This window comes from Streptomyces sp. NPDC046900 (assembly GCF_040644975.1).
In the GTDB taxonomy this organism is placed as follows: Bacteria; Actinomycetota; Actinomycetes; order Streptomycetales; family Streptomycetaceae; genus Streptomyces.
Genome location: NZ_JBEYXD010000007.1, coordinates 57,185 through 114,722, shown reverse-complemented (window position 1 = coordinate 114,722; position 57,538 = coordinate 57,185). Strand labels below are relative to the sequence as shown.

At 70.4% G+C, this 57,538-nt stretch carries 46 protein-coding genes, 1 tRNA gene, 1 pseudogene and 1 riboswitch (1 of these 49 only partly in view); of the genes and pseudogenes, 25 read left to right on the top strand and 23 right to left on the bottom strand.

What is annotated here, in order from left to right; all coding sequences use genetic code 11:
- The first annotated feature begins 36 nt into the window (after positions 1-36).
- Positions 37-858, top strand: coding sequence for an MBL fold metallo-hydrolase (locus ABZ904_RS10090; protein WP_360992366.1), 822 nt, complete (start codon positions 37-39; stop codon positions 856-858).
- Positions 859-930: 72 nt separating this feature from the next.
- On the opposite strand, the gene ABZ904_RS10085 is transcribed toward ABZ904_RS10090, so the two are convergent.
- The gene (locus tag ABZ904_RS10085) at positions 931-2,544 is read right to left on the bottom strand and encodes an FAD-binding oxidoreductase (RefSeq protein WP_360992370.1); all 1,614 of its coding nucleotides are present in this window, start codon (positions 2,542-2,544) and stop codon (positions 931-933) included.
- A 58-nt stretch (positions 2,545-2,602) separates the two neighbouring features.
- On the opposite strand from ABZ904_RS10085, the gene ABZ904_RS10080 reads away from it, so the two are divergent.
- Positions 2,603-3,274 (top strand): TetR/AcrR family transcriptional regulator, encoded by a 672-nt coding sequence (locus ABZ904_RS10080; protein ID WP_361822355.1) that lies wholly within the window; start codon positions 2,603-2,605, stop codon positions 3,272-3,274.
- A gap of 225 nt (positions 3,275-3,499) precedes the next feature.
- Here ABZ904_RS10080 and ABZ904_RS10075 read toward each other — a convergent pair whose 3' ends face one another.
- The 4 genes from ABZ904_RS10075 to ABZ904_RS10060 all read right to left on the bottom strand — a co-directional run bounded on the left by ABZ904_RS10075 (position 3,500) and on the right by ABZ904_RS10060 (position 10,280).
- Entirely contained in the window at positions 3,500-6,367 is a 2,868-nt protein-coding gene (locus ABZ904_RS10075) for an FAD-binding and (Fe-S)-binding domain-containing protein (RefSeq protein WP_360992376.1), read from the bottom strand.
- 52 nt (positions 6,368-6,419) lie between these two features.
- On the bottom strand, positions 6,420-7,598 hold the full coding sequence (locus tag ABZ904_RS10070) for an anhydro-N-acetylmuramic acid kinase (RefSeq protein ID WP_359391812.1): 1,179 nt from the start codon (positions 7,596-7,598) through the stop codon (positions 6,420-6,422).
- 85 nt (positions 7,599-7,683) lie between these two features.
- A complete protein-coding gene (locus ABZ904_RS10065; RefSeq protein ID WP_359391813.1) occupies positions 7,684-9,270 on the bottom strand; it encodes a sodium:solute symporter in 1,587 nt (528 codons plus the stop codon).
- 8 nt (positions 9,271-9,278) lie between these two features.
- Positions 9,279-10,280 (bottom strand): BadF/BadG/BcrA/BcrD ATPase family protein, encoded by a 1,002-nt coding sequence (locus ABZ904_RS10060; RefSeq protein WP_361822351.1) that lies wholly within the window; start codon positions 10,278-10,280, stop codon positions 9,279-9,281.
- A gap of 214 nt (positions 10,281-10,494) precedes the next feature.
- Here ABZ904_RS10060 and ABZ904_RS10055 point away from each other — a divergent pair, with 214 nt between their 5' ends.
- From ABZ904_RS10055 to ABZ904_RS10045, 3 genes are all read left to right on the top strand, one after another.
- Positions 10,495-11,442 carry a MurR/RpiR family transcriptional regulator gene (locus ABZ904_RS10055; protein WP_359391815.1) on the top strand — a complete coding sequence of 316 codons (948 nt, stop codon included), beginning with the start codon at positions 10,495-10,497 and terminating at the stop codon, positions 11,440-11,442.
- Positions 11,443-11,523: 81 nt separating this feature from the next.
- Positions 11,524-12,420 carry an N-acetylmuramic acid 6-phosphate etherase gene (gene murQ / locus ABZ904_RS10050; protein WP_359391816.1) on the top strand — a complete coding sequence of 299 codons (897 nt, stop codon included), beginning with the start codon at positions 11,524-11,526 and terminating at the stop codon, positions 12,418-12,420.
- Between the two features lie 316 nt (positions 12,421-12,736).
- Entirely contained in the window at positions 12,737-14,002 is a 1,266-nt protein-coding gene (locus ABZ904_RS10045; RefSeq protein ID WP_359391817.1) for a DUF418 domain-containing protein, read from the top strand.
- A 141-nt stretch (positions 14,003-14,143) separates the two neighbouring features.
- Here the strand turns inward: ABZ904_RS10045 and ABZ904_RS10040 are convergent, their stop codons facing one another.
- The 4 genes from ABZ904_RS10040 to ABZ904_RS10025 all read right to left on the bottom strand — a co-directional run bounded on the left by ABZ904_RS10040 (position 14,144) and on the right by ABZ904_RS10025 (position 18,430).
- Entirely contained in the window at positions 14,144-15,067 is a 924-nt protein-coding gene (locus ABZ904_RS10040) for a hypothetical protein (RefSeq protein ID WP_359391818.1), read from the bottom strand.
- A 105-nt stretch (positions 15,068-15,172) separates the two neighbouring features.
- On the bottom strand, positions 15,173-15,631 hold the full coding sequence (locus tag ABZ904_RS10035; protein ID WP_359391819.1) for a hypothetical protein: 459 nt from the start codon (positions 15,629-15,631) through the stop codon (positions 15,173-15,175).
- 139 nt (positions 15,632-15,770) lie between these two features.
- On the bottom strand, positions 15,771-17,051 hold the full coding sequence (locus ABZ904_RS10030; RefSeq protein ID WP_359391820.1) for an MFS transporter: 1,281 nt from the start codon (positions 17,049-17,051) through the stop codon (positions 15,771-15,773).
- Positions 17,048-18,430, bottom strand: coding sequence for an MBL fold metallo-hydrolase (locus tag ABZ904_RS10025; protein WP_361822346.1), 1,383 nt, complete (start codon positions 18,428-18,430; stop codon positions 17,048-17,050). Before ABZ904_RS10025 ends, ABZ904_RS10030 begins: the two co-directional genes overlap by 4 nt.
- Before the next feature lie 85 nt (positions 18,431-18,515).
- On the opposite strand from ABZ904_RS10025, the gene ABZ904_RS10020 reads away from it, so the two are divergent.
- The 6 genes from ABZ904_RS10020 to ABZ904_RS09995 all read left to right on the top strand — a co-directional run bounded on the left by ABZ904_RS10020 (position 18,516) and on the right by ABZ904_RS09995 (position 23,149).
- On the top strand, positions 18,516-19,193 hold the full coding sequence (locus tag ABZ904_RS10020) for a metalloregulator ArsR/SmtB family transcription factor (protein ID WP_360992388.1): 678 nt from the start codon (positions 18,516-18,518) through the stop codon (positions 19,191-19,193).
- Between the two features lie 198 nt (positions 19,194-19,391).
- Positions 19,392-19,898: an anthrone oxygenase family protein gene (locus ABZ904_RS10015; RefSeq protein ID WP_360992391.1), complete on the top strand. Its 507-nt coding sequence runs from the start codon at positions 19,392-19,394 to the stop codon at positions 19,896-19,898.
- A gap of 347 nt (positions 19,899-20,245) precedes the next feature.
- The gene (locus tag ABZ904_RS10010) at positions 20,246-21,322 is read left to right on the top strand and encodes an enoyl-CoA hydratase/isomerase family protein (protein ID WP_360992394.1); all 1,077 of its coding nucleotides are present in this window, start codon (positions 20,246-20,248) and stop codon (positions 21,320-21,322) included.
- Between the two features lie 157 nt (positions 21,323-21,479).
- Positions 21,480-21,624, top strand: a riboswitch (cobalamin riboswitch).
- 36 nt (positions 21,625-21,660) lie between these two features.
- A complete protein-coding gene (locus tag ABZ904_RS10005) occupies positions 21,661-21,882 on the top strand; it encodes a CbtB-domain containing protein (protein WP_031170427.1) in 222 nt (73 codons plus the stop codon).
- A gap of 21 nt (positions 21,883-21,903) precedes the next feature.
- Positions 21,904-22,656, top strand: a complete 753-nt coding sequence (locus tag ABZ904_RS10000) for a CbtA family protein (RefSeq protein ID WP_359391826.1) — start codon at positions 21,904-21,906, stop codon at positions 22,654-22,656.
- A gap of 145 nt (positions 22,657-22,801) precedes the next feature.
- On the top strand, positions 22,802-23,149 hold the full coding sequence (locus ABZ904_RS09995; protein WP_359391827.1) for a hypothetical protein: 348 nt from the start codon (positions 22,802-22,804) through the stop codon (positions 23,147-23,149).
- A 20-nt stretch (positions 23,150-23,169) separates the two neighbouring features.
- Here the strand turns inward: ABZ904_RS09995 and ABZ904_RS09990 are convergent, their stop codons facing one another.
- Both ABZ904_RS09990 and ABZ904_RS09985 read right to left on the bottom strand, forming a co-directional pair.
- Positions 23,170-23,820: a histidine phosphatase family protein gene (locus ABZ904_RS09990; protein WP_360992400.1), complete on the bottom strand. Its 651-nt coding sequence runs from the start codon at positions 23,818-23,820 to the stop codon at positions 23,170-23,172.
- 22 nt (positions 23,821-23,842) lie between these two features.
- On the bottom strand, positions 23,843-24,376 hold the full coding sequence (locus ABZ904_RS09985) for a DUF2083 domain-containing protein (RefSeq protein WP_360992403.1): 534 nt from the start codon (positions 24,374-24,376) through the stop codon (positions 23,843-23,845).
- A gap of 120 nt (positions 24,377-24,496) precedes the next feature.
- Between ABZ904_RS09985 and ABZ904_RS09980 the strand changes: the two genes are divergently transcribed.
- The gene (locus ABZ904_RS09980; protein ID WP_360992406.1) at positions 24,497-25,219 is read left to right on the top strand and encodes an SMI1/KNR4 family protein; all 723 of its coding nucleotides are present in this window, start codon (positions 24,497-24,499) and stop codon (positions 25,217-25,219) included.
- 242 nt (positions 25,220-25,461) lie between these two features.
- Here ABZ904_RS09980 and ABZ904_RS09975 read toward each other — a convergent pair whose 3' ends face one another.
- Positions 25,462-26,100 carry an HD domain-containing protein gene (locus ABZ904_RS09975; RefSeq protein WP_359391900.1) on the bottom strand — a complete coding sequence of 213 codons (639 nt, stop codon included), beginning with the start codon at positions 26,098-26,100 and terminating at the stop codon, positions 25,462-25,464.
- 410 nt (positions 26,101-26,510) lie between these two features.
- On the opposite strand from ABZ904_RS09975, the gene ABZ904_RS09970 reads away from it, so the two are divergent.
- Together ABZ904_RS09970 and ABZ904_RS09965 are read left to right on the top strand one after the other, a co-directional pair.
- Positions 26,511-27,116 (top strand): DinB family protein, encoded by a 606-nt coding sequence (locus ABZ904_RS09970; protein ID WP_359391832.1) that lies wholly within the window; start codon positions 26,511-26,513, stop codon positions 27,114-27,116.
- Positions 27,117-27,156: 40 nt separating this feature from the next.
- Positions 27,157-27,441 carry a hypothetical protein gene (locus ABZ904_RS09965; RefSeq protein WP_361822337.1) on the top strand — a complete coding sequence of 95 codons (285 nt, stop codon included), beginning with the start codon at positions 27,157-27,159 and terminating at the stop codon, positions 27,439-27,441.
- Positions 27,442-27,453: 12 nt separating this feature from the next.
- Here the strand turns inward: ABZ904_RS09965 and ABZ904_RS09960 are convergent, their stop codons facing one another.
- A complete protein-coding gene (locus ABZ904_RS09960; protein ID WP_361822334.1) occupies positions 27,454-28,092 on the bottom strand; it encodes an HAD family phosphatase in 639 nt (212 codons plus the stop codon).
- Between the two features lie 305 nt (positions 28,093-28,397).
- Between ABZ904_RS09960 and ABZ904_RS09955 the strand changes: the two are divergent.
- A pseudogene (locus ABZ904_RS09955) lies at positions 28,398-28,997 on the top strand (flavodoxin family protein); the annotation flags it as partial.
- A gap of 283 nt (positions 28,998-29,280) precedes the next feature.
- Here the strand turns inward: ABZ904_RS09955 and ABZ904_RS09950 are convergent.
- From ABZ904_RS09950 to ABZ904_RS09935, 4 genes are all read right to left on the bottom strand, one after another.
- The gene (locus ABZ904_RS09950; RefSeq protein ID WP_361822331.1) at positions 29,281-30,150 is read right to left on the bottom strand and encodes an aldo/keto reductase; all 870 of its coding nucleotides are present in this window, start codon (positions 30,148-30,150) and stop codon (positions 29,281-29,283) included.
- 105 nt (positions 30,151-30,255) lie between these two features.
- Complete coding sequence (locus tag ABZ904_RS09945) at positions 30,256-30,702, bottom strand: nitroreductase family deazaflavin-dependent oxidoreductase (protein ID WP_359391836.1); 447 nt, start codon at positions 30,700-30,702, stop codon at positions 30,256-30,258.
- A 554-nt stretch (positions 30,703-31,256) separates the two neighbouring features.
- Positions 31,257-31,961 carry a hypothetical protein gene (locus ABZ904_RS09940; RefSeq protein ID WP_359391837.1) on the bottom strand — a complete coding sequence of 235 codons (705 nt, stop codon included), beginning with the start codon at positions 31,959-31,961 and terminating at the stop codon, positions 31,257-31,259.
- Between the two features lie 49 nt (positions 31,962-32,010).
- Positions 32,011-33,000, bottom strand: a complete 990-nt coding sequence (locus ABZ904_RS09935; protein WP_360992420.1) for a nitrilase-related carbon-nitrogen hydrolase — start codon at positions 32,998-33,000, stop codon at positions 32,011-32,013.
- Positions 33,001-33,910: 910 nt separating this feature from the next.
- Between ABZ904_RS09935 and ABZ904_RS09930 the strand changes: the two genes are divergently transcribed.
- The gene (locus ABZ904_RS09930) at positions 33,911-37,621 is read left to right on the top strand and encodes a serine/threonine-protein kinase (protein ID WP_361822326.1); all 3,711 of its coding nucleotides are present in this window, start codon (positions 33,911-33,913) and stop codon (positions 37,619-37,621) included.
- A 10-nt stretch (positions 37,622-37,631) separates the two neighbouring features.
- Here ABZ904_RS09930 and ABZ904_RS09925 read toward each other — a convergent pair whose 3' ends face one another.
- Together ABZ904_RS09925 and ABZ904_RS09920 are read right to left on the bottom strand one after the other, a co-directional pair.
- Positions 37,632-37,868, bottom strand: coding sequence for a hypothetical protein (locus ABZ904_RS09925; RefSeq protein ID WP_360992426.1), 237 nt, complete (start codon positions 37,866-37,868; stop codon positions 37,632-37,634).
- A 33-nt stretch (positions 37,869-37,901) separates the two neighbouring features.
- Complete coding sequence (locus tag ABZ904_RS09920; protein WP_361822323.1) at positions 37,902-39,836, bottom strand: hypothetical protein; 1,935 nt, start codon at positions 39,834-39,836, stop codon at positions 37,902-37,904.
- Between the two features lie 234 nt (positions 39,837-40,070).
- Here ABZ904_RS09920 and ABZ904_RS09915 point away from each other — a divergent pair, with 234 nt between their 5' ends.
- The 5 genes from ABZ904_RS09915 (at position 40,071) to ABZ904_RS09895 (ending at position 48,742) form a co-directional block, all read left to right on the top strand.
- Positions 40,071-40,433, top strand: coding sequence for a hypothetical protein (locus ABZ904_RS09915; RefSeq protein WP_361822320.1), 363 nt, complete (start codon positions 40,071-40,073; stop codon positions 40,431-40,433).
- Positions 40,434-41,223: 790 nt separating this feature from the next.
- Positions 41,224-45,399 carry a hypothetical protein gene (locus tag ABZ904_RS09910; protein WP_361822317.1) on the top strand — a complete coding sequence of 1,392 codons (4,176 nt, stop codon included), beginning with the start codon at positions 41,224-41,226 and terminating at the stop codon, positions 45,397-45,399.
- 158 nt (positions 45,400-45,557) lie between these two features.
- Positions 45,558-46,208: a GNAT family protein gene (locus tag ABZ904_RS09905; protein ID WP_361822314.1), complete on the top strand. Its 651-nt coding sequence runs from the start codon at positions 45,558-45,560 to the stop codon at positions 46,206-46,208.
- A 237-nt stretch (positions 46,209-46,445) separates the two neighbouring features.
- Positions 46,446-46,988: an HAD domain-containing protein gene (locus tag ABZ904_RS09900; protein ID WP_361822312.1), complete on the top strand. Its 543-nt coding sequence runs from the start codon at positions 46,446-46,448 to the stop codon at positions 46,986-46,988.
- 338 nt (positions 46,989-47,326) lie between these two features.
- Positions 47,327-48,742: a hypothetical protein gene (locus ABZ904_RS09895; RefSeq protein WP_361822309.1), complete on the top strand. Its 1,416-nt coding sequence runs from the start codon at positions 47,327-47,329 to the stop codon at positions 48,740-48,742.
- Between the two features lie 90 nt (positions 48,743-48,832).
- Here ABZ904_RS09895 and ABZ904_RS09890 read toward each other — a convergent pair whose 3' ends face one another.
- On the bottom strand, positions 48,833-49,528 hold the full coding sequence (locus ABZ904_RS09890) for an alpha/beta hydrolase (protein ID WP_360992448.1): 696 nt from the start codon (positions 49,526-49,528) through the stop codon (positions 48,833-48,835).
- A 606-nt stretch (positions 49,529-50,134) separates the two neighbouring features.
- Here ABZ904_RS09890 and ABZ904_RS09885 point away from each other — a divergent pair.
- On the top strand, positions 50,135-51,031 hold the full coding sequence (locus ABZ904_RS09885; RefSeq protein ID WP_361822306.1) for an adhesin: 897 nt from the start codon (positions 50,135-50,137) through the stop codon (positions 51,029-51,031).
- Between the two features lie 224 nt (positions 51,032-51,255).
- Complete coding sequence (locus ABZ904_RS09880) at positions 51,256-52,098, top strand: hypothetical protein (RefSeq protein WP_359391851.1); 843 nt, start codon at positions 51,256-51,258, stop codon at positions 52,096-52,098.
- 13 nt (positions 52,099-52,111) lie between these two features.
- Here ABZ904_RS09880 and ABZ904_RS09875 read toward each other — a convergent pair.
- Positions 52,112-52,187 (bottom strand) — tRNA-Trp (locus ABZ904_RS09875).
- A gap of 88 nt (positions 52,188-52,275) precedes the next feature.
- Here ABZ904_RS09875 and ABZ904_RS09870 point away from each other — a divergent pair.
- Positions 52,276-53,691 carry a hypothetical protein gene (locus ABZ904_RS09870; protein WP_361822303.1) on the top strand — a complete coding sequence of 472 codons (1,416 nt, stop codon included), beginning with the start codon at positions 52,276-52,278 and terminating at the stop codon, positions 53,689-53,691.
- Entirely contained in the window at positions 53,692-55,518 is a 1,827-nt protein-coding gene (locus ABZ904_RS09865; RefSeq protein WP_361822300.1) for an ATP-binding protein, read from the top strand.
- Positions 55,519-55,617: 99 nt separating this feature from the next.
- Here ABZ904_RS09865 and ABZ904_RS09860 read toward each other — a convergent pair whose 3' ends face one another.
- Together ABZ904_RS09860 and ABZ904_RS09855 are read right to left on the bottom strand one after the other, a co-directional pair.
- On the bottom strand, positions 55,618-56,823 hold the full coding sequence (locus ABZ904_RS09860) for a ribonuclease inhibitor (protein ID WP_360992460.1): 1,206 nt from the start codon (positions 56,821-56,823) through the stop codon (positions 55,618-55,620).
- On the bottom strand, positions 56,817-57,538 hold the 3' portion of the coding sequence (locus ABZ904_RS09855; RefSeq protein ID WP_361822297.1) for an SDR family NAD(P)-dependent oxidoreductase. Its footprint extends 619 nt past the window's final position; the window shows 722 of its 1,341 coding nt (coding positions 620-1,341); its start codon lies beyond the right edge, outside the window — the gene reads right to left on this strand; its stop codon occupies positions 56,817-56,819. Before ABZ904_RS09855 ends, ABZ904_RS09860 begins: the two co-directional genes overlap by 7 nt.

Below are 57,538 nucleotides of genomic sequence, written 5' to 3'. Positions count from 1 at the left end.
GACTTGAATCGCGGTTCAAGTCGCAGCCTAGTCGCCATGGAAATCCATCACTTGAACTGCGGATCGGTGCGGACGATCGAGGCCACCTACGACGGCCCGCATCCCGCACCCGCGGTGAACCACTGCCTGCTGATCGAGACCGACGCCGACGGCCTGGTCCTCGTCGAGACCGGATTGGGACTTGGCGACGTCCGGGACCCAGGCGCCACGCTCGGCACCGAGTGGGTCGAGATGACACAACCCGCACTGGACGAGAAGGAGACAGCCATCCGGCAGATCGCCCGGCTCGGCCATGCCCCGTCCGACGTGCGCCACATCATCGTCACCCACCTGGACGTCGACCACTGCGGCGGCCTGCCCGACTTCCCCGACGCCCAGGTCCACGCCATGGCCGCCGAACTCGACGCGGCGCTCGCCCAGGCGCCCAGCTTCCGCTACCGCCCGGCTCACTGGGCACACGAACCGCATTGGGTCACCTACGGTCCCGAGCCCGGCGAAGAGTGGTTCGGCTTCACCGCGCTGCAGCCGAAGGGGCTCCCGCCGGAGGTCAGGCTCGTCCCCCTCGGCGGTCACACGGCCGGCCACACCGGGGTCGCCGTGCGGAACGGCGACCGCTGGCTCCTCCATTGCGGCGACGCGTACTACTACCACCGCGAAATCGAGGAACTGAAGGAACCCCACCCACTGCTGGACATCGTGCAGACGCGTTCACAGGTGCACCGCGACCTGCGGCTCGGAACGCAGGCCCGGCTGCGCGAGCTGGTTCGCGACCACGGTGACCAGGTCGAGGTCTTCTGTGCACACGACCCGTGGGAGCTGGCCCGCTACCGGAGTGACGTCACGTTGGGCCTGGGATGAGGTCCCTCGGATGCGGAGCCCTCGGGTCGGCGCGAGCGCCTGCAGGGGCGCGCATCCGACGCGGTTCCGGTGTCACCCGGCGGCTGTGCGATCGAGAAGTACACCCGGGTTGAGGATCCCGGCCGGGTCGAGCGCCTGTTTCGCGGCACCCAGTGCGAGGGCGAACGGCTCCGGGCGCTGGCGGTCGTAGCCGGGCCGGTGGTCGCGGCCGACCGCGTGATGGTGGGTGACGGTCGCGCCGAGGTCGTGGAGGATCTCCATGGCGGCCGACTTGATCCGGTCCCACATCGCGACCTCCTCACCGCGCCGCCCCGGTGCGATGACGGTGAAGTAGGGTGCGGGCCCGTCCGGATAGACATGGGTGAAGCGGCAGTTGATCGTGCCTGCGGCGCCCGTCACCTCCCGTACGACGTCGGCCAGTTGCGTGCGCACCGACTCGTACAGCTCCGGCGCACGGTCCCAGGTGCAGGCTGTTTCGAACGTCTCGGTGATCACCGCCATGCGGGCGAGCGCATCGCGGAGGTACGGCATTCTGAGGAACGCCGAACGCCAGGTGTCGGCGGCGGCGTCCGCGGAGCCCGGTGCCGTCGGCGCGGGCGAGCCGCCGTGGTCGCGGGCCAGGGTGGCGAGTTCCGTCAAGCGCCCGCCGACCGGGACGTGCGCCGATTCCACGCCGAGGATGAGCGCGCTCCGGCCGTCCTGTGCGACTCCTGCCAGGGCGGCCTCCCCGGGGTCGAGCAGTCGGCAGTTGGCCGGGTGCAGACCCGACTGGGCGACGGCGCGCACGGCGTCCATGGCTGCGTGGACGTCGTCGAACAGCAGCGTGGCCGACGCCTTGTGGCGCGGGCGCTCCTGCAGCCGCATCCAGGCCTCGGTGATCACGCCGAGGGTGCCTTCGGAGCCCAGGAACAGGCGGTCGGGGGAGGGGCCCGCTCCTGAACCGGGCAGCCGCAGCGATTCGCTGACCCCGACGGGCGTCACCACGCGCATGGACTCGACGAGGTCGTCGATGTGGGTGTACAGCGTGGCGTAGTGGCCGCCGGCCCGGGTGGCGAGCCAGCCGCCCAGAGTGGAGAACTCGAAACTCTGCGGGAAGTGGCGAAGGGTGAGTCCCTGCGGCCGCAGTTGGGTCTCGAGGGCGGGGCCGAGGGCGCCGGCCTGGATCCGGGCGGCCCGGCTGACCCGGTCGATCTCCAGCACCTGGTCGAGGGACGAAAGATCCAGGGACACCACGGCGCGGTGCCGGTCCGCGCGGTATTCGACCCCGCCGACGACCGAACTGCCCGCACCGTACGGCACGACGGCCACGTGCGTGTCCGCCGCCCAGTCGAGGACGTCGATCACGTCCTGCTCGGTACGCGGGCGGGCGACCTGGTCGGGTGCTGCCGCGAGGTCTCCGTCGAGTGCACGGATCACGTCGCGGTAGGCCTTGCCGTAGGTGTGTGAAGCCCGGTCCTGGGGCGCGGCCGACATCAGAGAGGCCAGGACGGTGGGCGGCTCGATCCGCACCTTGGGCAGTGCGAGGGCGGAGATGTCGGGCACGGGCAGCGGGGTTCGTGCCGCACCGGGGACCAGCGACCCGAGGGCGACGCACTCGGCGTCGGGCAGTGCCTGGTCCGTAGCGCCCCAGCCCCACCAGGAGCGGCTCCGGGAGCGGGACACGGACGGCGTGCGGCTGTCGGCCACGAGCTGACCTCTCGATAATTTACCACTGAGTAATTTACCGCAGGGTAGGGTATCCGGCATGACGACAGCAAGAGCCTCGGCCGCCCCGGATCCGGCCGACAGCCCTTCGAAGGGCAACCGGGACACGGGCCGCGGCGCCGGCACCAAGGGCGTGCCGCGCGCTCGCCGGGAGGAGCAGATCCTCGGCGCGGCCCTGGAGGAGTTCGGGCGGCATGGCCACGCCGCGGCGTCGATGGCCGAGATCGCCCGGCGCGTGGGCGTCACAAAACCGATGCTCTACACGTACTTCGGGTCCAAGGACGGCCTCTACACGGCCTGTGTCGACCACATCGGCCCCCGCCTGCTCGCGGCGATCAGCGAAGCCATGGCGTCGAGCCCGTCGGAGAACCGGCTGCCCCACACGGTGCTCGCCGCGGTCTTCCGGACGCTGGAGGAGCGGCGGCACGCCTGGTTCGTGCTGTACGACCGGACGCTGCCGCACGGCTCCGAGCCGTGGCACGCGGCCAACCGGCACCGCGAGGCCGTCGACGAGTTGGCCGCTGCCGGTACCGCCGGTCTGCTGCACGGCCAGGGCAATGACGACGCACTGGACGCGGACGCCCTCAAGCATGTGTGGACGGGCATGGTCAGTGCGCTGGTCGGCTGGTGGATCTCCCACCCCGAACTGTCCGGAGACGACATGAGCGCGCGTTGCGCCCGGCTGATCTCCGCCGTCCGCAACGGCGCCTGAGGCATTGCGCCGAGCGCGGCGTCAATGGCGGACTGCGCGTCGGTCCACCTGATGCGCCGCGCTTGCTCCATGACCCGACCATGGTCCGCCCCGAGCTCGGGCCGACGGAGAAAGTCGGCGAAGCGTCTGAGCGGCACGCGTGTCGCTACGCGACCATGCCTTGGGTCACGCCCGCTTCGCGAGCAGGCTCCCCTGCCCCTGCTGAGCGCATCGGTGTCGACCGCGTCATGCGGTGGCCTCGTCGAGGAGTTCGAGCACATGCCGGTAGGGCCGGCCGGTGGCGCGGGACATCCCCATCTCGCAGGTGCGGTTGCACGAGGCGTACGCGTCGAAGTCGCCGGCGGTGATCTCGGCCGCCTGGGCGGCGGTGGCGGAGGCGGTGACCTCCGGGTGGAGCAGTCCGCGGTCGCCGGCGAAGGCGCAGCAGCCCCAGTTGTCGGGCACGGTCACCTCGGCGCTGACGGCGGCGGCGACGGTGCGCAGGGCGGCGTCGATGCCGAGGTGGACGGTGGAGCAGGTGGGGTGCAGGGCGAGGCTGCCCAGCCGGCGGGGGGTGGGGAGAGCGGGCAGCAGGTGCTCGGCGGTGAACGCGACGCTGTCGACGAAGCGCAGCGCGCTGAAGCGGGCGCGCTCGGACTCCGGGAGGACGTCGGCCAGTTGTTCCAGGCCGTGGGTGCAGGAGGACGCGTCGCAGACCACCGGCAGACGGCCGTGGTCGCTCGCCTCCCACAGCACCTGGAGCGTCCGGGCGGCCATGGTGCGGTGTCCGGCGGTGTAGCCCTTGGACTGCCAGGGCGTGCCGCAGCACAGGCCGGCCAGCTTGTCGGGCACGGCCATGGGGGCGCCCGCGCGTTCGCACAGGCGCAGAAACGCCGCCGCCGCACCGCCGGAGGTGCCTTCGGGGGCGAAGACGCTGCCGATACACGCGGCGAAGAACACCGCCTGCGCCTCGGTGGGGCGCTGCGGCGCGGGACGGGCGGGTCCGCCGCGGGGGATGTCGTCGGACCAGGCGGGGACCAGCTCGCCGGCCCCCGCCTTGCGGATGGTGCCGGTCGCGGCACGCAGGAGGGGAGCGGGCACGACGTGGGCGGTGTTCAGTGCGGCACGCACGCCGGTGACCGCGCCACTCCAGTGCCGGGCCACGGTGTCGCCGGCCCGCTGGGCCGCGGGGCTGTGGCGCTCCGCGCGCAGGCGCTTCATGACCGCACCGGTGTCGATGGTGACGGGGCAGGCGGTCACGCAGAGGCTGTCGGCCGCGCAGCTGTCGACCGCCGCGTAGGCGTAGTCGGTCTCCAGGGCGCGGCGGGTCTCCTCGTCACCGGCGGCGGTGGCCAGCGCGATCTCGCGTTGCAGGGCGATGCGCTGACGCGGCGTCGTGGTGACGTCCGCGGTCGGGCAGACCGGTTCGCAGTAGCCGCACTCCACACAGGCGTCCAGCGCCGGATCGACCTCCGGGACGCTCTTCAGATCGCGCAGGTGCGCCTCCGGGTCGTCGGTCAGCAACACCCCGGGGTTGAGGACGCCGTGCGGGTCGCACAGCCGCTTCAGCTCGACCATGACGTCGTACAGCTCGTCGCCGTACTGGCGTCGTACGAACGGGGCCATGGCGCGGCCGGTGCCGTGCTCGGCCTTCAGGGTTCCGCCGGCGTCCAGGACGAGGTCCACCATGGCGTCGGTGAAACGGGCGTAGCGCTCCGTCTCGGCCCGCGTGTCGAAGTCCTGGGTGAGCATGAAGTGCAGGTTGCCGTCCCGGGCATGGCCGAAGATCACCGCGTCCTGGTAGCCGTACCGGTCGAACAGGCCGATGAGTCCCTCGCAGGTGCCGGTCAGCCGCTCCATGGGGACCGCGATGTCCTCGAGCAGGGCGGTGGTGCCCGGGCGGCGCGCTCCCGCCACGGCGGTGTACAGGCCCTTGCGCAGATGCCACAGCCGCGCCCGCACCCGCGGGTCGCGGGTCAGCGCGGTGCCGCTGACGGCGGGCAGCCGGTCCAGGACCGGCTGGGCGGCGGCCACGGTCGCGTCCAGCATCTCGGCGCTGTCCTCCGCGAACTCCACCAGCAGCGCGGCGTGCCGCTCCACGCGCAGACCCCGCAGTTCGTCCACCGGGTCCGTGGCCTGCTGCGCCACGCGCAGCGACGCTGCATCCAGCAGCTCGGCGGTGCGGGCACCGGCGGCCAGCAGTGCCGGCAGCGCGTCGGTGGCCTCGGCCAGGCCCGGGAGCACCAGCAGGCCCGTGGCGGTGTGGGGGAGGAGCGGCACGGTACGGAAGACGGCCTCGCCGACGAAGCCCAGGGTCCCCTCGCTGCCGATCATCAGGTGGGCGAGCATGTCGGCGGGGTCGGTGTGATCCAGGAACGAGTTCAGCCCGTAGCCCATGGTGTTCTTCATCGCGAACAGCCGCTCCACCGTGGCCCGGGCGGCCGCCGAGTCGCGGACGCGGTCCCGCAACCTCAGCAGCCCGGCGTGGAGTTCGGGTTCGCGGGCGCGCAGTGCCTGGTCCGCGTCCGGGGCCCCGGTGTCCACCACGGTGCCCGACGGCAGCACGAACTGCAGGGACTCCATGGTGCGGTAGGCGTTGTCGCGGGTGCCGCAGTTCATGCCGCTGGAGTTGTTGGCGACCAGTCCGCCGATGGTGCACGCGGACTCGCTGGCCGGGTCGGGGCCCAGCCGGCGCCCGTAACGGGCGAGCCGCGCATTGGCCTGACGTACCGTCAGGCCGGGTTGGAGCCGGATCCGCAGGCCCTCGTCCAGCACCTCCGCGGCGCGCCAGTGACTGCGGACGTCGACCAGGATGCCGTCGCCGCCCGCCTGCCCCGCCAGGCTGGTGCCCCCCGAACGCAACGTCAGCGGCACCCCCGCTCTGCGCGCCCCCGCCATCAGCGCACCCACCTCGGCCGCCGACGCCGCACGCACCACCGCTCGGGGCGTGAACAGATACGGCGAGGCGTCATGGGCCACCGCGACCCTGCGGGGCACCTCGGTGGACACCCGCGCCGGGTCGTCCACGCATTCGGCCAGGATCACGGCCAGGCCGGGCACGGCCGGGTCGTGCGCGGTCGGCTCGGCCGGGGGTGTGACAGCGGGGGTGCTCATGGTTCCTCGGTACGGTTCCTCGGTACGGGACTGGTTCCTCGGTACGGGACGGTCAGTGGACGGGGGCCGGGATCCGCAGCAGGCGCGGCGGCACCGCGGCCGGCTCGGGCAGACGCAGCGGCGACAGGCCGGGGGTGATGCTCCCCAGCAGCGCGGCACGCCGGGCACCCGTGCCCGACGGAAGGGCGCCCGGCAGACCGTTCACGGTGAGGAAGCCCAGTACGGCGAACGCCAGCGCCTCCTTCGCGTCCGACGGCAGACCGAGATCGTCGCTGGGGCGCAGCGCCACGCCGGTCAGCTCTTCGGCGATCATGCGCATCAACACAGGATTGCGCACACCGCCGCCGGAGACCACAAGGCTCGTGACACCGTGCGCCCGGCAGGCGTCCGCCACCGTGACGGCGGTCAGCCTGGAAAGCGTGGCCAGGACGTCGTTCGTGTCGGGCGTGGGCACCGCGGCCAGCGCCCGCAGCAGATACGGCAGGTGGAAGTGCTCCTTGCCGGTGCTCTTGGGTGCGGGCCTGCGGTAGTACGGATCGTCCAGCAGGGCCGCGAGCAGTTCGGCGCTGACGCGGCCGGCACCTGCCCGGCGGCCGTCCTCGTCGTAGGAGGCGGCGCCTTCGGTGAAGTGGCGTACGGCGGCGTCCAGCAGTGCGTTGGCGGGACCGGTGTCGAAAGCCACAGGCTCGGCGCCCGGCGCGACGACCGTGACATTGGCGATGCCGCCGAGGTTGAGTGCCGCCGGGACCCCCGGCAGCCCCCGCAGGAGCAGCGTGTCGGTCATGCCGACCAGCGGGGCTCCCTGCCCGCCCGCGGCCACGTCCCGGCTGCGCAGATCGGACACGACCGGGAGTCCGGTGGCCTCGGCGATCCAGGCGGGCTGGCCCAGTTGCAGGGTGCCGCGGACCGTGCCGTCCTCCACCCAGTGGTGCATGGTCTGGCCGTGCGACACCACCAGATCGGCGGCGCCGGCGCACAGCTCGCTCAGGGCGCGCTGGGCGGCGCCGGCGAAGGCCTGCCCGATTTCGGTGTCCAGCGTGCACACGGCCTGGGTGGTGGTGGCCGCGGGCGGCAGCGTGGCGGCGATCAGGTCGCGCAGTTCGTCCGGGTAGGGGACGCTCAGGTGGCCGAGCGGCCGCATGAGCAGGGCATCGCCGTCCAGAGTGAGGTCGGCGGCCGCCGCCTCGATGGCGTCGTACGAGGTGCCCGACATCAGGCCGATCACGCGCATGGCTTCTCCCGGTGAGGATCGTGGGACGGACGGGTGGCCGGGGTGCGGGGCCGTCTCCGGTGAGCGGCCCCGCACCCCGTGCCCGTCACTCCCGGCCGGCGCCCGCCACCAGGCGGCCCGACCCGGAACCGGACTCCGGCTCGCCGCCGGACTCGGCGACCTCGTTCACCTCGGGCACCTGCGGCGCGCGGTGGAACACGCTCATCACACCGCCCACGACCAGCGTGATCACCACACCGATGGGTACGAGCCACTGGGCCGCGATCGCGGTGGGCACCGTCGCACCGGCCACCGTCACGTCGATCTTGACCGAGCGCACGATGTAGGTCATCACCCCGACCGTCACCAGGAAGGCCACGATCGAGTCGACCTCATTGGCCCGCTTGACCAGCCGCCCGAGCAGGAACGCGCCGAGCAGAGCGCCGTAGGTGTAGCCCGCGATCGTCAGACCGGTCAGGTACACATTGCCCGTGCTGGTGCTGAACGCGCACGCGAAGACGGCCATGAGCACCGCCCACACCAGCGTCATGACCCGGGCGAGCTTGAGCAGCGACTCCTCCGAGGGGGTGCTGCGGAAGAAGCTGTGGATGATGTCCGCGACCGTCGAGTTCGACATGGAGTTCAGCGCCGAGGACAGGGAGCCCATCGCGGCGCCGAGGATGCCGGCCACGAGCAGGCCGGAGATCACCACGGGCAGCCCGTGCAGGATGAAGTTCGGGTAGAGGTTGTCGGCGCTGGCCAGGCCCAGCTGCTTGAAGTCCTTGCCCTGGTTGTACGACCACAGCAGCGCGCCGACCAGGGAGAAGGCGGCGAACTGGAGGGTGACGAAGACACCGGAGGCGATCATGGCCTTCTGGCCGTCACGCAGCGAGCGGGTGGCCAGGACGCGCTGGACGATCAGCTGGTCGGAGCCGTGGCTGGCCATCGCGAAGATGGCGCCGCCGATGATCGCCGTGGGCAGGGCGAACGGGCTGGTGAGGACGTGTGCCAGGTCGAAGTTGGCGTCGAAGAGCTTGAAGTGGCCCGAGTGCAGGGCGTTCGCGAAACCGTCGCCGCCCACATGACCGGACAGCACCGCGATGGCGAGGATCGCGCCGCCCAGGTACAGGCCCATCTGAATGGCGTCGGTCCAGATGACCGCCTTGATACCGCCGAGGTAGGTGTAGACGACGGTGATCACCGTGAGCACGATGATGATGACCCGGTAGTCGGCGTGCACGCCGAACTCGTCCAGCAGCAGCTTGATCGGGATGGCGGAGGCGAACAGCCGCACACCCTCGGCCAGGAGGCGGGTGAAGACGAAGGTGATCGAGGCGAGCCCCTGCAGCTTCAGACCGAATCTGTCGCCCAGGTATTGGTAGGCGCTGACGAACCCGCCGCGCTTGTACAGCGGGATCAGCACCGTGGCGACGACGACGCGGCCGATCACGTAGCCCAGGGCGAGTTCGACGTTGCCGAAGCCCTGTCCGCTGTACGCGCCGCCGGGCACGCTGATGACGGTGAGCACGCTGGTCTCGGTGGCCACCACGGAGAAGGACACGGTCCACCAGGGCATATGGCCCTCGCCGACGAAGTAGTCCTTCGACGTCTTCTGCCGTCCGGCCAGTCGCAGTCCGATCATGGCGATCGCGACCAGATAGACGACGACCACGACAAGGTCGAGTTGGCGCACGCTCACTCCTAAGCAACAGCCGGCGGGGGTACCGGCGCAGAGGGGACAGGGGATGGGGGCGTCGTCCGGCGTACGCGGACGAGCAGGGGTTCGTGCGGAAGGGTGGTGTCCAGCGCCAGCAGGCGCGCACCGTCCAGCGGGTCCCCCAGCGGGGGTCGCAGGCTCAGTGGGGGCGCCGCCGTGGCGAGCGCCGTTCGAAGGGGTGCCATGAGCGGTTCCCCGAGGCCGGTCAGACCGCCGGTGACGGTGACAGGCAGTTCGCCGTCGCCGCCGATCCGGCGGGCAGCCGCGAGCACAGCCTCCGCGAGGGCGGCGGCCGCGTCCCGGATGATCGCGGAGGCGGTGGCGTCGCCCGCGGCGGCGGCGCGAGCCACCTCCGGGGCGAAGGAAGCGGCGGTGCGGGCGGGGTTCCCGTCACCGTTGATCGCGGACGGCAGTTTGTCCAGGTCACCGAACCGCGTGGCCGTAGCGGCCAGCAGTGCGGTGTCAGGGCCCCGTCCGTCGTGCGCCCGCAGTGCGGCCTGCAGTCCGGCCGCGCCGATCCAGGCGCCGCTGCCCGCGTCGCCGAGCCAGGGACCCCAGCCGTCGACCCGGGCGTACGTCCCGTCGTCGCCGATGCCGATGGCCACCGCACCGGTGCCGATCGCCAGCACCACGCCGGTACGGCCCCCCAGGGCGCCCGCGTGGGCGGTGACCGCGTCACTGGTGACGGCCACCTCGTCGGTGGGCAGATCCTCAAGAAGCAGGGCGGCCAGCTCGCGGGCCGCCTCCGGTGCGGCGGCCGCTCCCGCGGCGCCCACACAGACCGCCGCCAGGCGGTGCGACGGCTCCCGTTCCATGAGCGGCAGGACGGCGGCGCACACGGAGTTGCGGGCCGCGGCCACTCCGTGGTCGGCGGCGAGCCCGGGGGCTCCGGGCACCTCGTGGACGTCGTGGGCGGGGCCGTCACCGCTCCACAGCACGGCACGGCAGCCGGTTTTGCCCAGGTCCACCGCAACTGCTGCTGTCATGGGGCACGCCTTCGTGTCTCCAGGGATCCGGCTCGTCGGGCGGTCACGGCACTGGTGGAATGCCGGCGACCGGCGCGGATCGCGGTCCAGCGAGTATCCGAAGGCCGACCTCCGAATGTCAATAAGTAACTTCACGCAAGTTTCCGCGTAAGTTTTTGACGCACCACCGAGGCGTGGTTAATGTGTCGCCCACCCACTCAGGAGGGAATGGTCCATGGCCCGCCAGGAAACACCCAGCGCAACGGACCGGTCGGCGGAGGACACAGCCGCCACCGGGATCCTGGCGCGCATCCGGGCCGCACTGCCGACCCTGGCCCCCTCGGAGAGCCGGGTGGCCGACGCCGTCCTCGCCGATCCGGCGCAGGCGTCGGAGCTGTCCATCAGCGCCCTCGGCGAGCGTGCCGACACCTCGGTGGCCACGGTGATGCGCTTCTGCCGCGCCATCGGCATAGCCAACTATCCGCAACTACGGCTCGCGCTCGCGGCGGCCGCCGCCCGTGAGTACGCGCTCGGCGGCGAACGCCCGGCGCCCGGCACCGACATCAGCGCCACCGACACGCTGGACGAGATCGTCAGCAAGATCATCTACAACGAGGTGCGCGCCCTCGAGGACTCCGGTGCCGGGCTGGACGTCGAGGTGCTGGGCCGGGCGGTGGACGCCGTGGCGGGAGCCCGGCGCATCGACATCTTCGGTGTCGGCGCCAGCGCATTCGTCGGCCAGGACCTGCACCAGAAGCTGCACCGGATCGGCTATATGGCCTTCATCTGGACCGACCGGCACGCCGCCCTCACCGCCGCCGCTCTCCTTGAGCCCGGCGACGTCGCCTTTGCCATCTCCCACTCCGGGGAGACCGAGGACACCGTCGAGCCCCTTCAGGCCGCCGCCGAACGCGGCGCCACCACCATCGCCCTCACCAACGTGCCGCGCTCCACCCTCGCGAGGAGCGCGGACCTCGTGCTGACGACCTGTGCCCGGGAGACTCCCTTCCGCTCCGGTGCGACCGTCAGCCGCATCGCACAGCTCGCACTCATCGACTGCCTCTTCGTCGGCGTGGCGCAACGTTCCTTCGACGCGACCACCGCCGCGCTGGAAAAGACCTACGGGGCGGTCCAGCGCCGCAGACGGCCGCGGCCGCAGCGGCGCACACCGGCCGACGACTGACCGCCGACCCGCCCCCGACCCCCGCTCAGCACCCCCTAGAACACCACCCTTGAGCACCACCCTTGAAAGGACGACCGCGCCGTGGACCTCAGCACCCTTGGCACCGAGACCCGCAACGAGCGGACCGCCGAGCTGGACCGTATGCCGGTCTCCGAACTGCTCTCGGTCATGAACGCCGAGGACCAGACCGTCGCACTCACCGTGCGCGACGCCCTCCCGGAGATCGGGTCCGCCGTCGAGGCGATCACCGAGTCGCTGCGGCGGGGCGGACGGCTGATCTACATCGGCGCCGGCACCAGCGGCCGCATCGGCCTGCTCGACGCCGTCGAGTGCCCGCCCACCTTCGGCACCTCCCCCGAGCAGGTGGTGGGCCTGCTCTCGGGCGGCCCGGGTGCCTTTGTCGTGGCGGTCGAAGGGGCCGAGGACGAGCCCGCGAGGGCGGTCGCCGACCTCGACGAGATCGGCGTGAACGACCGGGACACGGTCGTCGGACTCGCCGCGAGCGGCCGTACCCCCTATGTCGTCGGCGGCCTGAAGCACGCCGCGGCCAAGGGCGCCGTCACGGTGTCGGTCGCCTGCAACCGCGACGCGGTCGTCAGCCGCTACGCCGACATCCCGATCGAGGTCCCCACCGGCCCCGAGATCCTCACCGGCTCGACCCGGCTCAAGGGCGGCACCGCCGAGAAGATGGTCTGCAACATGCTCTCGACCGCCTCGATGGTGCGCATCGGGAAGGTCTACGGGAACCTGATGGTCGACGTCCGGGCCAGCAACGACAAGCTCGTCGACCGCGCCCGCCGCATGGTCGTCCAGGCCACCGATGCCGACCCCGACACCGCCGCCGAGGCCCTGCGGGCGGCCGACGGCCACGCCAAGACCGCCATCGTGATGCTCCTCACCCACAGCACCGCCCAGGAGGCGGCCCTGGCCCTGAAGAAGGCTGACGGGGACACCCGTACCGCCGTCGCAGGCCTCTGACTCAGGGTTGCGGACTGCTCGGCACTGCGTTGACATGGCCGTGTGACGGTACGGTGCGCAGGGTGCGTCGTGTCGCCGATGCCGGCGTGGGCGAGTCTCGCGGCCAGGAGCACCGGGAACCGTGGCGCTCCGTCCGTCGTATGCAGGCGTCGGATGCGTACCGCGTGTAGCCGTCAGTGGCGGTTCGGATGCGCCTCCCCGCCGGTCGGCGGCAGAGTTCCCGCCGGTAGGCCGGGAAAGGTCCAGCCGATCGGCGGGGTGCTTCCGGAAAGCTGCCGGAGTGGCTGAGGCGGCGTCACCGTAAACCCTTGGGCACATGACGCAGAACGTATTGTCGGTCGCGCCGGCAGAAGCGCCAAGCCGGCTCGAGACGGACCGCTCCTCCTCCGCCTCAGCCGGCACCCCTTCGACTGCCCGACTGATCGGTATCGACCTGGCCCGTGGGCTCGCGGTCTTCGGCATGTACGCCGCACACGTCGGCCCCGACGTGACGGTGGGCGGGCCGGTCGGGTTCCTGCTGGAGCTGGCGCGGGGTCGCTCCTCCGCCCTCTTCGCGGTGCTCGCCGGGTTCTCGCTGATCATCATCACCGGCCGTCCGTATCCTCGGACCGGGCGCTCCGGCCGACAGGCGATGGGCAGGATCGTGACCCGCTCCGTCATCCTGGCGGCGCTCGGCTATGCCCTGACCGCACTGGACACCTCGATCGAGGTGATCCTCAGCTTCTACGCGGTGCTCTTCGTGGCCGTCCTCCCGCTGTACCGGCTGCGCGCACGGACGCTGGCGTTCACCGCCGCCGGGGGCGCGCTCCTCATGCCCCCGGTTCTGTACGCGATACAGAGGTCGATCCAGGACGGGCACTGGGCGGACGCCGTCGTGGCCCGGGACCCGCTGGCCCACATCACCGGCACGGACGGCGTCGTCGAGTTGCTGTTCACGGGGTCGTATCCGGTTCTCACCTGGATGCCGTTCCTGATCGCGGGCATGGCCTTGGCCCGACTCGACCTCACCCGGACCGCTATCCGGTCCCGGCTCGCTGCGACCGGCGGTGCGCTGGCCGTGCTCGGCTACGGCGGGTCCTGGCTGGCCCTGCACCTGGTCCCGCACGCCCTCACCACCGTCGCGGCCGCCGCGGACGGCGGTTCGGCGTCGTCCGCGTGGTGGTCCGACATCGTCGGCGATCCCGAGGGCCACACTCCGCTCGCATGGCTGCTGGTGGGCGCACCGCACAGCGAGACGACCTTCTCCATCGTCGGCAACACCGGCGTCGCCATCATGGTGATGGCCGCGTGCCTGACCGTCGCCGCCGGGATGCCGCGCGTCACACGCCTCGCCACACCCGTCGCGGCGGTCGGCATGATGGCGCTGACCGTCTATGTCCTGCACATCATCGCCCTCTGGTTCTTCACCGAGGTCTGGTACGTGCCTCTGGTCGAGGACGGCACCATGTCCGCGCTGCCGGTGCTGCTCGGCTTCATCGGTGCCGCCGCGCTCCTGGCGACCGTCTGGATGCGCCTGTTCCGGCGTGGCCCCATGGAGCACCTGCTGCACATGGCCTGCCGGCCCGCACGGCACATCAAGTGAGTCAGCCGCGGTGCGGGGTCAGGATGGGCCGCGGGTCGGTGCGCACGAGGGGTGCGGGCGGGCCGCGGCCATGAAATGACCGGGGCTGCGCCGCCCGCCGACACCTTCGACCGCGGTGTCGGCGGGCGGCGCGTTTCGGCGTCAGGCGACGTGCAAGGTCAGCGCAGCGGTGTGAAGCCTGCCGCCGGTCTGGAACTGCACGAACAGCCGCCAGTTGCCCGCGGTGGGCAGTGCGGCGTGGAAGGACAGCTCCGGTCCGCCTTGATCACCGTTGACCTCGGTGGTGGGGTGGAGATGGGCGAAGGCGGCGTCGCCTTCGTGGAAGGCCGTCAGATGGGCGTAGGTCTCCAGGTAGGGCTGGAGGTCGGTGACGGGCTTGCCGTCCTTCGTGATGCGTGCGGTCAGCGGATGCGCCATGCCGGCCATCGGCTTGCCTTCGAGGGTGACCGTGTACCCGTCCGCCTTCGCGCTGCCGGCCGCAGCGGGCAGCGGGATCTTCGGGGCGGACCCGGGGACTGTGACGGTCCGGCTGAGGACCAGGTCCTTGCCCTTGGCGCTTCCACTGGCGGGGACGAACGAAGTGAACATGCGCCATGAGCCCGGCGTGAGGGAGGACAGATCCGCGGTCCAGGTGCCGTCGGAGGCCATCGCCGGGTGCAGGTGCTGGAAGCCGGTCAGGTCGGAGCGGACGGCGTAGAAGTGCATCCGCTTGGTCTGGTCGAGTGCGAAGTCGGTGACCGGCGTGCCGTCCGGGCCGTCGACCGTGAACCGGTAGGGGGTCCGCTTGCCGCTGTCGAGGGTGCTGTCGGGGCTGGTGAGGCGATAGCCGTCCTTGGCGTCGGACAGGCCGTTGCCGTCCGCTACGGGGTTCATTCCGGGCATGTCGCCCATCGGGGTACTGGACTCGGTCGAGGGGGTCACGGACGGCATGGTGCTGTGGTTCATGCCGGGCATGGCGGAGTCGTCGGAGGAGCCGCAGGCCGTCAGTGTCATGGCGAGAGCGGCTGAGGTGCCGGCCGCGAGCAGGGCTCGGCGGCGGACCGTGGAACGGGTGGTGGCGAACATCGCTTGAGTGTCTTTCCGGGTGGCGCACCACTCCGGGTGGCGCGCGAGGTGAGCAGGACGCTGGAGCCGGAGACCGCTGGTCAGCGGATTCCGGCGCAGGTCCGGTCACGTCCGCGCGATGCACACCTGTAGGAGAAGATCGCGTCCGCCCGGTGGGCCGCGCCGACCGGTGCCACCCGGGCTCCATGCGCGCTGCAGGATCCAGGCCGCCAGGACGGTGGGGGTGACGACGGCAACGAGTGGGGCGGTGGGCAGGGGGATCTGGTTCTGGGCGGGAATGGCGACGCAGAGATCCCCGTGACTACGCATGTCGTCGGCAGGCTCGGCCTGGGCGTCATCCGGCTCCGCCGGCATGGCGTGGGCCGATGCCATCGAGGAGGCATGGGCGTCGTACGTCGGGAGAGTGGCGCGCATCTGGCCGTGACAGCCGTCAGCTGCCGCGGTCGGGGCACCGTGCATGAGGAACAGGCCGACCAGCACCGCGCACAACGCCGACAGCCGGGCGATGCCCGGGCCGCGAGTGCGTCGGCTCCCCATCGTGGCCTCTTCCCTTCTGCGTGCCATGCCCGTCCTCTGTCGCAAAGGCAAGATACCCGGTGGGGGTACTGTCCGCATGTGCTGCAGCCCCCGTATGGCGGTGCGAACCACCGCCGTATGAGGCAGCGGCCTGTGCTCATCCCGACCAGTGCGGTGGCGGGGGTGCTCACCGCACCGGCCGGTGCTCCGTGATCCAGCGGGCGGCGAGGAGGCCCGAGCCGGCGGTGAGGACGGCGGCTGCGACGACGGTGGCGTTGAGACCGAGGGTGTCGGCGAGGACGCCGGCCACCAGAGCCCCCATGGCGTAGCCCGTGTCGCGCCAGAACCGGTAGGTGCCCAGCGCGTTGGCCCGCCAGGTGGGGTGGGCGTGATCGGATATGGAGGCGATCAGCGCGGGGTAGACCATCGCGGTGCCGATGCCGAGAACGACGGCGGACGCGATGCCCGCGAGCAGCGGGGTCTTGAGCAGGGCCAGGGCGAGGACGAAACCGCAGGCCTGGACGAGCATGCCGTGGACGATCAGTCGTTTGCGGCCGATGCGGTCGGCGAGATGGCCGGTGGGAATCTGCCCGATGCCCCACAGGATGGGGTAGAGGCCCTTGATCAGGCCGACGGCGGCGAGGCCGAGGCCGTGGTCGGTGAACAGCAGGGGGAAGACGCCCCAGGTGAGGCCGTCGTTGAGGTTGTTGACCAGACCGGCCTGGCTGGCCCCGCGCAGGGAGCGGTTGTGCCAGGAGGTACGGGCGAAAGTGGCGGCCAGGCCGCTGTCCTCACCGGTGGGAACGGGCCTGGTGTGCTGGGCGAGTTCGAGGGCGACATGGGCGGCGGTGTCGCGGACGACGAGGGACAGCGCGAGTCCGGCGGCGACGAAGACGACGCCGATGAGCTCGGGCGTGGGGCGCAGGCCGTAGCCGGTGGCCAGGTAGCCGGTGATCAGGGCGGTGGCGCCGACGGCGGTGTAACCGGCGGCTTCGTTGAGACCGGTGGCCAGACCACGGCGCGCGGGACCCACGACGTCGATCTTCATATTGACGGTCATCGACCACGTCAGGCCCTGGTTGAGGCCGAGCAGGACGTTCGCGGCGACGATCCAGCCCCAGGACGGCGCCCAGGCGAGGGCGAAGGGGACGGGGATGCCGATCAGCCAGCCCGTGACGAGGAGTTGCTTGCGGCGGAAGCGGGCGGTCAGCGCGCCGGCGGCGAGGTTGGTCAAGGCCTTGGTGACGCCGAAGGCGATGATGAAGGCGAAGACGGCCAGGTCGCTGGTCAGGCCGAAGACGTCCGCGCCGATCAACGGGACGGTGGTGCGCTCCAGGCCGACCAGGCCGCCGACGCAGACATTGACGATGACCAGCAGGGTGAATTGGAGCCAGTTCTCCCGCAGCCCCAGGCGGATCGGCCGGCCCGACGCGTCGGCCGGAGTGGTGGTCGCGGGGCTGGCGTTCACGGGCTGATGCCCTGGGCGAGCTGCCGGCCGTGGGCCGCCGCGTAGTCCGCCGGTCCGCCGTCGAGAACGGCGATGTCGGAGTGGCCCGCGCGTTCGAGGAGACTGGCGGCGGTCATGGCCCGCTCGCCGTGGCCGCAGGCCACGACCGGCCCCTGGGGGGCATCGTCGGTGCGAGCGATGAGCCCGCCGAGCTCGATGTGCACGGCACCGGGCACGTGTCCGGCGGCGAACTCCGCGTCCTGCCGCACGTCGACGTAGGGGCGGTTCTCGGCATGGTCGGCGGTGACGAACGCGGTGGAGGCCTGCTGGTTGCCGTCGTCCAGCCAGGCGGTCATGCCGCCGGCCAGCCGTCCGGCGAGGCGCTCATAGCCGATCTTGTACGCCTGCCAGACGATCTCGTTGAGGTCCTGGTCCTCGCCGGTCACGAAGGCGAGCGGGACGGTGTCGGGCAGGAGCCAGCCCAGCCAGGTGGCGAACTGGCCGCGCAGCGGGATGGACAGGGAGCCGGGGATGTGGCCGGCCGCGTAGTCGGCCGCAGGGCGCACGTCGACCACCTGACCGCCGTCGGCCAGCAGCGACTTGAACTGCCCGACGTCGAGGGCGGCCAGCACCGGGGTGGAGGTGATGACCGAGGGGCCGAGCCGGTTGGCCTCGGCGAGCCGGGCGAAGTAGTCGGGGTAACTGCCGAGGCCGGCCACCAGCCGGCGTACGAAGGTTTCCTCGTCCGGGGCGCCCAGCAGCGGATTCGTCTGCTTCTGCCTGCCGATCGTGCAGATGCGCTCCGCGCCGCCCACAGTGGAGCAGAAGGACCCGGCCCCGTGGGTGGGCCAGACCGCGACGTTGTCCGGCAGCGCGGCGAGGCGCCTGAGCGAGCGGTACTGGGCCCGGGCGAGTTCCTCGGTACGGCCGGCGCCGAGCAGATCGGTGCGGGCGGCGGAGTTCACGATCAGCGAGCCGCCGGTGAACACCCCGAGCGCGACGTCCCCGTCCAGCAACAGGAACGCCACATGCTCTTCCGTGTGGCCGGGTGTGGCCAGGGCCCGCAGTGTCAGGCCGCCCAGGTCGACCTCGTCGCCGTCGGCCAGACCGAGGTGCGCGAAAGCCCGGTGCCCTGCGGCGGAGGCGAGCACGGTGGCCCCGTGGTCATGACCGAGCTGGACGGCGCCGGAGAGGAAGTCCGCATGCAGGTGCGTGTCCGCCGCGTACGCCACTGCCAGGCCGCGCCGCTCGACGGCCTCCCGCAGGGCACGCAGATCGCGGCTCGCGTCCACCGCCAGGGCGCGGCCGTCGCCGAGGTCGACGAGGTAGGCGCTGTTGCCGAGCCCGGTGTCGACCAGTGGTATCAGGTGGTCGTCGGCGAAGCCCATCAGGTCCTCCAAGGTCCGGATGCGAGGGGCGTGGTCGGCGTTGTGGTCACCGCGCCCACCTTCGCTTACACTATTCCATGGATTTATGGAGGATCGCATGGCGGGAACCACGACGGCCGGTACGAAGTCGCACCTGTATGACGCGTTCGCGGCCAGCGGCAAGGCGCTGGCCAGCGGAAAGCGCCTGGAGCTGATCGACCTGCTGGCCCAGGGCGAGCGCACCGTCGATGCCCTGGCCAAGGCCGCCGGGCTGAACCTGACGACGGCCTCGGCGCATCTGCAGACCCTGAAACAGGCCGGATTCGTCGCCACCCGACGCGAGGGGGTGCGCATTTACTACCGGCTCGCCGGCCACGACGTGGTCCAGCTGTTCGCGCTGCTGCGCAAGGTCGGCGAAGCCCACCAGGCCGCTGTGACCGCGGCGCGTGACGCCTACCTCGGCGAGGACGGCGCGGTGGAGGTCACCCACGAGGAACTGTGCGCCCGCACGGCGGCCGGGGACGTGGTGGTGCTCGACGTACGGCCGGTGGAGGAGTACATGGCCGGGCACATCCCGGGTGCGGTGTCCATTCCGGTCGGGGAACTGGCCGACCGGATCAACGAGTTGCCCGAGGAGACGGAGATCGTCGTCTACTGCCGCGGTGAGTACTGCGTGCTCGCCTACGACGCGGTGCGGCTGCTGACCGATCTCGGACGGCGGGCCGTCCGCCTCAACGACGGCATGCTCGAGTGGCGCCTGGCCGACCTGCCCGTCGACGCCGGCGCCCCGGCATGACCCGGATCCTGACTCGGCCTCAGCTGCCGCGGAGACGCGGCCAGAACCCGTAGCCGGCCGGTCCGATCACCTCGGCGGGCCATCCCGTCTGCCGTCCGACCCCGTCCGCAGAGGTGATCTCGGCACGAGGACTGTCACACAGGGACGACATCAGCCGTCAGGGCAAAGGAGGGTCTGCGTCTCACAAGGGAGTGTGCGATGAGGAGTGCCACGTTGGTGAAGGCCACGCGATACGTGAGCCTGCTGTCCTGCGGAATGCTGGCGGGGGTCGCCGTCACCGTGCTCTTTCTGGAACTGGCGCTCCGACGGCTGAACGGCCCGGCGTACGTCCGCGTACGCCAGGTGGAGTCCACCTTCTTCACCTGGTACATCGGGGCCATCACCGTACCGACCCTTGTCGCCGTGGCCGTACTTGTCATCTACGCGCGCAAGGCGCAGAGCCCCATCCTGCGGCCGGCGGCCATCGCCCTCGGGCTGCTCCTGTTGGCCCTGCTGGTCACGCTCGCGGTCAACGGTCCCATCAACGTCGAGGAACTGGGCTGGAACGTCCAGACTCCCCCTGCGGACTGGGCACACGTACGTGACCGCTGGCAGATCGCTCACGCGGTACGGACCGCCGCGATCGTCCTCGCACTCGGCTACCTCAGCGCCGCGATCCTGGACCGCCCGGCTCCCGAGGGGCGTTCGCTGCGCCAGGCGTCGTAGCGGAGCTCCCGCCGCCCAGGCCGGCGACCTGACCCGGCTGGGCGGGTGAGCGCGCCGGCCACGCTCGTCCTCGGGCAGATGCGCCGACCTTCAGCCGTCGAGTGACAGACAGTCGCGCTCACTACTCGCACGCCGACGGGAACAACCAAGCTCCGACCTGCCTCTTCTCTGCGATCACAGGCAGACGACGATGCTTCGTCACACGCGCCGCGCAGGTAGGCCCCGCGCCCATCGGCCCAGGCCCGGCGCCTAGACTCGCGGCGCCAGTGCATTCCCGAGGGCAGTGCCAGAAGGACCGACAAGATCATGCGCGTGACCGTGGCCCGTGGCCTGACGGAGGACTTCGGATGACAGGCGCCGAGGAACCCGTCCTCCTCCACACCGCAGGGCGGGCCGCCCACATCACTCTCAACAGGCCGAAGGCCCTCAACGCGCTGTCCCACGCGATGGTGCGGCACATCGACGAGGCTCTGAAGGCCTGGAAAGACGACCCGGCCGTCGAGACCGTGGTCATCACGGGGGCGGGGGAGCGCGGCCTGTGCGCGGGGGGCGACATCCGCGCCGTCCACGACGACGCCCGCGACGGTGACGGCACCGCCACGGCCGCCTTCTGGCGCGACGAGTACCACCTCAACGCCCGTATCGCCCGGTACCCCAAGCCCTACGTCGCCGTCATGGACGGCATCGTCATGGGTGGCGGTGTCGGCATCTCCGCGCACGGCAGCGTCCGGGTCGTCACCGAGCGGTCGAGGGTCGCCATGCCCGAGACCGGTATCGGCCTCGCCCCCGACATCGGCGGCACTTATCTGCTCGCTATCGCCCCCGGCGAACTGGGCACGCACCTCGCACTGACCGGCGCGCAGATCGGTGCCGCCGACGCCCTGCTGTGCGGGCTCGCCGACCACTACATGCCGTCCGCCGCTCTCCGGCACTTCGTCGCCGATCTCGCCGAGATGCCCGTGGAGCAGGCGGTCGCCCGTCATGTGCAGCCGTCGCCCCCAGGGGAGTTGGCAGGACGCCGTGAGTGGATCGACGCCTGCTACGCCGCCGACCGGGTCGAGGAGATCGTGCAGCGGCTGTTCGCCCACGGCGACCCGGCCGCGAAGGACACGGCGGAGACGCTGCTCACCAAGTCACCGACCGCCCTGAAGGTCACCCTGGCCGCCGTCCGCCGTGCTCGGCGGCTCGGCGCGCTGGAGCCCGTCCTCGACCAGGAGTACCGCGTCTCCTGCGCGGCCCTGAACTCTCCCGACCTGGTGGAGGGCATCCGCGCCCAGATCATCGACAAGGACCGCAACCCGCGCTGGTCGCCGGCGACCCTCGGCGAGGTCACGGACGCCGACGTCGAGCGCTTCTTCACCCCTCTCGGCGAGCACGAGTTGGGACTTGCCGGACCCAACTCAGCTCCCGAGGAGTCCTGGTGAAGCGAACCATCGCGTTCCTCGGACCCCGACACAGAGGCGTTCCCTGCGACGAGATCGGCCGCCCGGCCCGCCCGAGCGGCCGCCACCGCTGACATCCGACGGACCGGCCACCCGCCGCGAGAGGAAGATCACGCCAGGTGGCGCGGTCTTGGCCGGGTACCCGTCACGCGGTACGGTCGGTCCGATATCGACGACGGCGAGACGGAAGCCGGTGGGAATCCGGCACGGTCGCGCCACTGTATGCGAGATGCCTCGTGAGGCGTTTCGTGAGTCAGACCCGTGGCCGTCGTCCAGTGCACCACCGAGATGGGACGCGAACTCCCAGAGGAGGTTCTGCCATGGCGCAGACCGTCGCCCAGCCGACAGCCACCACCCCCGTCGTTCCCGCCACGCTGCCGCTGAAGGCGATAGCTCCCTGGGCGGTCTTCTTCGGCATCCTGATGCTGGTCCTGCTCTACTTCGTCGGCGCCGAGCAGGGCGCCACCTCCGTGTTCAACGGCACGGACGTCCACGAGTGGGTGCACGACGCCCGCCACCTGCTCGGCTTCCCCTGCCACTGACGCGAGGGACGCCGCACGCTCATGAACTCCGCAACAGTAAGAAACCTCCTGGTACGAGGCATGCTCGCCGGCCTGGCCGCCGGTGTGCTCGCCCTGGTCGTCGCCTACCTGCTCGGTGAGCCGAACGTCGACAAGGCGATCAGCTTCGAGGCGGCCCACTCCCACGAGCACGAGATGGAAGTCGTCTCCCGCTCGCTGCAGTCCACCGCCGGTCTCGCCACCGGCGTCCTGGTCTACGGGGTCGCCTTCGGCGGCATCGCCGCGCTCGCGTACTGCTTCGCGCTCGGCCGGATCGGCCGCTTCAGCCCGCGGGCGACCGCGCTGCTGCTGTCGGGCTGCGCGCTGCTCGCCGTGTACGTCGTGCCGTTCCTGAAGTACCCGGCCAATCCGCCGTCGGTGGGCAACTCCGACACCATCGGCAAGCGGACCACCCTGTACTTCCTGATGATGGTGCTCAGCATCCTCCTCGCGGTCGCTGCCACCATCCTGGGCAAGCGACTGGCACCCCGTCTGGGCACCTGGTGGGCGACCGTGGTGGCCGTGGCCGGCTTCGCCGTGGTGATCGGGTTGGCCTACGAGTTCCTGCCTGCCATCAACGAGGTACCGAAGGACTTCCCCGCCACCCTGCTGTGGCGGTTCCGTCTCTCGGCCCTCGCCATCCAGGCTGTCCTCTGGGGCGGATTCGGCCTGCTCTTCGGCGAGTTGGCCGAGCGGCAGCTGAATCCCAAGCCCGCGACAGCCCCGTCCGGGCGGACGGTTCCCGCCTCGCACTGACGGTTTTGAAACACGAGAGGGCCCTTCGGAACCATCCGGGGGCCCTCTCGCGTTTCCCGGGCACCGACGCGATCGGATCACGGGCAGGGCACAGAACACCGACCGATGAGGCAGGCACCGCCAAGCCGAGGAGCGGAGGAACCGAGTGGCCGGACACCCTCAGCCGCGCCGCATCACCCTCGGGGGCGGTGAGGCGGTCGCCCTCACCGTCGAGGAGTACGAGCAACTGATCGCCAGCCGACGGCAGATCGGCGGTCAGAGCGCCCGGGTGCGTGTGCTCGCCCAGCAGGCGAAGCGGACTGAACAGCTCCTGCGGGAACTGGAAACGCTGGTCCAGGACCCGATGGACTGCCACGGGCAGGGCGGTGCGGTGCCGCCGGAGTGCCCGGCACCCTGTCCCGCGGGCCGAGACGCGGAGTGGGACGAGGGAACCGACTGCCTGCGCTGCGCGATAGCGGCGCTGCTGCGCCGCCACCGGACCGCGGCCTACTGAACCACGGCGCCCGCCCCGCCTCAGCGCACCGAAGCAGTGCCCGACGCGGCGTCAGAGGCGGTGTCCGAGGCCGGGCCAGACACCGTGTCAGCTGGGGTGCCCGACGCTCCCAGAGGCTGTCCGAGCCGCAGGTTCCACCGGCCGGCCCGCCCGCTGAGCTCCGTGGCCGTCAACGGCGGCACGTCCAGCCGCCAGAAGGAAGCCGCGGGCAGGCCCAGAACATGGACGACCGCGGCCCGTACGACCTCCGGCTCGACGACGGCGACGGTACGACCGTCCGTGTCCTGCGCGGTGTCCAGCCAGCGCCCGACCCGCTCGCACACGTCCCGCACCGACTCTCCGCCGTGTCCTGCCCAGTCGGCGTCGGCGAGCCAGTGGCCCACTCCCTCCGGTTCGGCGGCAGCCACCTCCTCAAGAGTGCGGCCTTGCCAACGGCCCACATCCAGGGCCCCCAGCTCCGCCGTCTCCACGCCGTCGAGGCCGAGCGACGACGCCGTCTCCCGGCAGCGCACGCTGGGGGAGGTCAGCACACGGACGGGCGAGGGCAGCGACCCGGCCACCGAACGGGCGCGGGTTGCCCCGATGTCGTCGATCGAATCACCGTCATAGAAGCGGGCGTGCCGCAGCGATGGGCTCGTCGCGGGCGAGACGAAGGTGACGCGGCTGGTCACGTGCCTGTTCCTCCTGCGCTTGTCATGGGGTGCGGGTCTCCACAGGGTACGGAACGTATGTACGTCGGTCAGGGTAGATGGCCAGCCGTCCGCCGGCCGGCGGACGGGCCCGCTGTGCGCAGTCGCGGCGCTCGCAGATCCGGCAGCCCAGACCGATGGGCGTCGCCGCCCGGGGGCCGTCCAGGGCGATTCCCTCGGCGTAGACGAGCCGGTGGGCGTGCCGCAGCTCGCACCCGAGGGCGACGGCGAACTCGGCGCGCGGGGCGTGGTGGCCGTATCCGCCGCGGGTGAGGGTCCGCGCGACCCAGAAGTACCGCTTACCGTCCGGCATCTCCGCCACCTGCGTCAAGATCCGGCCCGGTGCGGAGAAGGCCTCGTACACCGTCCACAGCGGACATGTGCCGCCCATACGGGAGAAGTGGAAGTCGGTGGCCGACTGCCGCGCACCTCTGGATGCCGCGTCGTCACGGACAGCGACGAGGTACTTGCACCACGGGACTTTGACCAGCTGAGGCGAGACAGTTCCGGGGCCCCGGGCCGACCGAGGTCGCACCATTGCCCAACAGCCCGAGACCTCTCTTGTCGTCAACGGGTCAAGTCGAGACACGGATGCGACGATGAAGTCGTGCTGGTGGTGGCTCCATGCGTGCGCGAGGAAGGCGGTAGCGTCCTGGCCATGCCGGATGGTCCTGACGTGTCGGTGGTGCTGGTGGGCGGAGTGCAGACTCAGTCCCAAGCCCTGGACTTCGTGCAGTGGTTCGCCGACGCCTGGGCGGGCCGCCCACTGCAACGGGAAGACGGCTGCGCTGAAGAGGAGTTGGCGGCCGCAGAAGCTGATCTGGGCTTTGAACTGCCGGCTGCCTTGCGGGAGGGCTACGCCCTCTTCGGCCGTCGGGACGACCTCACCCGACAGCAGGACCCACTGGTCCGGCCGACCGGCCTCTACGTTGATGACGCCCTGAACGGCGTCCTGGTCTTCCGGCGTGAGAACCAGGACTGCGCCTACTGGGGGATCTCCCTGGGAGAGATCGAGCAGGACGACCCACCCGTAGTGGTGGAATCACACGGGGGCTGGATCCCCTTTCTCGATCGGATGTCCTTGGCATGGGTGGAGCTCGTGCTGAGCGAGTCGCTCTTCGGCTCGGACAGTCATTACGACGCCTGCGAGTTGCCGGACGCGCTGCTGCCGAGCCTTCACGAGCGCTACGCCCGAGTGGACCTGCCTGACCATCCCATGTGGGCCAGCGAGGACGACTCGCCCGTGCGCTGGTACTCAGCGCCCGGTCGGCTGGTGCGCCGAGACGGGATCCAGGACCGGTCCTGGATCCACGCGCGTGGGCGTACGGCTGCCGATCTTGAAATCGTGCGGAAGGACCTGCCCGGCCGCTGGGTCCACTGAAGCCGGGCTCGCCCGTCGATTCAGCGGGCTGGCGCCTCATGCAGGTCGGACCGGCGACTACGCGCCCAAGGAGCGGTGCTCATGCCGTCAGTGTGCCCTCGCCCACTGACAACGCTCGCGGCGGGCACATCGACGCCCAGGACGAGGAGGGCTCGGGGCCGGCAGTCACGGGACAGCCATGAGCGCTTCCCGTGCCCGGCGGTCTTGGGGGCACCAGGCGGGTGCCCCGAGTCATCTTGTAATTACTCCGGCCACGCCGAGTTCTGAATCACCTCGACGAAGTCGATGTGCCGGTAACCGGGAACGAAATGCTCCAGGACATCGGCGTTGACAGTGCCGAAGGTGGTGTCCGGACGATCCTTGAAACCGTCCGTGAACGCCTGGAGGATTTGGTTCTTGAAATCGGGGCGGGGGTGAGCCTTCGTCACTTCGGCGATGTCCGCCTCACTGAGATTGTCGAGGCGCATTCCGAGGACATCCGTCTCGACGCCCGCAGTGGTCGCCGCAATCTCCGGTGCCATCTTCCACGGGACCTCAGGAGTGGTGTGCAGGGCGATGGCGGTCCATGCGAGATCGGCGTCCGAGGCGGAGTAGCCGTGCTTCAGCAGGAACGCACGGGCCTGGTCGGCGCCGTCGAGTTCGAACCGCTGGTCATCGCTGCGGTAGGGCGGCACCAGGCCCGTGTCATGGAACAGCGCAGCGACGTACAGCAGTTCCGGATCGGGCTTCAGACCCAGCTTGCGGGCCTGAAGGCTGCCGAAGATGAACACCCGCCGCGAGTGGTTGAAAATCAGAGGAGTGGTCGTCTCCCTGATCAGGGCGGTGGCATCGGTGACAACGGGAGTGTCGGGAATCGTGACGCCAGCGATGATCTCGCTCATGAGGGACTCCAATCGGTTCTGTGATCGGTGGCGATGTATGCATCCAGGGTCTCCCCATTCCGCGATCCCGGTCATGTGTGCAGTCGGCCGTAAAACCCACGGATTCGGACATGCGGAAGGCCTGGCCGGTCTCAGCACGATGGGCGAGGGGCACCGGTGGGTCAGATGACGGAGTTCTCCTGGGGGACGCAGCGCATCATGACGAGTGCTTCCACGTTGCGGCTGCCGTTGCGTCCACGCTTCGCGGAGCGCTTCTGCTCCTCGGCGATGTCGCCGGACATCCGCAGTCGGACAGTCCGACGCGAACCGCCCGCCGAGAGGCTCTGACGACGGCGTCCAGAGCGAGGCATCGCTCGTTCCCGTCTCGCAAAAGGCGTGGACAGAGATCGTTCAGGCGCGAGACTGGGCTCATGACCGCACCGGATCCCAAAGCTGACCTTCACTTCTACCTGCAGTCCGCCCGTGATGCCCTGCTGTGGAAGCTCGAAGGTCTTTCGGAGTACGACATCCGCCGCCCGCTGACGCCGACCGGCACCAACCTCCTCGGGTTGGTCAAACACGTGGCCGGCGTAGAGCTGGGCTATCTCGGCGACACCTTCGGACGGCCGTCCGGCGAGCCGCTGCCCTGGCTCGAAGACGGTGCTGAGCCCAACGCGGACATGTGGGCCACCGCCGACGAGTCACGCGAGCAGATCGTGGAGCTGTACCGCCGTGCCTGGGCGCACGCGGACGCGACGATCGACGCAGTGGGGCTGGAAACGATCGGCAGGGTGCCGTGGTGGCCCAAGGACAGGGACGAAGTGACGCTGCATCATGCCGTGGTGCGCGTGATCGCTGATACACAACGGCACGCCGGGCACGCCGACATCGTCCGAGAACTGATCGACGGTGCTGTCGGGATGAACGAGGGCAACACCAGCATGGGGCCCGGCGACTCGACGTGGTGGCAGAACTACCGCAGCCGGCTCGAGGGCGTGGCCGAGAAGGCAGCTCGCAAGCCCGCCGTGGACAAATAACCAGTGGAGACGTGTTCGCGGCGATGACAAGGTAAAGCCCATGCCGTCGCCCATGGTTGAACAACTGCTCCGTGATCTGCACGCGTCGCTCACCCAGCGCAAGCGGCCGGAGGATGTGGCCCGGCTCATCCAGGATCTCTACGCCGCCCAGGGCGCTGACCTCGATACAGCCACCGAGGCGGCGCCCGCCAAAGCTGCTGAGCACTCGCTTCGCAACCTATGGCACGGATACACCTCCATGCTCGAGGAGTTCGCCCGTCCGATCGACGCGCAGCGTCAGCTCGCCCGAGCGGCAAGCCGCGACAGCCCGGGGTGCGGGGTATAGGTCAAGCCGCTGTCATCCGAGCGGGACGTGCCCTGGAACGCGGGGCCCAGCGCCCAGATGAGCTGCGACGCGTGTGATCGTCCGGGCGTTGTCCTCGAACAGATGCGCTTGCATGCCCGCCGCCTGGGCGGCCTCGACGTTGACGGAGACATCGTCGATGAAGAGACAGTTCTCCGAGCGTACGTCCAAGGTGGCACATGCGGCCTCGAAGGCTCGCGGGTCAGGTTTGCCGACGCCGATCTCGTGCGAGTAGATGATCTGTTCCACCAGGTCGTCGAAGTGGTACAGCGCCGTCTCGCGCTCCCGGGCACCGACGAAGCTGTTGCTCAGGATGCCCAGCCTGCACATTCCCTGTAGCCCCCGCACGTAGGCGATGAGTTCCTCGTTCGGCGTCCCCAGGTATTCGGCCCAGAGATCAGCCATGAAGGCATCGACATCGAAGGTGTCGAGACCCAGGCGTGTTGCCACCTGCTCGTGCACCTCGCGTTCGCTGATGCTTCCGACGCTTCCAGCACGCCATACGTCGCGCATCCGGTCATTCACCGTGCCCAACGGCAACTCGACCCGGTCTTCCCACCGTTGCACCCACCCCGTGTCCGGCGTGATCTCCAGTACTCCGCCGATGTCGAGAATGACGCAGGTCGCGGTCACGTGAACTCCCCCTCTTGGTCCCGTCCGGCTCACCGAGCGCACACACCGCCGCTCAGGAGATCCGTGGAGACACTGTTGCTCTTCCGTCCGGGACGAGGTCAAGCGATCTTGAATTCTGTGACAGCCCTGTCGCGAGACGCCGACGCGACCGGCCCAATCGTCAGGCACCGCTACAGCCGCGGCCTTCGCCGTCGCCATGCCCACCGCGCGTCGACTGGCTTCTGGATGAACTCCACCACAGGCTAGACCTCCAATGGAGGTATGGTCTACTTTAGAAACCAGCCCTCCAAGGATAGGAATGTCTGATGTCCCAGCACGTCCCCCCGCAGCCGCGCATCGCCATCGCCTTCCACTCCGGCTACGGTCACACCGCCGTCCTGGCCGAGGCGGTACAGCGGGGTGCCGAGAAGGCCGGTGCGCAGGTCGCCTTCATTCCGGTGGATGCCATCACCGATGAGCAGTGGAGCGAACTCGACGCCGCCGATGCCGTGATCTTCGGAACGCCTACCTACATGGGCGGTGCGTCCGCCGGCTTTCACGCGTTCGCAGAGGCCACGGGCCGTCGGTTCGTCGACGGGGCATGGGCCGACAAGATTGCCGCCGGCTTCACCAACTCGTCCTCGAAGAGTGGTGACAAGCTGAACACGCTGACGTTCCTCGCCGCCTTCGCGGCACAGCACCGCATGATCTGGGTGAGCCTGGGCCTCGCCCCGGGCTGGAACGCCCTGGAGGCCGGCGAGGACGACCTCAACCGGCTCGGCTTCTGGACCGGCGCCGGCGCGCAGACCCCACTGGACGGTGGAGTCGACACGGTGCACAGCTCGGACGTCGCCACTGCCGAACACCTCGGGGCGCGCGTCGCGGAGCAGGCCGCGGCCTTCGTCGCCGGTCGAGCCGCTCTGGCCGGCTCGGCCGACGCCTGGGCGGTCGCCCGGGATCACGTCTACCCCGAGGCGCCGGCCCGGGATCACCACCACCCCGTCGCCTCCGCCCGCCGAGCGGCGGATCGGTCAGCGGCTGCCGACGTCGTCAGGTGCGCGGCTGCGCGTTGTTCGCGGTGAGGCCGATGATGTCGGCGAGGTGGCGCCAATAAGAGCGTGCCGGCGTCTCTCGTCCTACCCCGGTGATGATCTGCCGAGCCAGGCGGTCATACGCCGGGCTGGTGACCGGCCACGGCCAGGCCGCCGTTTACACGGCCTGGCTGAGCGCCTGCAACTCGGCGTCGCGCAGGGTGATCTGCGCGGCCCGGGTGTTCTCCTCGAGATGAGACACGCGGGAGGTGCCGGGAATGGGCAGCATCACGGGGGAGCGGTGGAGCAGCCAGGCCAGGGCCAGCTGGGAGGGGCTCGCACCGTACGTCTTGGCAAGCGTGTCCAGCGGGCCGCCGGGACGTGCCAGTTGGCCGGTGGCCATCGGGAACCACGGGATGAAGCCCAGGTTTTCCCGCTCGGTGTACTCCAGTACATCCTCGGCACGGCGATCGGCGAGGTTGTACAGGTTCTGCACGGAGACGATGTCCGCGATCGTGCGCGCTTCCTGGATCTGGGAGACCGTCACCTCTGACAGTCCGATGTGGCCGATCTTTCCCTCTTCCTGCAGCAGGCGGAGCTCGCCGACCTGGTCGGCGAGCGGTACCTGGGGGTCGATGCGGTGCAACTGGTAGAGGTCGATGCGGTCCACGCCGAGGTGGCGCAGGCTCAGTTCGGTCTGCTGTCGCAGGTATTCGGGCCGGCCCAGCGGCCGCCAGCCGTCCGGGCCCGAGCGGGACAGCCCGCCCTTCGTGGCGATCACGAGGTCCGCCGGGTAGGGGTGCAGTGCCGTATGGATGAGCTGCTCGCTGACGAACGGGCCGTAGGAGTCCGCGGTGTCGATGAAGTTCACGCCCAGCTCGACGGCCCGGCGGAGCACACGCACAGCCTCCTCCGGATCCTTCGGCGCCCCCCATACGCCGGGGCCGGTCAGTTGCATGGCTCCGTATCCGAGCCGGTTGACGGGCAGGCTGCCGCCGATCCGGAACACTCCGGAAGCGTCGGCGGGACGTGAGGTTTCCTCAGCCATGGTCTGTACTTCCTGTTGTTGTGCCGGGCCAAACACTGTAGGCGGCTGTGGGCACCGGCAGGAGTCGTGCGGAGTGAGGGGCAGCCCCACGCGGGTGAGAGGCGGTCAGCGCGCGTCGGTGACCGGCTCCAGGACGAAGAGCGGGATGTCCCGATCGGTCCCGGCCCGGTACTCGACGAAGGGCGGGTAGGCGGCGTCCGCGTGCTTCCACCATTCGGCCTTCTCCTCGCCGTGAAGCTCGCGAGCGATCATGTCCTGCTTGGCTGCCCGGTCCTGCACCTCGACGAGGGGATGGGCGACCACGTTGTGGTACCAGGCGGGGTGCTGGTCAGCGCCACCGTTGGAGGCGGCCACCGCGTAGCAGCCGTTGTGTTCCACCCGCATCAGCGGCATCTTGCGGACCTTGCCGGACTTCACGCCCATGGTGGTCAGGATGATGACCGGCAGGTCCAGGAAGGTGCCGCCCTCCTCGCCGTCGGTGGCCTCGTACAGCGCGACCTGGTCGCGTACCCACGAGGTGGCGCTCGGCTCGTACTCACCACGGAGAGGCATTGCTCGTGCTCCTAGCAGTTCTTCGAGGCGCGGGCCGTGGGGTTCGCGGCCCGGGTGTGGCTTGGGAGTTTCCAAAATAGACCACATCTCTATTAGGGTCCAATGGTCCCTCGCCGTTCAGAGAGTGTGAGCCTTCGCACGGGACGTGTGCGCCGCAATGGGGTCGTCCATGCGGGCCTGGCGTCGGGGAACGGACGCCCGAGGCGTGTCGCCCGGTCGTCACGCCCTTGGCCGCTCGGACGGCTGCGGCTGCTGATGACCGCTGCTCAGCCCGGATCGAGGAGCAGCCGTAAATGGGTGGTCGGCACCGAAGGGCGGGGCAGTCAAGGCGCTCGTCACCCTGGAGCCAGTCAGGCGCGCCGCCCGGCCGTCCACGGGCTGATTCCTCGGCGCCGGCGTCTTCACGGGCGGCGATGGTGTGCCATACAACCGGCCCGTCTCCGACCGGGCAGCGGCCGTCCACGGGCTCGCGCATCGGATGCCGAACGCGACCGTGGCGCCGCCCCGGCAGGGCGGCGCCACAGCAGAGCCGATCAGCGCTCCAGGAAGGCGCTCTACTTCGTCGTACCCCAGAGCTGGCCGTCGGGCACGTGGGACGGGTTGCCCATCAGCCTGTCGACCCGGATCTGCGAGGGCACCGCCATCCGGCGATCGCCGCGCTCGTGGCCGCCGTGCCGGAACGAGCTGTGCGTGAAGGTCATCGCGTAGGGGTGGGCAAAGTTCGTCGTCGAGCCGCTGACCAGCGGGAAGTGCCCCTGGGAGAGGGTCGTGGGGGAGTCCGCGGTGTCGATGATCCACACGGTCTTGGCGGACACGCCGCATTTCTGCAGGGTGAGGCCCTCGTCCTGGTACGCGGTGTGAGCCAGGCCCGCACACAGGCCGGTGCGCTTGCCGTGCGGCGCGTACTCGACCTCTACTGCGCGCAGCTTGCCGTAGTGCTTGTTCACCTCGGCGGACACGAGGCCGTCCTTGTAGAAGTCGGACACCTGGCCCGCGCGGTGGCCGACGATGTCCCCGGCCGCATCGGACGTGCTGACGGGGTACATCACGGTGGGCTGGCCGACCCTCGCCACCCCCCGATACACGGTCTCGACCAGGTTGGGCCGCTCGGACGTGCCGAACTTGGCGCTGTAGATCTGGATGCAGCTGTCACCGCACTCCGGGGTGGCTGCGTTCGCGGAGAGCGCTCCCGCCGCACCGAAGCCACCGACCATGGTCGCCACCGCCGCCGCAGCGAGCGCCTTGTTCTTCATGGACATCAAAGTCTCCTTTACTCGAACCGTAGTCAGGACCCTGCGCACTGCCGCCTCACCGGTCCTGGGTGGGACGGTCTTCTTCGATCGCCCGTCCGGCCCGGGCCGCAACGTGCGTGCCGCGCTCGTGGAGATTGGCCACCGCCGAGCGGTCGATCTGCAGGTTGAGGAGTTCTGGGCGGCTGTAGTGGCCGCGCGCGTCCATCAGGCGCTTGCGCCGGTCGATCAGCTCGAAGTCCAGGTCGGCGATGACTTCGCCTTCACCGGAGGTGAGCGGCTCGCCGAGGACGCGGCCCTCGGGGTCGACAATGGCGGTGAAGAAGCCGCGGGAGAACGCCTCGACGGGGCCGCCTGTGTCCTGAGCGAGTTGGCCCTGCTGGTCGGCATCGAGCCAGGCGGTGGCGTTGACCACGAAGCAGGCCGATTCCAGCGCGTGCTGGCGGACGCTGACCTCGTTCTGCTCGGCGAACAGCGGGCCGCCGAAGCCGCCCGGGTACATCGCGGCGTGTATCTGCTCGCCGTCCGCGATCAAGGCATAGCGCGCCAGCGGCAGATAGTGCTCCCAGCAGGCGAGCTGGCCGATGCGGCCGACGGCACTGTCCGTTGCGCGCAGGCCTGAACCGTCGCCCTGGCCCCAGACCATCCGCTCGTGATAAGTCGGCGTGATCTTGCGGCGGCGCTGGATCAGCGTGCCGTCCGCGTCGAACAGCAGCTGCGTGTTGTAGATGGTGCCGCCGTCACGCTCATTGACGCCGATCGAGACGACCATGTGCGCTTCCCGGGCGGCTTCGCCGATCGCATCCGTCTCGGCGGACGGTACGGTCACCGCCTCCTCGAGCAGGCGCAGGTGTTCCTTGGCCGATGCGTAGGGCGGCTGCACGAAGGAGAAGTACGGGTAATAGGGAACGACGGTTTCGGGAAAGACGGCGAACTGGACACCCTGTTCGCCAAGTTCCCGGATCTTGCGCACGACCTTCTCGACCGTGCCCGCACGGCTGTAGAGCACGGGGCTGATCTGGACGGCGGCGGCTTTCACGACGGTCATGACATGACTCCTTCGAAATGCGCACTAGGCAGGTTCGTGGTGTTGTGTGTGTCTGGAATATCGATGCATAAGGAACGGAAGCCCCGGGTCTTCAGGCGGCAGACCCCGCTGGGCGCCAGGCAGGCTCCCGGTCCACCGAGGCGCCGGCTGCTGCAGTAGTCGGTAGGCAGCAGGCGTCCTGGCGACAGATAGGAGCATATGCTCATATCTGGAGAGAGGCAAGGGCGACGGCGTAAGGCACAGCGGGTTCGCCGACCCGGCGCCCCTGCCCGGACAACGACCCGCACCCGCCCCTCAGGCCTCTTCTGCTTCTACCAGGTCCACGACACCTGCGCTCGCCGCGGGCGGAGCTCTCGACCCGTCACTGAGGCCCTCGACGCGCTCATCCCTGAGGGCGGGTGCTGCTCCACCGGCCCGGTCACATCTGCATTCGACATGCCGTGATGGGTGGCGCGGGTGCCCTGCGGTGCGACCTTGGGCTGCGTCCGGCAATGCCGCCGTCCGTCGCAGCGAAGCGCCCACCGTGCGTATCGCTGACTGTTGCTCGGGATCCGGTCCTCTGTCGGACTCTGGCTGAGGCTGGAAGGGGATGATGGGGCATCTGGGGGCGGTGCTGCTGCCTCGGTCGGCGGACCAAGTGGGACTGACGGGAGGGCTCGCCCGGCGCGGGGCTACGTATGGCGAGGGCGCAGTGGTGCAATAGGGACCGTCTCGCCTCAACCGCCCCGGCCCGGGCCGACGTTCGAGGCAAAGACAAGCCCCACTGCGCGGCTCGGGCGGCGCGGGTGTGGGACAACCACCCCCGAGGGGACTTCGCTGGAGCGGGGAGACCCGGCGTGGCGACGGACGTGTCACGACCCGTACCAGCGCGTAGCGTTGAGGTGGGTGACATGGCGAAGGAGACGCGGTGTTGGCGGGGGAGACGCGGGGAAACGGCTCGGGCTGGCGCGTCGGTGAGCGGGTGCTCGGCCTGTACGACGTGACCGCGGTACACGGTGAGGGCGGCATGGGGCTGGTGCACCGGGTCCGGCACCTGGGATGGGGCGTCGACCTGGCCGTCAAGAGTCCGCGGCCGGAGCTGCTGCGCGGCCGGGCGGACCGGGAGAGGTTCGTCCGCGAGGCCGAGACCTGGGTGGACCTGGGGCTGCATCCGCATGTGTGCGCCTGCCACTACGTACGCACCGTGGCCGGGGTACCGAGAGTCTTCGCGGAGTATGTGGACGGCGGCAGCCTGCGGGCATGGATCGACGACCGGCGGCTGTACAGGGGGTCGCCCGAGGAGGTTCTGGCCCGGGTGCTGGACATCGCCGTCCAGATGGCCTGGGGGCTGGCGCACGCCCATCAGCGCGGTGTCGTCCATCAGGACGTCAAGCCCGGCAATGTGCTGCTCGGCGCGGACGGCGTCGCGAAGATCACCGACTTCGGGCTGGCCAGGGCCCGCCGCTTCGGTGCCGACGCGCAGCCCGTGTCCTTCGACGGCGTCCCGTCCGGCGGAGCGGAGAGTGCCGCCACCGCGCTGCTGACCCAGGGCGGCCTGACTCCTGCCTATGCCTCGCCCGAGCAGGTGCGTGGGGCACCGCTGGACGGTCGTACGGATGTGTTCAGCCTGGCGGTGAGCATCCTGGAGATGTTCACCGGCGAGGTGACCTGGGGCTTCGGACCCGCGGCCGGACCGGCCCTGGCGACGTATCGCCTCAGCCCGCCGCCCCCGCCACCGCTGCCGTCACTGCCCGGCCGGCTTGCCGCGCTGCTGGAACGCTGCCTGCACGACGACCGCGCCGGACGCCCAGCATGGATGACCGCGGTGGCGGCCGAACTGACCGCGGTGTACGCGGCCGAACTGGGCCGCACCTACCACCGCCGGGCTCCGACCGCGGCCGAACTGCGCGCCGACGAACTCACCAACCGTGCCATGTCGCTGCTGGACCTGGGCCGGAGCACGGACGCGGAGGCGCTGCTGGCCGAGGCGCACGAGGCCGACCCGCAGCACCCGGAGGCGGTGCACAACCTGGGCCTGCTGCGCTGGCGTTCCGGCGACACCGCGGACGACATGCTGTTGGCGAGGCTGTCCTCGGCACTGGAGAGCGCGGACAGCGGGAGCCGATGGCGGGCCGAACTGAGCTTTGCCGCAGTCCACTTGGAGCGCGGCGACCCTCAGGCGGCGCTGCCGCCGCTGGCCCGGGCCCGCCGGACGGCGCCGGACGACGTGGAGGTGGCCGCGGCTCTGGAGGCGGCGCAGTCCGCTGCGTGGGACACGGCCGCCGGACGGCTGGTGCGTACGCTGTGCGGCACCGAGAAGTTCGTGCACGCGGTCGCGCTCACCCCGGACGCCCGGCGTGCCCTGTCCGGCGGCGAGGAGGGCGAGGTGCTGCTGTGGGACGCCGAATCCGGGCGGCTCCTGGGCAAGTTCGCCGGGCACGAGAAAGCCGTTCACGCGGTAGCCCTGACGGCGGACGGCGGCCGGGCCCTCACCGGAGACCACAGCGGCCGGGTCCTGCTGTGGGACACCGGCACCGGGCGGATTGTGCGCGAGTTGGCCGGGCACACGGGCTCGGTGCGGTCCTGCGTCTTCGGCGCGGACCAGCGGACCGCCGTGACCGGAGGGTGGGACGGGACCGTGCGCTGGTGGGAGACCGCGACCGGGCGCTGTCTGCGGGTGCTCGAACCGCCCCGCCGCGACGCACGCCATCCGGCCTCCGTCGGGGCCCTGGCCCTGGCCGGGGACGGGCACACGCTGCTGGTCGGCGCCGGGAACGTGGTCGGGGTCTGGGACCTGACGACCGGCCGGTGCCTGCGCACGCTCGACGGCTGCCATGAGCCGCCCGCCGCGCTCGCCCCCGACGGACGGCACGCCCTGACCGGGGGCGACCGCGGTCTGATCTGGTGGGACCTGTCCTCCGGCGAGCGCGTCCGCGCCATGAGGGCGGACCCCCGGGGGACGGTGGCGGCAGCGGTCGCGCCGGACGGACGGCACGCCGTCACCGGTGCCGTCGGCGGCGCCCTGCGTCTGTGGGACCTGACCCGGGGACGCTGCCTGTGGACCGTCCCGGCGCACCTGGGAGTCGTCTCCTCGCTGACCCTGAGCGCCGACGGCCGCCGGGCGCTGACCGGCGGCGACACCGTACGGCTGTGGCAGCTGCCGGCGCCGGGTGCGTACACCGCTCCGTATCAGATCTGCCGCCCCCGCTCGCACGGCGAACTGGCCCTGCACCAGGACCGTGTGGACCGGCTGCTGGAGGCGGCCGAAAGGGCCCGTCGGCGGGACCACTACGCCGATGCGATCGGTCTGGTCGCCGACGCCAGGGCGCTGCCGGGGCATGAGCGCGACGAACGGGTGCTGGCCGCCTGGCACCTGCTGTCGCTGTGCTGTGTGCGCGTCGGGGTGCGGGGTGCATGGCCGGCCGGAGCGGTCCGGGTGGGCTCGCACGTGTATCAGGCCGAGGCCACGGCCGACGGCCGCCGGGCCCTGTGTGCCGACTTGGATGGACTGCGGCTCTGGGACCTGGACGCCGCACGCCCGCTGCGCACCTTCACCGGGCACGCCGGGGATGTCCGGTGCGTCTCGCTCGCCCCGGACGAGCGGCGGGCTCTGTCCGGCGGTGCGGACGGCACCGTACGGCTGTGGGACCTGGCCGACGGGCGATGTCTGCGGGTGATCGACGGCTACTGCGGCCGGATCGAAAGCGTGCGGTTCAGCCCGGACGGGCTGGTGGCCTTCGCGGGCGGCGCCGACGGCTCGGTGCGCTGCTGGGAACTCGACGGTGGCCGGCTGCTCGCCCAGTACCGGCCGCACGGCAGTGCCACACACGCCCTGTGCCCGAGCGCGGACGGCCGGCTGGTGCTCTCCGGCGGCCGGGGCGACCTGGTGATGCTGTGGGACCTGGAACAGGCTCTGAGAGTACGCGAGTTCCACGAGCCGAATGTGAACCCGACGGTCCTCAAGGCCGACATCGTCTCTGACGCCCGGCTGACCCCGGACGGCCGACTCGCGGTCACCGCCAACTCCGACGGGCGGGTACGGGTGTGGAACATCGCCGACGGCCGCCTGCTGCACGTGGCCGACCAGCACGCGACCGAGGACGGATGGGCGAACGTCATGACCGCGGTGACCGTCTCGGCGGACAGCCGCTTCGCGCTCGCCGCCAACTGGGACACAGCCGTACGCCTGCTCGACCTCCGGACCGGACGCAGGCTGCGTACGCTCGCCGAACACACCAACTGGGTGACGACCGTCCACCTGAGCGCCGACGGCCGGTATGCGGTGTCCGGCGGCACGGACGGCACCCTGCGGCGATGGGAGATCGACTGGGAACTGGAGCCGCGGCTGCCCGCGGACTGGGACGAGGGGGCCCGGCCGTACCTGAACGCCTTCCTCGACCTGCGCACCCGCTACCGATGGCAGCAGGAGCAGGGCTCGCCCCGCGACGTTTCCCTCGGACTCGGGCCCGTGACGTCCCGGCTGGCCAGGACCGGGCCTCCGGCGTGGGGCGAGGACGATGTCGCCACCCTGCTGCGGAACCTGGGACGCGCCGGGTACGGCTGGCTGCGGCCCGAGGGGGTGCGGGCCGAACTGGAACGAGCGGCCGCGGCCCGGGAATCGGAGTGGGAAGGGGACTGGTGAGCCGAGCTGTTCAGTGCAGCTGGTCCAGGTCCGGGGCGGACATCACCGAACCGCACCTGGAGCAGCGCGGGACGGCGCCTCCGGTCTGGGTCACGCAGCGGTCGCAGTAGTACCCGGGGCAGGCCGTGCAGTGCCAGAACACCACTGCCCAATTCTCCGGATCGTTCACCGCAATCGGATTGCCGCCCGCGATCCTGGAGACGGACAGCAGACGGGGACATCCCCCGGAACACATCATCACCGTCATGCCACCAGACGATAGCAATGTGCCGACGAGCCGTCAGCTGTGGAAGTCGCCCGAACCGCCCGTGCTTCCGCCCACCGCGCGGACCAACCGTTCGGCCTCGTCGTCCAGTTTCCACGCGACGCTGTCCCTGCCGTCGTCCTCCACATGACTCGCCCGCAACTGCCCGGCCAGCAGCGTGAAATAACGTGCGGCATCGAGCAGGAGGACGCCGGTGTCGACCGGGCGTCCCGAGCGCAGCCGGAGCAGGCCGTCCTGGGCGTGGCCCATCATCCGCGTCAACTGCCACAGCACCTGCGCCCGGGTGTCGTCGGGCAGTCTGGTGGCCCGCCCCACGGCGGCCTGCACGGAACCGCAGGACCTCGACAGCCGGTCGAGCAGCGCGAAGTCCCGCCCCACCGGTGGGCCCGCCGCCGAACCGGCCGAGCGGTGACCGCTCTGCGGCGACCCCCACGAGGGTGGCGGAGATCCATCAGGGGAGAGCAAGCCAGGGTGGAAGGAGCGCAACGCGGTCGGCTGGGTGCACCCCAGTGCGGGACGGAAGCACGGGTGGATGTGGAACTCCGTCTCATGCGGCTGTACCGGAAGCTTGCCGCTGCTGACGTAGACCACGTCGCCGCCCCGCCGTACTCCGAGGAAGTTCACCGCGAACAGCGTGTCGATCACGGCGGACGGCGTGAGCGCCTCGGTGTACGCGGGGAAGGTGCTGTGGAGGGTCGGCGCGTACGCCGCGAACCGCTCCTCGATCGCGCTCCGGGTGGCCACATAGCCGGCGTTGTCGAAGAGCAGCGGCAAACGGCCGAGATACGGGTGGGCGACCAGGTATTCGTTCGCCAGGTCCTGCAGCTTCCACTGGGAGAACTGCCGGGTGGCCTCGTTGATGTCCGCCTCGGTGACCACCTGGTGGTCGTGTTCGACCGCCGTGTCACGGCACAGGTTGAGGTACTGGATGACATCGCGGGGACGCGGAAGGCAGGTGCCGAGGAGTCGTTCGACGGTGTCCCTGCCGTCCACCGTGTGCGGGAAGATTCCGCCCCACAGCTGATCCCGCGTCAGTTCGGGCCCGGCGGACGCGCGCGCCCGGGCGAGGGCGAGCCCGCTCAGGTCCTCGAGGGTCCAGTGGATACGCAGCTCGTCGCCGTGGAACTTGTCGCCCTCGCCGAAGGCGAGCATGTCGTAGATGTCCGAGCGCAGGAACAGCAGGCAGCGCATCCAGTCGCCGTACCGGGCCGCGATGTGCTTGGCGGCCAGCAGCAGTCCGATCACCATGGCGTGGCTGTCAGGATCGCTGGACCACACCTGCTCCAGTTGGTCCACGAGCAGGAGCAGACGGCCGTGGGAGTCCACGCAGCCGAGCGCGTCGAAGGCGTCCGCCACCCCCTGCTCGACCACCTCCAGCTGCCGAGTGGCCCGAGCGCCCTCCGTGGTCGAACCGGCCACGTCCAGACCGGCCTTGACACCGAAGACCTCCAGGGACAGCGACGTCTGCAGTCCGCGCGCCCCGGTGGCGAGCCGGTCGTAGAGCCGGTCCTGGAGCGACTCGCCGTTCGCGTGCAGGAACTTGCGCAGACGGCGAACGGCCCTGGGCTGCCGCCGGCCGTGCACTCGGGCGTGTTCCACCAGGTGCCGGGCCGCCTGCACGGCGAATACGTACCGCCAGATCAGGGACTTGGCCGTATCACCGGTCACGCCCTGCAACTCGAACCGGCGGATCTCGTCGCCCGCCGCGTCGTCCGGGGTGATCAGCACGGTGCCGCCCGGATGGCCACCGGCGGCCAGCTGCATGCAGAGCGCGCTCTTACCGGAGCCCTTCCGGCCGAGGATCAGCATCTTCCGCCCCGACAGCGCCGCGTCGTACGCCGTGGTGCGGACGAAGCCCGCGCGCAGCAGGCCACTGGCGATGTCACGTTCGGCGTCCTCGTGGCCGAAGTACAGGCGCTTGACTGGTGCCGACTCGGCCGGTTCGCCCATGGACTGCATCTCTCCCTTCGGCGCCGGACTACGGGAACTCCGCGCACTGATCAGGGTATTGGGCAGTCACCGTGACAGGCCAGGCGAAGAGGACCGAGCGGGAGGCCTTCCTTCTGAACGCCCCGGAGCATCCAGCCGGAAGCACATCACAGCCTGAGTTGAATATCCATCAGCTCGTCGTCCTGTGTCGCCGATGCTCGAGGCCGTGCTCCGGGGATTGAGTGTCAAGTTCGGATGGCGGGTGGGGGGCGGTCGAGCTCTAGATCTGGGGCCTTCCGGGGCGGCAAGGACACCTCCCACGCCCCGATCCCCAAGCTGAACTCCAAGGCCACCTTCTACCTGGAGGCGAACGGCAGCGGGCTCTCGCTCGACTCCGCCGCCAAGGGGCCGGTCACCCTGACGATCACCCCGCCTGGGGCCGTAGCGGTGCCCGCGAACTTCCCGAGCACCGTGAACCTCACCGACGGCTGGGCCTCGTTCGTCACAACCTTCACCCGGGCCGGGTACTACCGGATCAAGGCCGAGGGCCCGAACGGCAGCGTGGGCCGGCAGACCGTCGACGTCGGCGTCCACGCCAACACCCTGCCCACCCCGTAACATCGCGACATCCCGCCGGGTGGGGCCTTCCGCGGGCCGCACCCGGATCCACGCGCCAGCGCCAGCTCCGGCGATCGTAAAGGCCTCCGTCCTGCAGCCTCGGCTCGCCGACGGGGGCTCCGCCATATCGATGCAAGCTCCGATCAGTTGAACCCCAGCAAGGTGATGGCCCAGCATTCGCCGCGACGTACGGTGAACGTCATCGGCGGCTCGGACATCCCGTGGCCCAGTGGAGGCGCAGGCCGCGCCATGCCCCGACGTCGCAGAACGAGACCCCGGCGACGGCGACGTGGAGGCGATGTCGTCGGGGTCAGGACCCGCAGCAGGGGCCGGCCAGGATCGGATACGTCGACGTGGGCCCATCTGCTCGTGCGCCCCGCAGCCGGTACCCGGGGAGCTCGCCACCGCTACTGCGCCCGTGCGGCAAGCGTGAACGCCACCGCGGAGGGCCGTCGTCGGGAGTTGGTGCGGCGCGGTGAGTCCTGCGGCCGGATCCGCGTCGCGAGCCGTCCCTGCCGCCGTCTGCCGACCCCGGGCGCTCACCGCGGCAGGCGGCAGGCATGTGTTGGAGTCACTCTGATTCCGCCGTCAATACCCGGCATGTTAAATACCGCGCAATTTCGTCGATTCGGTGGCGACTTCTCGCCAGTTGACGGAAGTCCGCCACCCTCGTCATCTTGTGCCGGCTTTTCCACGTTGAAAGATTCCCCACCAGCGTGGGCGCTGTTCGGGGGCTGGCGCCTTCTCTGTGCTTCCTCCGAGTTCGTGCGTAAGAAGAAGTGGAGTGCCCATGAAACGGCGGAGACGAGCGATCGCTCGCGGCGTCGTCACCATAGCCAGCGCGGCCGTATTGCTCGGCACACCAGTGCAGTACGCGACGGCCACCGGAGCGACGGCGGCCGATTCCGGTGCGAAAGGTACGTCTGCGGGGGTCGCTTCGCCCTCCACACCCGGATCCTCAGCGCTCGGTCCGTGGCGCTCGTTCCTGAAGCCCACACCCGCGCAGTCGGCGAAGAACAGCCCTCACCAGGTGCTTGTGGTCCTCGGCTCGGCCACCCAGGTGACGGGCAAGTCGCTGGGCAAGCAGCGCAATCTGCAGGTCCGTACCCCGCTGACCTCAGACACCACGGTCAACACCGCGCTCCACCGTGCCCACGCGGTCTCCATGCGCCCCCTGGTGCCGGGTCTCCCGACCGCCCAGGCCCAGCAGTTGCGCTCGGCCGCCAAGGCCAAGCTGGGCACCGGGGCGATCGACCTGTCCAAGGTCCAGGTCGTCCAGCTCGCCGGTGGTGACACTGCGGCGGCTGCCCGGGCGCTGGCCGCCACACCCGGTGTCGTCTACGCCGAGCCCGATCAGACCGTCTCCCCGATGAACACCGGCTCCGTGCCGCTGCCCTCCTCGCTGAAGGCCACGGCGGGGAAGGCCGGCTCGTCGGCGAAGGGGCAGGGCAGCCGTGCGACCGGCTCCGACGGTGTGCCCGGCAACGCGGCTCTCGGCACGTCGATGCAGAGCTTCCTCAACGCCGGTGGCGTCAATGCGACAGGCGCCTACAGCGTGCTCAAGCAGAAGTTCGACCAGTTGCCCGGCACCGGCGAGACCATCACCAACGTCTCGGTCGGCGACCTCACCGACGCGTCGACGCCGAACCTGGGCACAGCGGGGCCGACAACCGTCGTCCAGAACGGGCAGCGGTACCTGGACATCCCCACGATGCCGTTGATCCCCACCTATACCGCGGACGCGACCGGCGCACTCGACGCGACCGGCTCGACCCAGGGGCAGGACTCCGCACTGGGTGAGGTGCTGCTCGACTTCTCCGTGATGGCGCCGCTTCCGCACGAACTGCAGCGCCCGGGCATGGAGGGCAGCGGGTACTCCGACCTGCTGGGCATCGCCCCGGGGGCGAAGTACCGGCTCGTCGTCCCGCAGCAGCCGACGTTCAGCCAGATCGCGGTGGCGCTGCTGGCCGCCGCACGGCAGCAGCCGCGCCCCGACGTGATCACCGCCAGCCTGGGCTACGGCACGGACGCCATGGGGTTCCCCGGCCGCTACCTTGAGGACGACCCGGTCCAGCAGAGCGTGATCGCGTCGATCGTGAAGCAGTACGGCATCACCGTGGTGGTCTCGTCGAACGACGGGACCAGGCTCTACACCAACGCGGCCGTCGGCCCCGACGGCGGCAGCACCGCCACCGACGTGACGCGCAAGGCCGCCGAGACCACCCGGATCGACGACGACCAGGTCTCGACCACGCCCAGCAAGGTGCTGGACTCCGGCGCGATCGCCGCCGGCGGTACCACGACCGACGACACGCTGTCCGTTCCGCCGCAGAACGGCGGAGCCGCGTCGGCCAACGGGACCTGGGCGACCACCAGGCTCAACGGTTCCGGAATCTTCTCCTCGGGATTCGGCACGCGCGTGGACGTCTCGGCGCCCAGCGACGGCATCCCCGCCTTCGAGCACCAGGGCCAGAGCGCCCAGTCCGTGGCGGAGGTCCTCAGCGGAGGAACCTCGGCGTCCGCGCCCGAAATCGCGGCCGCTGCCGCTGTCGTGCTGCAGGCATCCCGGCTGACCGGGCAGCACCCGTCGCCCGATGACGTCCGTTCGCTGCTGGAGCGCACCGGCCGGGCCGTGGCCACCCCGCCGCAGATAGACCAGCCGCTGCACGTAGGCCCGCAGCTCGACGTCACAGCCGCTGTGCAGGCGGTCCTGGCCAAGGCACAGGGCAGCCACGCCGGCACGGGCACGCCCCGGATAGTCCGGGTCTCGGTGGCGCATCGCCAGACCACGGGCGGGCTCGGTGGCACGTTCCTAGAGGCCACCGACCCCGGACGCATCGACCTGGCCGGACCGGGCACGGGCGCCGGCGCCACCGGCGAGGGCCTGGTCGGGCCGGTGACGATCGGCGCCGACGTGACCGGCCTGCCCGACCAGGAGGGCGTCGGCTACGCACTCCGTATCGGGAGTCACGAGTTCACCTCGGATGTGCCGGCCATCCGGCTGACACCCAGCCAGATGCTGACCGCGGCCGGACTGCCGGTCGTCTCTACGACGGACCGTCAGGTCTCGCTGACCTTCGAGGTACGCCGCGGCCACCAGGTGCTGGCCTCGGCCGGCCACGAGCTGACCTTCGGTCCCACCGACGGGGGCTATGCCGAGGCCCTGGCGCCTGTGGTCCAGCCCGTGGTCAAGGCGGAGCACTCCGTGCAGGTGAGCTACGACCTCACCGGAGTGCGTAACGTCAACTCGCCCCAGTTGGTCGTGTCGGGAGTCGGCCACTGGAACCCCGCGGCGGCGCCCATCTTCTCCGCCTCCTACACCGCTCCGCTCACGGGACTTCGCGGCACGGTCACCGTCCCGGCCGGCGCTTTCTCCGCCGGCGGCGGCATCTACGGGATCGGTATCGTCCAGAATCCCACTGGCGGCGCCAGGGGTGCCGCGGCGTACGGCGAGTTCGCCTCCCTCCGGGTCGACGGCGGTGCCCCCTCGCAACGCCCGGCGGCGCCGTCTCTGGCGGCGAAGGCATCCGGACAGTTCGGGCACCTGCTGGAGATCGGCCGGTCCTCACCGCGGTTCTCGGTGCACTACGACGTATCGCGGGTCGAGGGTGCCACCGGCACGCTGCTGGAGTTCTCCGCGCCCGGACCGAACATGTACAACTCGTACAACCTGGTCAGCAACCAGAACGGCACCGTCCGCGACCACGACGGGGTGAACAGCCCGGCCATGCTCGACCGGTCGCTGAAGGGCACGCGAGGCACGGTGGAACTCGACGCCCTCGCCCTCAAGCTGCCCTCGTCGATCGCCTACGACCTGCGGGTGTTCGCCGTCGACCGGCACGGCAAGACCATCGGCCAGGCCTCGCCGACGTCGCTGCTGGCATACGACGACGGATTGGCTCCCGACGGCACCAACCTGACCAACTTCGCGATCGTCCCCGGCGGCACGTCCGTCGCGTCGGTCGAAAGCCCCACCGGTGAAGGTTCGGTGTACGACTACAACGCCGCCACCGGAACCTATGGGCGCAAGTTGACCAGCGACCCCGCGTACGGCTCCATCTACGAGGTGTTCGGCGTCGACTCCGCCCACCACACGCTCCTCCTGCACAAGCAGACCACCACCGGCGAGCAGTGGCTCGAGACCTACGACACGAGCACCGGCGACGCGGTCGGCAGCCCCGTCCGGGTCGACGACCAGTACGTCGTGACGGGCGGACGCGTGGACACCAAGCGAAACCGCGCAGCGGTGCTCGCCTACCGTTCGAGCGACCATGCGGGCTTCGCGCTCCCCGTGGACACGGCAACCGGTGCACTGGGCACGGCCCTTCAGCTCGATCCCACCCCGGACGGCCGCACCACCTACGGCCTGCTGGACGTGGACGAGTCGACCGGCGTCTTCTCCGCGCAGAAGACCGGGAGCACCATCAACTGCCTGGCCTCGATCGGGTCCGGCACGGTGGCCGCGGTCGACCTGGACAACGGAACGGTCACCCACAGCCAGGGGGGAACGCCTTGCGCCGGGAACCTCGCCTCCGACGAGAAGGGCAACCTCTACGAAACGTGGTACCACTCGTTCAGCGTCAACTTTGCCGGCACCGGGTACTTCGGGCAGTTGCCCAGCGGGGACCCGGTGAATCTCGGAATGCAGCAAGCGCCTGTCGCGCTCGCCGTCGACGGTGAGCACCAACTGGGGCTGTTCGCCTTCCGCTTTCCGGACCTGAAGCCGATGGGTGGTTTTCAGCAGTACGGCTTCACCGACAACAACGCGACCGGCCGCATCGTCGTCGTAGACCTGAAGACAGGTCAGACGGTGGGCACCGTGACCGGCGTGGAGTACCCGCAGTTCGGCTCCTACAACGGCCGGCTCGACAGCCATCACGAACGCGCCGTCCAGCTCGACCCGGGAACCCGGACCGGCTGGACGTACGCAGGCGACGGCAGCCAGATCCAGCAGTTCTCCTACTGATCCGACCGCTGCTCGACACCCCGGGTCCGCGGGCGCCACGGCGCCCGCGGACCTGCGGCATGTGCGGCACCTGCCCAGGCCCGCGTTCCGCGTGACGGCGGCCCATCCGTTTCCCGGACGGCTGTCATCCGGTGAGTGTGAGGTTGAGCAGGCGGGCGATGCCGAGCATGGCGTGGTGGACGCTGTCGCCTTTGTGCTCGGCGGCGGTCGGGAAATCCCTTGATCGGCACCTGCGTGTGCGGTACTCATACCAGGTGATACGCGGTAAAGAGATCGGGCTGCGGGCCCGGTACGAGGCGGACGTGGCAGTCCTTCACAAGGAGCTCTACGACGACGTGGCGGTCCGGTCAGGTACCGATCCTCGTCCTTGGCGGCCCATAGCCGCCGGAACCGACTCACCTTTTTCGGTCACTGAGCTGTCGGAGGAGGCGGCCTCGTTCTCGGTGGTGGAGCTCCAAACGCAGGCCCTGGCCGGTGCGGCAGCGTTGTGGGGCATCGACACGCACAACAGGGCGGCGCACCTCGGGCTCTCCTTGCTCCCCTCCTTCCGGGGGCGTGGGCTAGGCTCGGACCTCGTCCGCACACTGTGCGAGTACGGCTTCGTGGTACGCGGTATGCAGCGACTGCAGGTGGAGACGCTGGCCGACAACGCAGCGATGATCGCGGCTGCGAGGAGTGCGGGGTTCGTCATCGAGGGCACGCTGCGGCACGCGGCCTGGGTGTGTGGCGCATTCAAGGATGAAGTCGTCCTTGGCCTCCTCGCCGACGAATGGACCTCCCAGGGGCGTGCGACGGCGGGCTCTCGGTAGACGAGTCAGTCGCACAGGGTCTTGAAAGCCGTCGTGGCGCTGGCCGGCGTGGGTTCAAAATCCACCCCTGCGCCACGCGAAACGGCGCCTGACGAGGAGAGACGGTCAGGGGGTACTGGTGCCGTGCTCGCCACCTTGGTTGCGGGTGGTTCCTCGAATGATCGGCGTGACTGGGCACGACGAGCACGGCAGAATGCCCGGGGCCGCCTCTGCGCCTCACAGGGCTATCGTGCCCGTATGACCGGCTCACCGGAGCGCACTCTCCTGTTTCTGGACGTAGACGGACCACTGATCCCGTTCGGGTCGTCGCCCAGTCGGCTTCAGGCCGCTGCTCCCGGCTCAGAGAAGCTCCCTGATCAGGAGAATCCCCTCTTGGGGCGGCTCGACCCCACGGTGGGGCCGCGCCTGATGGCGCTGGGGTGCGACCTGGTGTGGGCCTCGACATGGATGGACGACGCGAACGTGTTCGTAGCCCCGCGGATCGGACTACCGCGCCTGCCTGTGGTGGAGTGGCCGGAGCCATCCGACGACGACGGCCCACGCGGTCTGCACTGGAAGACCCGCCACCTGGTCGAATGGGCCGGCCACCGACCGTTCGTCTGGGTCGACGACGAGATCACCGCCATGGACCGCCTCTGGATCGCGGCACAGCACCCGGAACCATCGCTGCTTCACCGCGTGGATCCGAAGGACGGCCTCACCGACGATGACTTCTCCGCGCTTGCCGGTTGGCTCCGTACTGCCGTGTCAAACGGCGCCGTGGCAGCGGGGAGTCAGTAGGTGAGGGCGCACCTCAACGGTCCGTACTGGCACACCCCTTCCGCTGTACCCCCAGCCGTGATGCCCTCCGTGCGTCGCGCCGTGGGCATCGCCATCCTGACCCGTAACCCTATGTGGTGAACGATGGCAGTGCGTGAGCACGTGGTACAGCTCCGCCGACGGGACGGAAATCGGCGAACTTCCAGGCCCTTTGGCGAAATGACCCCAGATTTTCGTCGCCCGGTCAATCTCGCCCACTAGACCTGCCGCTGCCCAGTGTCGCTCGCGGGTCACGTTGCATGGTCACACCGCACCACCTTGACCGCCCGTGAGGGATTCCCTTCGATCAAGGAAATCTGATGCGAGTCGTCCAACTGATAACCGCGCCGGTCGTCGCCTTCATGGCCGTGGCGGGACTGGCCGCGCCGGCCACGGCAGACACACTGCCGAGCAAGAGCTCTCACTCGAGACACATCCAGGTGCGCCGGGATCACCCGGATGTGCGGGTGCCGGTCGTCGTGTCGAGATCAGGCGAGGCCGTCATCGACCTGAACGCCGAGGCGCCGGGCACCGACTGGGCCGTGGCGGGTGCCGAGTCGGCGGTGGTCTCCATTTCCGTCGGCCGACACTACGCCACCGACCTTGTCGTCTCCGGCGGGCAGCCCCTTCACCGGCAGCTGGCGCTCGGTCACCTCAAGGCGGGCGTGCACATCCTGCGCCTGCATTTCTCCGACGAGCGCTCCCCGGCGGCCGCCACCTCCGCTCTTGTGGATTCGTTGCGGGTCACGACCTACGCCCCTGACAGCCCCGAGTATCTGGTGCTGCGCTACGCACCGGTCGTCTACGGGCGCGGCGTCACCGACCTCGGCAGCCCGTACCAGAACGCGACGACCGACACGCCGCTCATCGCATGGCATGAGGTCGCCCCGGCGGCCACACCCGGTCACCAGATCCTCACCTACTCGGTCGTCTGGAGCAACGAGGACGGCGGGACGAACACCCCGGCGCTGATGGCTCGTTGGGGTCGCACGACCGACATCGAGTGGATCTACTCCGTCGAGGTCGACGAGTACGGCAACCAGGTTGCGGGCAGAGACACGTACCAGGCCTCCAACCACGAGACGCTGCACTTCAGCGGCAGGTACGAGGGCGATCACGCCCTGCTGGAGACCTGCACGTCGAACAACAACATGTGCGACGTCGTCGACGACCCGATGCGCTTCTTCCTCTCGACTCTCCAGACGCTGCCGGCCGGCCAGTTTCGTGAGTACCTGATGGACGTCAACCCGTGGACCTACGAGATCATGGCCAAGGAGATGCTCCGTGAGCACAAGGTCGAGGCTCCGTCGGCGTCCACGCAGTTCACGCCGGACATGAGCGACCAGCGCAACTACCTGTATGCGGTGGTCAAGAAGAGCACTGAGCCGGCCAACACGGGTGAGTCCTGGGTCGGAGTCTCGCTCGGTGTGCGCCTCGTTTCGGGCCAGACCGTCTACCTGTCCCACCACGTCGATCCGACCTGGTCGATCAGCCGCGACCTCCCCGCGGCCACGACGGTCGAGCTGCCGGCCGGCACCAAGGCCGAGGACATCGCCGAGGTGAGCGTCCATCGAGTGGTCGTCGGCACCGACACGGGCGCCACGGTGCATGTCACCGGCATCAACCGGGGCTTCTTCCTCGGCCAGGACTACCGTCCCCAGCAGTCGTTCCTGACCTGGAGCGGCGATGTGACCCTCGACGCGAACAACACCTCTGCTGTGATCTGGCGCCGCTGACGCATTCGTCAGGCGGGTGCCGACCAGGTCGGTCGGCACCCGTGCCGCCCCGCAACGGTTGTGGCCGTGCGCTCAGGGTCGGCAGGACGGTCAGGCGTTCTTCTCCGCCACCAGGAATGCCACAACCGCCTCTGCGAATGCCTCCGGCGCTGCACGGTGGATCAGGTGCCCGACCGGGATGGTGACCATCTGCCCGTCGGGGATGCGGTCGGCCATCTCGGCGACGCCGTCCTGAGACACATGGCTGCCTGGACCGCCGGCCACCACGAGGGTCCCGGCGGTGATCTTGCTGAGCTGCTCCAGCCATCTGGGGTCAGGCACGTCGATCTGCCGCCTGACGGTCAGCACCATATTCCAGTCGAAGCCCAGATCGCCGTCCGGCCTGGTCGGGGTACTCGGTTTCCGGGGACGTGGAATCGAAACGTCCTCCAGGACGAGCCGGCTCACTCGCTGCGGATGGTCCGCCGCGAGCAGGTAGGCCACAATCCCGCCCATGGAATGCCCGATCACATCCACTCGGGCCAAGCCCAGGGCGTTCAGGAACCGGAGCACATCGGCTCGCATGAGTTCGAGCGAGTATTCCCCCGGCCAGGTGCTTCGGCCATGCCCTCGAAGGTCGGGAGCATACACGCGTCGGTAACGTGCGAGGACGGGCAATACCGGTTCCCAGTCGGTCGCGTCCTCGCCCAGCGCGTGCAACAGGACCAGTGGCGGCGCATCCGGCGGACCCGACACCTGATAGGCCAGCCGGATTCCTCCCACATCGACCGAGTGCTGATCAACCATGTAGGGAGGGTATGCACAAAAACCTTGCCGCAGGATCGGCGTTCACCGGCGGCGAACCACCATCCCGGGCCGGCGGCCCGAGCCCGCAACCCCACGACTTGGCCCCGAACTTCAATGGCTGACCGCCCCGATGGCTGCTGACGGTCGGTCTTGTCGGCTACGCCGCGAGGGGCAAATGGCCTGCGGGCAAGGCGAGCCATCTGTAGGGCCGCAAGCGACGGCCGTAACTCGGCCCGCGAGGAAGCACCGGTGCTCTCAGGGCTCGGAATCTGGCCCAACTCGTTGTGCCCATGCGGACGGTGGCCCGCCGGCGCGGAGTGGGACGAGCGTCTTGACGAGGTGTTGGCGGGCGGCCCGTCACTGGGCGTGCCGAAGGGTGCTCACTTCGCCGTATTCCCGTCGGAACCACTCGCCTGATTCGCCTTTGTCTTCCTCGTCATGGCAGACCACTACCTCTGCGTGGTGACCTCGTGCATAGTGGTCCCCCTCGAAAAACCTTGATCGCCTGGTTAGTACAGACCAGAGGGACCTTCGATGGCATGTGAGCGGTGCGGCGGGAATGGAAGGACGCTCCCAGGAACTCCATGCTCCTGCGGGTTCGGCCGAATGAGGAAGCAGAGCCGGGATCCGTGGATCGTCCGCGAGACGCCCTACGGCCGCTGGAAGGCGCTGTCGCGTCCGCACAAAGCAGGCGTCGCGCTGGGCGCCCTGGTCTTGTTGTCCGGGCTGGTCGGCGCCGGGATCCCGCTTGTTGCATCGTCCCTCACCTCCGATGCGGGGACGACGCGGAGCGGGGGAGTAGGCGCGGCGGCACATCACGTGTCGAACCCGAGGCTGATCCTGCCCACGGACGCCCCGGCGCTGCCGGAACCGACTCTCTCCGGATCCTCGGCGTCCTCCACCTCCACCCCCACCCACACTCATTCCGCCGAGCCGAGCGGTACCCAGAACTCCGGCGCCCACCCCAAGCCGGAACCCGCCCACTACTCGGCCTGGGTCGGACACGGCTGCGCCTCCGGGGCATACGGCGGCTACGCCGAGTACGGCCGCTACTCCGACGGCATCGAAGGCTGGTACACCGTTGACCACGGCGGCTACGACGGTGGTTCATGCGACGGCTCCTACGCCGCCGTGCCCATGTCGGGCAGTCGGACGCAGGACCACGACAACGGGGCGCTGTGGTGGTGGTCGGTGGACCGTGCGTACGACACGTGCGCGATCGGCGTCTTCGTACCCACCGGCGACAGCCGAGATGTGGGCGGCGACCCGACGACGTACCGTGTGCTTTCCGACCCGCGAGACGAGAACAGTGCGTACGCCACCTTCCAGGTCGATCAGCGGGCGAACCGGGGCACGCTTGTCAACGCGGGCACGTACCGTCTGAAGGACGGCCGTATCGCGGTGCGGATGCTCGACCGCGGTCAGGACTGGGACGACAACGGCCCTACGTACGCCCATCATGCGGCGGCCCAGATGAAGATCACGTGCCAGGCTGGGCCCTGAGAGCCGGGTCAGACGTGCGGGCTGCCACGGATCCAACGGTGCGAGAAGCCGAGTGGGGCCATCGGTGACGGGGACTGGCCCCTGGACGGATGGCCTCGCGGAGCAAGCGGCGCAGGTCTCTGCAGACCTTCGGGCCGGGACCGGGCCAGGGGCGTGCGGCAACGGTCGTACACAAGGTCGATTCCTCGGTGCGGGGCTGCCTCGGCCTGCGGCATCATGCCCTCATGTCTGACAACAGCGCCGCGGAACGGGCGGCCGGGTTTCTGCTCGGCCTCACCGACGAGGAGACCGCCGCCCGGGTCCGGGCGCGCACCGGACTGCCCGGACCAGAGGACATCTCGGCTGCCCGGCTGCGGCTGGAACGTGCCTGGACCTGGGCGCGGGAGGGGCTGCCGGCCTCCGTGGCGCTGTGGATCCTGGAGGAGGACGACCCGAAGCTCAACGCGGTGGTGTGGCGGCACATCATCACCGACACCGGTCTGCGCCGGGCCGTCGCCCGCGGAGTGCCGTTCGGCCCCGGTCGCGCGCAGTCCGTCCCCGTGAACCGCGTGATGCAATCCGAGGAACCCAAAGTCCCGGAGAGCTACCAGCGCCTCGGCCTCGTCGGCGCGCTGCGCGAGGCCGACTCCATGCGCAGGGGACGCGAGGCCGCGTCCATGGTCCTGACCCGCGCGGACTGGCGGACGGTCACCGAGGCGGACACCCGGCACCCGCTGCCCGGTTACGCGCGCTGGGCGCTGTCCGTACGCCCGGACTGCCCGCCCGCGCTGCGCGCGCAGTTCGGCTCGCACCCCAGGTTCACCCATCGGGTGCGGCAGGCGGGTGTCCTCGACGGACCCGCGGAGTACGCGACTGCCCACGGCCCAGCGGTCCGCGTCCTGGACGTGCTGTCCCTCGGTCCCTTGCTCTTCCCGGCGCGGATCCAAGCCGCCGGGGACGCTCTGCGCCCGTTCCTCCGGGACCACTTGGGTGACCGCGAGGAGGCGTGGGCGGTTCTGGCACGGCTGATGGGCACCTTCTACGGCACCGCCCCCGAGCTGATCGCGACCGCGGGCGCCATCGCCTGACCGGTGGGTGAGGGGCGGGGCGGCTGGATTCGAACCAGCGTGGTCCGGTTTTGGAGACCGGTGCGACTGCCTCTGCGCTACGACCCCGCCTTGCCGCCGAGCGTAATGCCTTGGCTCGCTGTCAGTGGCGGCTGGTACCAATGGAACCCGGGGGACCTGCACCACGGGGGAGAGCACATGGCGTACGGGGACGAGGGGCGGCTGCGCGCTCCGGTGGTGGGACTGGCCGACCGCAGGGCGCTGGAGCGGTACCGTCCGGCGGATTCCGATGTCGTCGACGAGGCGCGGCGGCTGAAGGAGGCCGCGCTGCTGGACTTCGGGCTGAAGGAGTCCGCGGTGGCGTCGTGGCTGTACGCCAAGTGCCGTCATCAGATCCCGACGACGGCAGTGGACACGGCCGCCGTGGTGGCCTCGGGGGACGGCACCTGCCTGCTGCTGTTCAACCCGGACTTCTTCGTCGGACTCGGCCTGGACGGCGTGAAGTTCGTGTTGTTCCACGAGGCGCGCCACCTCGTGCACCGGCATCTGTTCGCCGAGCCCGAGCTGCGTGCCGACCCGGTTTTCGAGCCGGCCGCCGAGGTGTCCATCAACCACGTGGCGCTGGTCCGGCTGGGCCGCGAGGAACTGCCCCTGCTCGACGGGCGGCCCACGGGTGTCGACCCGCGGCAGGTGTACGACGCCTATGTCTCGGATCTGACGGCCCACGGGCTGGAGCCGGTGGCGTACGAGGCGTTCACCGAGACGGACATGCGGGTGTACGGCGAGCTGAAGCGGATGCATCACCCGCCGGTGCCGGAGCGCCGGCTGTGCGTGCATCTGGGCGTGTCGGACGATGCCGCCGTACCGCTGGACCAGGAGACCGTCGATCAGGTGACCTCCTCGGCCCTGCTCAACTCCCTGCTGGCGGCACGGCGCGGGCACGCCGGCGCGGAGCGGGAGCTGCTGGATCTGATGGGCCGTACGGAAGAGGGCTCCGCGCGGGCCGCGCGCATCTGGGGGAACCTGGGTGCGGGCATGCTGCGCGGCGAGACCGCGCGCACGCGGACGGTCGACTGGTGGCAGCGCTGGCTGGTCGACGTGCTCGGCTCGAAACTGCGCGACGGCGAGCGGCTGGTGTACCCGAAGAAGCGGGGCGCCCTGCTCATGGCCCTCGGCCAGGACCCGCTGCTCGCGCGCCGCGGCCCCGTGCGGGAGAAGGTCCTCGTCATCGCCTACGACACCTCCGCATCGATGCCCGACCACGTCATCCGGTGGCTGACCGAGCTGGTCGGCCGGATCGACGGCGTCGAGGCGCACTGGCTGTCCTTCGACGCCGTGGTGATGCCGTTCCGGCCGGGGGAGCGGGTCTACGGCGGGGGCGGCACCAGCTTCCAGGTGGTCGCGGACTACGTCGAGGGCCGCACCGAGGTGAACGGCCGCCGGTTCGACGTCACCCCGGACGCGGTCGTCGTGCTCACCGACGGATACGCGGCGCCGATCACCCCTGCCGAGCCGGAGAAGTGGATCTGGCTGATCACGCAGGGCGGCGACGAGTGGCCTGAGACGCACGCACCGGCGATGGACTGCCATCGCGTCACGACAGGATCGCGGTAAATGAGCACTGAGACACCGGAGTTGACGGCACCCCCCGACCGGCGCCGGCCCGATGACCCCTCGCGCCTGGAGGAGTTCATCGACGCGATGATCGACCTGGGCCAGACGGGACAGATCTTCGGCGAGCACGGCATCGGCAAGACGGCGACGTTCTTCTCGCACATCGCTCGCGCCCACCCCGACGCCACGCTGGTGTACGTCCCGGCCGCGAACCTGACGCCCGACGACCTGCTGGTCAACGCGCCGGTGCGAGATCCGCACACGGGCGAACTGGTTCTGCGCCAGCTGGTGATGAGCCAGCTCAAGCCGGGCCGGCCCTTCGTGCTCCTCATCGACGACTCGCTACAGGCGGGCGACACGATCCAGTCGCAGCTGATGCAGATCGCCTGCAACTGGACGCTCGGCGAGCATGATCTGCGGGCGCTGGGCTGCATCGGCGTCTTCCTCACGGACAACGAGTCATTGGCCGAGACATCGGCCCGGCGCAGCGATCTGGCGCTACTGGACCGCATGGTGACGATGCGGATCACCGCCAACGACACCTCTTGGCGGCGCCATCTGGCGGCCAAGTACCGCCCGTGGGACCTGACGGAGGTGTTCGCGCTGTGGGCGTCGCTGCCGCCGGCGCTGCGCGAACTCCTTTCGCCGCGCACACTCGACCACGTCCTCGCCAACGCACGCGAGGGCTTCCCGCTGCGGTGGGGACTGCCCCTGGTGGACGGCGAGCGGCTCCGGTTGGCCGAGCCGGGCCCGGACGGCCGGCCCGGCCAGAACCGCACGGCCGAGATCCTGGACCGCATCGCACGAGCCGTCGGTGTGCCCGACCCGGCGCGGATTCCGGACCCGCTGCGGCAGGTGCTGCGGGCGGCGCTGCGCAACCGCTGGACGGTGCTGCTGCAAGGCCCGCCCGGCTGCGGAAAGACGGAGCTGGTACGGGAGACGGTCCGCGAGGGCCTGGGCCGGGACGCGCTGTACTTCTCGCTACCGGTGACGAACGTGGAGGACCTGTGCGCTCCGGTGCCCTCGCCGGACGGCACGCTGGACAACCTGCTCGCCGCGAAGTTCACCGGGCCCGAGCCTAAGGCGATCGTGTGGGACGAGTACAACCGGCCCAAGGACAAGGCGGCGTTCGCCAAGCTGATGGAGATCACCCAGGAGTGGTCGTTGGCCGGACGGCCGATCGAGAACCTGCGGGCGCAGATAGCAGTGCAGAACCCGCCGTACCATCTGGGCCGCAAGCTGCTGGTGTCGCGGAACAACATCGCGCAGGCGACCCGGTTCACGGCCTCGCTGGAGGTGGAGCCGGAGGACATCCCGGCCAACGAGTGGCTGATCGCCCGGTACGGCGCGGACGCCGAGACGGTGCTGGAGTGGTGGAAGCACGACATCGACGGGGAGGGCCGCGCCTGGATCACCAAGCGGACCCTGGAGCGGCTGATCAAGCTGCACCGGCGCGGGCTGCCGCTGGAGATGGCGACCGTCTACCTCGGCGACGGGGAGTACGCACCGGTGCCGCTCACCGCGCTGATCGACCGCCTGCGCGGCTGCCCCGTGACCGGTCTGCGGGAACTGGCCCGCGACGTGGACGCGTGGGAGGCGCGGCTACAGCGGGCGGCCGAGCAGTCCGCGGAGGGCGGTGGCGACAGTGATGTCGTCCACCAGATCCTTGCCAACGCGGAGCTGTCCCAGCTGAAGAAGCACCGCGCCGCGGTGACCCGGCTGGTGGCGCTGCTGCCGGCGAAGCTGCGGGCCACCTATCTGGTGGGGGTGTCGGAGAAGCAGCAGCGGTTCTGGACGGAGGTGTTCATGGGGATGCGGAAGCGCTGAGCAGCCGGACGTCACGGCGCCGGTCCCGTCCGGCGCGCCGAGCCGCTATGCGTCGACCCGCTGTGCGTCGTGTGCGTCGACGCGCTGTGCGTCGACCCGCTACGCGCCGGGGTCCGCGTCCTGCCGCGGCGCCGTCCGGTGGACGCTGCGGACGGCGGCCACGTCGGGCGGGACGGCGGGTGCCGGGACGTGGGCGCTGAGGGCGGCGAGACGGCGTTTGATGCTGCCGGCGATGCCGGGGCCGAGTACGAAGCGCGTGGCCGTGGCGGCGCGGGGCGCGGCGTCGAGGAGGCGGTGGGCCTCGCGGCTGCGCACCCCGGTGTGGCTGAGGACCAGGTGGGCGAGGCGGTGCTCGGCGGTGGCGAGGGCTTCGCCGATCGCTTCGGCGGCCGCCAGGTCGACGTGGTTGTCGGCCGCGCCGAGCACGGCAGCCGCGCGGACCCGGCCGAGGTCCAGCAGGGCGACCCCGGCCGCGGTGGCCGCCGTGACCAGCCGGGCGGCGGCCTGCGGTCCGATGCCGTTGCTCGCGACCGACAGGCGCGTCAGCCGCCCGTACGGCGCCCGCTCCAGCGCGGCGGCGAGCCGGAGGGCGCCCGCGTCGCCCAATCGGGCGGCGGACACGTACAGTTCGTTCACCGCGCCCTCGGCGATCACTGCGGCGAGTACCTGCGCCCCGGCCTCTTCCAGCGGGTTGCCGCCGACGAAGAGCCGCTCGATGCGGCGGCCGTTGCCGGCGGCGACCAGGAGAGCGTCCCCGAGGGCGGCGGCACCGGCTGGGTCGAGACCGGTCTGGACGAGGTCGAGGGTGCGCAATGACCGTGCGGAGTCGATGAGTGCGGCCGCCGCGTTGCCTCCGGCGCTGCCGAGCGGGTTCCGTTTGAGCCACATGCCGGTGACGACGTGCGGCGAGGCGCGCAGCTGGTCGGCGATGCGGCAGGCGCCGCCCGCGGTGATGCCGTTGCAGCCGAGGTAGAGCGTATCGACCGGCGCAGCGCTCCCGGCCACCGCGACGGCGCCCTCGTCGCCGAGGGCGTCCGTGCCGAGCAGCAGGTGCCGTACCGGGGAAGGGCCCCGACCGAGAGCCTCGGCGACCAGTGCGGCGCCCTGCGCGCCCAGCGCCTGCTTGCACAGGTCGAGCCGACCGTCGGGCAGTGCCGTACCGGCCGTGAAGTCCAGGCGCTCCCCTGCCGGGCGGCCCGCCCGAAGCCAGTCCAGCAGCGGGGCGAGGTCGGCCACCGGACGCGGCACGACGGACCGCACGCCCGCGAAACCGACCTCCGGCTCGGTCGGGTCCACCGTCACCACGCCGCCTCCTGGTAGTCCTTGAGGAACACGCCGGAGACCGGGTCGCCGGCCTCGCCACGCACGATCGGGTCGTAGATGCGGGCCGCGCCGTCGACGATGTCCAGCGGAGTGCGGAACCCGGCGCCCGTCATCCGGGCCTTCTTGGGGGCGGGGTTCTCGTCGGTGATCCAGCCGGTGTCGACCGCGCACATATGGACGCCTTGCTCCGCGAGTTCGGCGGCGCTGGTGCGCGTGAGCATGTTGAGCGCGGCCTTGGCCATGTTGGTGTGCGGATGGCCGGAAGTCTTGTTGCGGACGGCGAACCTGCCCTCCACAGCGGTGACGTTGACCACGTAGCGACGCGCGTGCGGGGAGGCGAGCAGCAGCGGCAGCAGCCGGTCGCACAACAGCGCCGGAGCGAGGGCATTGACGAGCTGGGTCTCCAGCACCTCGGCGGGGTCGAGGGCGCCGAGCCGGGCCGACCAGGAGTTCTCGGGGGACGGATCGGGCAGCAGCCCGGCCTCATCAGCCTCGCGCAGCACGGCAGGCAGGGACACTGCCGAGCCGGGCAGCAGCCGCATCGGGGTGAAACCGGGCGCCCGGCGGGCGCCCTCGGGCAGGGCGTCGTACTCGCCGGCGGCCAGCAGCGCGTACGACTGGGGCGGCCGACGCAGGGTCTGTGCCGCATTGTTGACGAGGATGTCCAACGGCCGCCCCTCCTGCCGCAGTTCCTCGC

Excerpts from the sequence above, each read along its gene's own strand:
- ABZ904_RS10090 (WP_360992366.1), top strand. The coding sequence starts at position 37 with ATGGAAATCCATCACTTGAACTGCGGATCGGTGCGGACGATCGAGGCC.
- ABZ904_RS10080 (WP_361822355.1), top strand. The coding sequence starts at position 2,603 with ATGACGACAGCAAGAGCCTCGGCCGCCCCGGATCCGGCCGACAGCCCT.
- ABZ904_RS10075 (WP_360992376.1), bottom strand. The coding sequence starts at position 6,367 with ATGAGCACCCCCGCTGTCACACCCCCGGCCGAGCCGACCGCGCACGAC.
- ABZ904_RS10070 (WP_359391812.1), bottom strand. The coding sequence starts at position 7,598 with ATGCGCGTGATCGGCCTGATGTCGGGCACCTCGTACGACGCCATCGAG.
- ABZ904_RS10060 (WP_361822351.1), bottom strand. The coding sequence starts at position 10,280 with ATGACAGCAGCAGTTGCGGTGGACCTGGGCAAAACCGGCTGCCGTGCC.
- ABZ904_RS10055 (WP_359391815.1), top strand. The coding sequence starts at position 10,495 with ATGGCCCGCCAGGAAACACCCAGCGCAACGGACCGGTCGGCGGAGGAC.
- ABZ904_RS10045 (WP_359391817.1), top strand. The coding sequence starts at position 12,737 with ATGACGCAGAACGTATTGTCGGTCGCGCCGGCAGAAGCGCCAAGCCGG.
- ABZ904_RS10040 (WP_359391818.1), bottom strand. The coding sequence starts at position 15,067 with ATGTTCGCCACCACCCGTTCCACGGTCCGCCGCCGAGCCCTGCTCGCG.
- ABZ904_RS10035 (WP_359391819.1), bottom strand. The coding sequence starts at position 15,631 with ATGGCACGCAGAAGGGAAGAGGCCACGATGGGGAGCCGACGCACTCGC.
- ABZ904_RS10020 (WP_360992388.1), top strand. The coding sequence starts at position 18,516 with ATGGCGGGAACCACGACGGCCGGTACGAAGTCGCACCTGTATGACGCG.
- ABZ904_RS10015 (WP_360992391.1), top strand. The coding sequence starts at position 19,392 with ATGAGGAGTGCCACGTTGGTGAAGGCCACGCGATACGTGAGCCTGCTG.
- ABZ904_RS10010 (WP_360992394.1), top strand. The coding sequence starts at position 20,246 with ATGACAGGCGCCGAGGAACCCGTCCTCCTCCACACCGCAGGGCGGGCC.
- ABZ904_RS10005 (WP_031170427.1), top strand. The coding sequence starts at position 21,661 with ATGGCGCAGACCGTCGCCCAGCCGACAGCCACCACCCCCGTCGTTCCC.
- ABZ904_RS10000 (WP_359391826.1), top strand. The coding sequence starts at position 21,904 with ATGAACTCCGCAACAGTAAGAAACCTCCTGGTACGAGGCATGCTCGCC.
- ABZ904_RS09985 (WP_360992403.1), bottom strand. The coding sequence starts at position 24,376 with ATGGTGCGACCTCGGTCGGCCCGGGGCCCCGGAACTGTCTCGCCTCAG.
- ABZ904_RS09980 (WP_360992406.1), top strand. The coding sequence starts at position 24,497 with ATGCCGGATGGTCCTGACGTGTCGGTGGTGCTGGTGGGCGGAGTGCAG.
- ABZ904_RS09975 (WP_359391900.1), bottom strand. The coding sequence starts at position 26,100 with ATGAGCGAGATCATCGCTGGCGTCACGATTCCCGACACTCCCGTTGTC.
- ABZ904_RS09970 (WP_359391832.1), top strand. The coding sequence starts at position 26,511 with ATGACCGCACCGGATCCCAAAGCTGACCTTCACTTCTACCTGCAGTCC.
- ABZ904_RS09965 (WP_361822337.1), top strand. The coding sequence starts at position 27,157 with ATGCCGTCGCCCATGGTTGAACAACTGCTCCGTGATCTGCACGCGTCG.
- ABZ904_RS09950 (WP_361822331.1), bottom strand. The coding sequence starts at position 30,150 with ATGGCTGAGGAAACCTCACGTCCCGCCGACGCTTCCGGAGTGTTCCGG.
- ABZ904_RS09945 (WP_359391836.1), bottom strand. The coding sequence starts at position 30,702 with ATGCCTCTCCGTGGTGAGTACGAGCCGAGCGCCACCTCGTGGGTACGC.
- ABZ904_RS09940 (WP_359391837.1), bottom strand. The coding sequence starts at position 31,961 with ATGTCCATGAAGAACAAGGCGCTCGCTGCGGCGGCGGTGGCGACCATG.
- ABZ904_RS09935 (WP_360992420.1), bottom strand. The coding sequence starts at position 33,000 with ATGACCGTCGTGAAAGCCGCCGCCGTCCAGATCAGCCCCGTGCTCTAC.
- ABZ904_RS09925 (WP_360992426.1), bottom strand. The coding sequence starts at position 37,868 with ATGACGGTGATGATGTGTTCCGGGGGATGTCCCCGTCTGCTGTCCGTC.
- ABZ904_RS09920 (WP_361822323.1), bottom strand. The coding sequence starts at position 39,836 with ATGGGCGAACCGGCCGAGTCGGCACCAGTCAAGCGCCTGTACTTCGGC.
- ABZ904_RS09915 (WP_361822320.1), top strand. The coding sequence starts at position 40,071 with ATGGCGGGTGGGGGGCGGTCGAGCTCTAGATCTGGGGCCTTCCGGGGC.
- ABZ904_RS09910 (WP_361822317.1), top strand. The coding sequence starts at position 41,224 with ATGAAACGGCGGAGACGAGCGATCGCTCGCGGCGTCGTCACCATAGCC.
- ABZ904_RS09905 (WP_361822314.1), top strand. The coding sequence starts at position 45,558 with ATGCCGAGCATGGCGTGGTGGACGCTGTCGCCTTTGTGCTCGGCGGCG.
- ABZ904_RS09900 (WP_361822312.1), top strand. The coding sequence starts at position 46,446 with ATGACCGGCTCACCGGAGCGCACTCTCCTGTTTCTGGACGTAGACGGA.
- ABZ904_RS09895 (WP_361822309.1), top strand. The coding sequence starts at position 47,327 with ATGCGAGTCGTCCAACTGATAACCGCGCCGGTCGTCGCCTTCATGGCC.
- ABZ904_RS09890 (WP_360992448.1), bottom strand. The coding sequence starts at position 49,528 with ATGGTTGATCAGCACTCGGTCGATGTGGGAGGAATCCGGCTGGCCTAT.
- ABZ904_RS09885 (WP_361822306.1), top strand. The coding sequence starts at position 50,135 with ATGAGGAAGCAGAGCCGGGATCCGTGGATCGTCCGCGAGACGCCCTAC.
- ABZ904_RS09880 (WP_359391851.1), top strand. The coding sequence starts at position 51,256 with ATGTCTGACAACAGCGCCGCGGAACGGGCGGCCGGGTTTCTGCTCGGC.
- ABZ904_RS09870 (WP_361822303.1), top strand. The coding sequence starts at position 52,276 with ATGGCGTACGGGGACGAGGGGCGGCTGCGCGCTCCGGTGGTGGGACTG.
- ABZ904_RS09865 (WP_361822300.1), top strand. The coding sequence starts at position 53,692 with ATGAGCACTGAGACACCGGAGTTGACGGCACCCCCCGACCGGCGCCGG.